The 56907-nt window shown below is 36.2% G+C and carries 60 protein-coding genes and 2 pseudogenes; 15 read left to right on the plus strand and 47 right to left on the minus strand.

The genetic code is table 11. From position 1 onward, the window contains the following. Window positions 1–968: MSCRAMM family protein (locus RV15_RS15410; protein ID WP_281246847.1), on the minus strand; the 968-nt coding region annotated here is incomplete at its 3' end. 256 nt (window positions 969–1224) lie between these two features. Between RV15_RS15410 and RV15_RS15415 the strand changes: the two genes are divergently transcribed. Continuing rightward, window positions 1225–2100 carry a helix-turn-helix domain-containing protein gene (locus tag RV15_RS15415; RefSeq protein ID WP_071878901.1) on the plus strand — a complete coding sequence of 292 codons (876 nt, stop codon included), beginning with the start codon at window positions 1225–1227 and terminating at the stop codon, window positions 2098–2100. A 28-nt stretch (window positions 2101–2128) separates the two neighbouring features. Here the strand turns inward: RV15_RS15415 and RV15_RS15420 are convergent, their stop codons facing one another. The 7 genes from RV15_RS15420 to RV15_RS15450 form a co-directional block, all read right to left on the minus strand. Further along, the gene (locus RV15_RS15420) at window positions 2129–4360 is read right to left on the minus strand and encodes a vWA domain-containing protein (RefSeq protein ID WP_071878902.1); all 2232 of its coding nucleotides are present in this window, start codon (window positions 4358–4360) and stop codon (window positions 2129–2131) included. 32 nt (window positions 4361–4392) lie between these two features. Further along, window positions 4393–5052: a hypothetical protein gene (locus RV15_RS15425; RefSeq protein ID WP_071878903.1), complete on the minus strand. Its 660-nt coding sequence runs from the start codon at window positions 5050–5052 to the stop codon at window positions 4393–4395. 71 nt (window positions 5053–5123) lie between these two features. Continuing rightward, window positions 5124–5789, minus strand: coding sequence for a winged helix-turn-helix domain-containing protein (locus RV15_RS15430; RefSeq protein WP_071878904.1), 666 nt, complete (start codon window positions 5787–5789; stop codon window positions 5124–5126). Between the two features lie 72 nt (window positions 5790–5861). Next, window positions 5862–6734, minus strand: a complete 873-nt coding sequence (locus RV15_RS15435) for a BsaA family SipW-dependent biofilm matrix protein (protein WP_071878905.1) — start codon at window positions 6732–6734, stop codon at window positions 5862–5864. Between the two features lie 57 nt (window positions 6735–6791). Next, the gene (locus RV15_RS15440) at window positions 6792–7553 is read right to left on the minus strand and encodes a hypothetical protein (protein ID WP_083429217.1); all 762 of its coding nucleotides are present in this window, start codon (window positions 7551–7553) and stop codon (window positions 6792–6794) included. A 34-nt stretch (window positions 7554–7587) separates the two neighbouring features. Further along, complete coding sequence (locus RV15_RS15445) at window positions 7588–8628, minus strand: BsaA family SipW-dependent biofilm matrix protein (protein ID WP_071878906.1); 1041 nt, start codon at window positions 8626–8628, stop codon at window positions 7588–7590. Window positions 8629–8719: 91 nt separating this feature from the next. After that, complete coding sequence (locus RV15_RS15450; RefSeq protein WP_071878907.1) at window positions 8720–9469, minus strand: signal peptidase I; 750 nt, start codon at window positions 9467–9469, stop codon at window positions 8720–8722. A gap of 491 nt (window positions 9470–9960) precedes the next feature. Between RV15_RS15450 and RV15_RS15455 the strand changes: the two genes are divergently transcribed. Continuing rightward, window positions 9961–10530 (plus strand): recombinase family protein, encoded by a 570-nt coding sequence (locus tag RV15_RS15455; RefSeq protein ID WP_071878908.1) that lies wholly within the window; start codon window positions 9961–9963, stop codon window positions 10528–10530. A 196-nt stretch (window positions 10531–10726) separates the two neighbouring features. On the opposite strand, the gene RV15_RS15460 is transcribed toward RV15_RS15455, so the two are convergent. From RV15_RS15460 to RV15_RS15470, 3 genes are all read right to left on the minus strand, one after another. Further along, window positions 10727–11041: a DMT family transporter gene (locus tag RV15_RS15460; protein WP_071878909.1), complete on the minus strand. Its 315-nt coding sequence runs from the start codon at window positions 11039–11041 to the stop codon at window positions 10727–10729. Next, a complete protein-coding gene (locus RV15_RS15465) occupies window positions 11038–11373 on the minus strand; it encodes a DMT family transporter (RefSeq protein WP_071878910.1) in 336 nt (111 codons plus the stop codon). Before RV15_RS15465 ends, RV15_RS15460 begins: the two co-directional genes overlap by 4 nt. 823 nt (window positions 11374–12196) lie before the next feature. Beyond that, window positions 12197–13525: a C1 family peptidase gene (locus RV15_RS15470; protein WP_071878911.1), complete on the minus strand. Its 1329-nt coding sequence runs from the start codon at window positions 13523–13525 to the stop codon at window positions 12197–12199. A gap of 145 nt (window positions 13526–13670) precedes the next feature. On the opposite strand from RV15_RS15470, the gene RV15_RS15475 reads away from it, so the two are divergent. The 3 genes from RV15_RS15475 to RV15_RS15485 all read left to right on the plus strand — a co-directional run bounded on the left by RV15_RS15475 (window position 13671) and on the right by RV15_RS15485 (window position 16064). Further along, window positions 13671–14045, plus strand: coding sequence for a GntR family transcriptional regulator (locus RV15_RS15475; protein ID WP_071878912.1), 375 nt, complete (start codon window positions 13671–13673; stop codon window positions 14043–14045). Between the two features lie 14 nt (window positions 14046–14059). After that, window positions 14060–15448 (plus strand): DUF5808 domain-containing protein, encoded by a 1389-nt coding sequence (locus RV15_RS15480; RefSeq protein ID WP_071878913.1) that lies wholly within the window; start codon window positions 14060–14062, stop codon window positions 15446–15448. Window positions 15449–15584: 136 nt separating this feature from the next. Beyond that, window positions 15585–16064, plus strand: coding sequence for a GNAT family N-acetyltransferase (locus tag RV15_RS15485; RefSeq protein ID WP_071878914.1), 480 nt, complete (start codon window positions 15585–15587; stop codon window positions 16062–16064). A 231-nt stretch (window positions 16065–16295) separates the two neighbouring features. Here the strand turns inward: RV15_RS15485 and RV15_RS15490 are convergent, their stop codons facing one another. The 11 genes from RV15_RS15490 to RV15_RS15540 all read right to left on the minus strand — a co-directional run bounded on the left by RV15_RS15490 (window position 16296) and on the right by RV15_RS15540 (window position 24969). Further along, entirely contained in the window at window positions 16296–16919 is a 624-nt protein-coding gene (locus RV15_RS15490) for an AAA family ATPase (RefSeq protein WP_071878915.1), read from the minus strand. A 4-nt stretch (window positions 16920–16923) separates the two neighbouring features. After that, window positions 16924–17787, minus strand: a complete 864-nt coding sequence (locus tag RV15_RS15495; RefSeq protein WP_071878916.1) for a class II fructose-bisphosphate aldolase — start codon at window positions 17785–17787, stop codon at window positions 16924–16926. A 24-nt stretch (window positions 17788–17811) separates the two neighbouring features. Further along, a complete protein-coding gene (locus tag RV15_RS15500; protein WP_071878917.1) occupies window positions 17812–18213 on the minus strand; it encodes a hypothetical protein in 402 nt (133 codons plus the stop codon). 13 nt (window positions 18214–18226) lie between these two features. After that, window positions 18227–19516, minus strand: coding sequence for a PTS sugar transporter subunit IIC (locus RV15_RS15505; RefSeq protein ID WP_071878918.1), 1290 nt, complete (start codon window positions 19514–19516; stop codon window positions 18227–18229). 30 nt (window positions 19517–19546) lie between these two features. Further along, window positions 19547–19852 carry a PTS sugar transporter subunit IIB gene (locus RV15_RS15510; RefSeq protein WP_071878919.1) on the minus strand — a complete coding sequence of 102 codons (306 nt, stop codon included), beginning with the start codon at window positions 19850–19852 and terminating at the stop codon, window positions 19547–19549. Window positions 19853–19873: 21 nt separating this feature from the next. Continuing rightward, on the minus strand, window positions 19874–21976 hold the full coding sequence (locus RV15_RS15515) for a BglG family transcription antiterminator (RefSeq protein WP_071878920.1): 2103 nt from the start codon (window positions 21974–21976) through the stop codon (window positions 19874–19876). A 351-nt stretch (window positions 21977–22327) separates the two neighbouring features. Then, window positions 22328–22528: a heavy-metal-associated domain-containing protein gene (locus RV15_RS15520; protein ID WP_071878921.1), complete on the minus strand. Its 201-nt coding sequence runs from the start codon at window positions 22526–22528 to the stop codon at window positions 22328–22330. A gap of 42 nt (window positions 22529–22570) precedes the next feature. Beyond that, the gene (locus RV15_RS15525; protein ID WP_071878922.1) at window positions 22571–23014 is read right to left on the minus strand and encodes a CopY/TcrY family copper transport repressor; all 444 of its coding nucleotides are present in this window, start codon (window positions 23012–23014) and stop codon (window positions 22571–22573) included. 263 nt (window positions 23015–23277) lie between these two features. Next, complete coding sequence (locus RV15_RS15530) at window positions 23278–23820, minus strand: dihydrofolate reductase family protein (protein WP_071878923.1); 543 nt, start codon at window positions 23818–23820, stop codon at window positions 23278–23280. A 154-nt stretch (window positions 23821–23974) separates the two neighbouring features. Beyond that, window positions 23975–24532, minus strand: coding sequence for an NAD(P)H-dependent oxidoreductase (locus RV15_RS15535; protein ID WP_071878924.1), 558 nt, complete (start codon window positions 24530–24532; stop codon window positions 23975–23977). Continuing rightward, window positions 24529–24969, minus strand: coding sequence for a MerR family transcriptional regulator (locus RV15_RS15540; protein ID WP_071878925.1), 441 nt, complete (start codon window positions 24967–24969; stop codon window positions 24529–24531). The genes RV15_RS15535 and RV15_RS15540 overlap by 4 nt, the downstream gene beginning before the upstream one ends. 234 nt (window positions 24970–25203) lie before the next feature. Between RV15_RS15540 and RV15_RS15545 the strand changes: the two genes are divergently transcribed. The 4 genes from RV15_RS15545 to RV15_RS15560 all read left to right on the plus strand — a co-directional run bounded on the left by RV15_RS15545 (window position 25204) and on the right by RV15_RS15560 (window position 29646). Beyond that, complete coding sequence (locus tag RV15_RS15545) at window positions 25204–25977, plus strand: MurR/RpiR family transcriptional regulator (RefSeq protein ID WP_071878926.1); 774 nt, start codon at window positions 25204–25206, stop codon at window positions 25975–25977. A gap of 124 nt (window positions 25978–26101) precedes the next feature. Continuing rightward, window positions 26102–26521: an effector binding domain-containing protein gene (locus RV15_RS15550; protein WP_071878927.1), complete on the plus strand. Its 420-nt coding sequence runs from the start codon at window positions 26102–26104 to the stop codon at window positions 26519–26521. A gap of 236 nt (window positions 26522–26757) precedes the next feature. Beyond that, window positions 26758–28089, plus strand: a complete 1332-nt coding sequence (locus tag RV15_RS15555; RefSeq protein WP_071878928.1) for a PTS sugar transporter subunit IIC — start codon at window positions 26758–26760, stop codon at window positions 28087–28089. A gap of 126 nt (window positions 28090–28215) precedes the next feature. Then, window positions 28216–29646 carry a 6-phospho-beta-glucosidase gene (locus RV15_RS15560; protein WP_071878929.1) on the plus strand — a complete coding sequence of 477 codons (1431 nt, stop codon included), beginning with the start codon at window positions 28216–28218 and terminating at the stop codon, window positions 29644–29646. Between the two features lie 117 nt (window positions 29647–29763). Here the strand turns inward: RV15_RS15560 and RV15_RS15565 are convergent, their stop codons facing one another. The 3 genes from RV15_RS15565 to RV15_RS15575 are packed head-to-tail and all read right to left on the minus strand — an operon-like array spanning window position 29764 to window position 32119. Then, entirely contained in the window at window positions 29764–30267 is a 504-nt protein-coding gene (locus RV15_RS15565) for a hypothetical protein (protein ID WP_071878930.1), read from the minus strand. Then, window positions 30245–31246 carry a hypothetical protein gene (locus tag RV15_RS15570; protein WP_071878931.1) on the minus strand — a complete coding sequence of 334 codons (1002 nt, stop codon included), beginning with the start codon at window positions 31244–31246 and terminating at the stop codon, window positions 30245–30247. Before RV15_RS15570 ends, RV15_RS15565 begins: the two co-directional genes overlap by 23 nt. An 18-nt stretch (window positions 31247–31264) precedes the next feature. After that, complete coding sequence (locus tag RV15_RS15575; RefSeq protein WP_083429218.1) at window positions 31265–32119, minus strand: S8 family peptidase; 855 nt, start codon at window positions 32117–32119, stop codon at window positions 31265–31267. Window positions 32120–33295: 1176 nt separating this feature from the next. Between RV15_RS15575 and RV15_RS15580 the strand changes: the two genes are divergently transcribed. Beyond that, the gene (locus tag RV15_RS15580; protein ID WP_071878932.1) at window positions 33296–33544 is read left to right on the plus strand and encodes a hypothetical protein; all 249 of its coding nucleotides are present in this window, start codon (window positions 33296–33298) and stop codon (window positions 33542–33544) included. A 98-nt stretch (window positions 33545–33642) separates the two neighbouring features. Here the strand turns inward: RV15_RS15580 and RV15_RS15585 are convergent, their stop codons facing one another. Beyond that, window positions 33643–34032 carry an ATP-binding cassette domain-containing protein gene (locus RV15_RS15585; RefSeq protein WP_245791397.1) on the minus strand — a complete coding sequence of 130 codons (390 nt, stop codon included), beginning with the start codon at window positions 34030–34032 and terminating at the stop codon, window positions 33643–33645. A gap of 46 nt (window positions 34033–34078) precedes the next feature. On the opposite strand from RV15_RS15585, the gene RV15_RS15590 reads away from it, so the two are divergent. After that, window positions 34079–34342 carry a MerR family transcriptional regulator gene (locus RV15_RS15590; RefSeq protein ID WP_245791398.1) on the plus strand — a complete coding sequence of 88 codons (264 nt, stop codon included), beginning with the start codon at window positions 34079–34081 and terminating at the stop codon, window positions 34340–34342. A gap of 398 nt (window positions 34343–34740) precedes the next feature. Here the strand turns inward: RV15_RS15590 and RV15_RS15595 are convergent, their stop codons facing one another. The 21 genes and pseudogenes from RV15_RS15595 to RV15_RS15695 all read right to left on the minus strand — a co-directional run bounded on the left by RV15_RS15595 (window position 34741) and on the right by RV15_RS15695 (window position 52824). After that, on the minus strand, window positions 34741–35058 hold the full coding sequence (locus RV15_RS15595) for a hypothetical protein (RefSeq protein ID WP_071878935.1): 318 nt from the start codon (window positions 35056–35058) through the stop codon (window positions 34741–34743). Beyond that, entirely contained in the window at window positions 35051–35320 is a 270-nt protein-coding gene (locus RV15_RS15600) for a hypothetical protein (RefSeq protein ID WP_071878936.1), read from the minus strand. The genes RV15_RS15595 and RV15_RS15600 overlap by 8 nt, the downstream gene beginning before the upstream one ends. Window positions 35321–35550: 230 nt before the next feature. Next, entirely contained in the window at window positions 35551–35835 is a 285-nt protein-coding gene (locus RV15_RS15605) for a hypothetical protein (protein ID WP_071878937.1), read from the minus strand. A gap of 19 nt (window positions 35836–35854) precedes the next feature. Beyond that, on the minus strand, window positions 35855–36163 hold the full coding sequence (locus tag RV15_RS15610; protein ID WP_071878938.1) for a hypothetical protein: 309 nt from the start codon (window positions 36161–36163) through the stop codon (window positions 35855–35857). A 21-nt stretch (window positions 36164–36184) separates the two neighbouring features. Beyond that, entirely contained in the window at window positions 36185–37441 is a 1257-nt protein-coding gene (locus RV15_RS15615; protein WP_071878939.1) for a hypothetical protein, read from the minus strand. A gap of 1 nt (window position 37442) precedes the next feature. Then, on the minus strand, window positions 37443–37844 hold the full coding sequence (locus tag RV15_RS15620; RefSeq protein WP_071878940.1) for a hypothetical protein: 402 nt from the start codon (window positions 37842–37844) through the stop codon (window positions 37443–37445). 137 nt (window positions 37845–37981) lie between these two features. Continuing rightward, complete coding sequence (locus tag RV15_RS15625; protein ID WP_071878941.1) at window positions 37982–38155, minus strand: WXG100 family type VII secretion target; 174 nt, start codon at window positions 38153–38155, stop codon at window positions 37982–37984. A gap of 184 nt (window positions 38156–38339) precedes the next feature. Further along, a complete protein-coding gene (locus tag RV15_RS15630; RefSeq protein ID WP_071878942.1) occupies window positions 38340–38606 on the minus strand; it encodes an alpha/beta hydrolase family protein in 267 nt (88 codons plus the stop codon). A 119-nt stretch (window positions 38607–38725) separates the two neighbouring features. Continuing rightward, window positions 38726–39256 carry a DNA-3-methyladenine glycosylase I gene (locus RV15_RS15635; protein ID WP_071878943.1) on the minus strand — a complete coding sequence of 177 codons (531 nt, stop codon included), beginning with the start codon at window positions 39254–39256 and terminating at the stop codon, window positions 38726–38728. A gap of 104 nt (window positions 39257–39360) precedes the next feature. Continuing rightward, a complete protein-coding gene (locus RV15_RS15640; RefSeq protein WP_071878944.1) occupies window positions 39361–40284 on the minus strand; it encodes a transketolase family protein in 924 nt (307 codons plus the stop codon). Continuing rightward, window positions 40284–41114, minus strand: coding sequence for a transketolase (locus RV15_RS15645; RefSeq protein ID WP_071878945.1), 831 nt, complete (start codon window positions 41112–41114; stop codon window positions 40284–40286). The genes RV15_RS15640 and RV15_RS15645 overlap by 1 nt, the downstream gene beginning before the upstream one ends. After that, window positions 41114–42481, minus strand: coding sequence for a PTS ascorbate transporter subunit IIC (locus RV15_RS15650; RefSeq protein WP_071878946.1), 1368 nt, complete (start codon window positions 42479–42481; stop codon window positions 41114–41116). The genes RV15_RS15645 and RV15_RS15650 overlap by 1 nt, the downstream gene beginning before the upstream one ends. Before the next feature lie 25 nt (window positions 42482–42506). Beyond that, window positions 42507–42788, minus strand: coding sequence for a PTS sugar transporter subunit IIB (locus tag RV15_RS15655; RefSeq protein ID WP_071878947.1), 282 nt, complete (start codon window positions 42786–42788; stop codon window positions 42507–42509). Continuing rightward, on the minus strand, window positions 42785–44836 hold the full coding sequence (locus RV15_RS15660; RefSeq protein WP_071878948.1) for a BglG family transcription antiterminator: 2052 nt from the start codon (window positions 44834–44836) through the stop codon (window positions 42785–42787). Before RV15_RS15660 ends, RV15_RS15655 begins: the two co-directional genes overlap by 4 nt. Before the next feature lie 157 nt (window positions 44837–44993). Beyond that, window positions 44994–47198: a glycoside hydrolase family 65 protein gene (locus RV15_RS15665; RefSeq protein ID WP_071878949.1), complete on the minus strand. Its 2205-nt coding sequence runs from the start codon at window positions 47196–47198 to the stop codon at window positions 44994–44996. 26 nt (window positions 47199–47224) lie between these two features. Continuing rightward, window positions 47225–48646, minus strand: coding sequence for a PTS transporter subunit EIIC (locus RV15_RS15670; RefSeq protein WP_071878950.1), 1422 nt, complete (start codon window positions 48644–48646; stop codon window positions 47225–47227). Window positions 48647–48696: 50 nt separating this feature from the next. Then, window positions 48697–50136: a glycoside hydrolase family 1 protein gene (locus tag RV15_RS15675; protein ID WP_071878951.1), complete on the minus strand. Its 1440-nt coding sequence runs from the start codon at window positions 50134–50136 to the stop codon at window positions 48697–48699. Window positions 50137–50346: 210 nt separating this feature from the next. After that, a pseudogene (locus RV15_RS19125) lies at window positions 50347–50469 on the minus strand (DUF3788 family protein); the annotation flags it as partial. Between the two features lie 7 nt (window positions 50470–50476). After that, a complete protein-coding gene (locus RV15_RS15685) occupies window positions 50477–51334 on the minus strand; it encodes an AraC family transcriptional regulator (RefSeq protein WP_071878952.1) in 858 nt (285 codons plus the stop codon). A gap of 135 nt (window positions 51335–51469) precedes the next feature. Next, window positions 51470–51905 (minus strand): annotated as a pseudogene (locus RV15_RS15690) (DUF2188 domain-containing protein). 31 nt (window positions 51906–51936) lie between these two features. Continuing rightward, complete coding sequence (locus RV15_RS15695; protein ID WP_071878953.1) at window positions 51937–52824, minus strand: SDR family oxidoreductase; 888 nt, start codon at window positions 52822–52824, stop codon at window positions 51937–51939. 415 nt (window positions 52825–53239) lie between these two features. Here RV15_RS15695 and RV15_RS15700 point away from each other — a divergent pair, with 415 nt between their 5' ends. The 4 genes from RV15_RS15700 (at window position 53240) to RV15_RS15715 (ending at window position 56878) form a co-directional block, all read left to right on the plus strand. Continuing rightward, a complete protein-coding gene (locus RV15_RS15700) occupies window positions 53240–53839 on the plus strand; it encodes a LemA family protein (protein ID WP_071878954.1) in 600 nt (199 codons plus the stop codon). Between the two features lie 6 nt (window positions 53840–53845). Further along, window positions 53846–54658: a TPM domain-containing protein gene (locus RV15_RS15705; protein ID WP_071878955.1), complete on the plus strand. Its 813-nt coding sequence runs from the start codon at window positions 53846–53848 to the stop codon at window positions 54656–54658. 182 nt (window positions 54659–54840) lie between these two features. Then, window positions 54841–56109, plus strand: a complete 1269-nt coding sequence (gene celB, locus RV15_RS15710; RefSeq protein WP_071878956.1) for a PTS cellobiose transporter subunit IIC — start codon at window positions 54841–54843, stop codon at window positions 56107–56109. A 73-nt stretch (window positions 56110–56182) separates the two neighbouring features. Beyond that, entirely contained in the window at window positions 56183–56878 is a 696-nt protein-coding gene (locus RV15_RS15715) for a GntR family transcriptional regulator (RefSeq protein WP_071878957.1), read from the plus strand. The last annotated feature ends 29 nt before the right edge of the window (window positions 56879–56907 follow it).

The following is a 56907-nucleotide window of genomic DNA, read 5'->3' on the forward strand; positions in this document are numbered from 1 at the left end:
GTTTCGATTAGTTGATAGGTTCCAAATGGTAAATTGCTAACTACAGCTATACCATTGGCATTTGTCGTAACGTGCCCAACGATACTATTATTGCTGTTTAAAATGATAAATTCTGCTCCAGCTAAATTTTTACCTGTTTCATCTTTTTTGATGATTTCCAATGCGCCTGTCGCAATAATTTTTTTATTCACTATACTGATACTAGCTATTCCATTTGGTGATGCAGAAGAAATAGTCACATATCTTGGAGTTGAATCTAATTGATGACCAATAGGTGCTTGGACTTCAATCAACATGTATGTTCCATAAGGAAGACCTGACAGAAAAGCTGTACCTGTAGCATCTGTTGTAATTCTTCCCACAAACTGATTACTCGAATTATAAACGTCGAAAACTGCTCCAGCTAACGCTTGATTATTTTCATTCGTTTTAATGACCTTCAAGGTACCTTTAGACACAGTTGGCGGTAATTGTGTATTGCATTTAGTCAGACAAACAAATTGTCCAGAAAATGAAATACTAAAGTACATTGCGCTAGTTTCTAGCTGATAACCGTTAGGAGCTCTTGTTTCACGTATTGAATAACGACCGATTGGCAATGATCGTGTTTCAGCAATACCATTGTAATTTGTCTGAATTACTTGAACAGCACGATTGTAGCCATCGTAAATTGTAAATTGAGCGCCAGATAATCTAGCATTTGTTCGCTCGTCATATTTAATCACTTGAATGCCACCACATGACACAGGAGCGAAAAATCTAGGCGCAACACCTGTATTGGTCGCTAGTTTATCTTGAATACCTGACAGATAATCGTTTGTGAATAGGTTTTCTGTCTGACCATTTCCTGATGATGTCGTTGCCCATGATGTGTTTTGAGCTGCTTCAGCTTGTTTTGTACCTACAGTACTGATTGCTAGCAGAATCAAAACAATTGAAAAAAATAAATAACTAATTTTTTGTTTCATAACAATAAAACTCCCTCAATAATTTTTGATTTTTAACTTCCAATGATCATTTTTAGTACGTAATAAACCAAATAAATAATTCAATCACCTTGCTCACTCCTCTCCATTCCAAAAAGAAATTCTAATAAATATAAATAAATTTAAAAATCGTTTGATTTATCACTAGTTATTTAATGTTTTTGCTATAATAACATATGTATTATAAATTTTTTCACAAGGTAAAGTATTTTATACCGTTAGAAAGGAGACCTATAATTTGAAAGATTATGGAACGTTAATAAAAAAAATACGCCTAGAAAAAGGACTTAGTCAAAAAAATATCTATGAGGGGATTATGACCCGTCAAACATATTACTTAATCGAGACAAATGTCAGTATGCCATCTTTCGACAAGTTTTTGATGATACTGGAAAAGCTGTTTATTTCTGTTGATGAATTTCTTTACTTGGTTGATCCAGAAATGTGCCCAACAGAGATGCAGTTGTACCATCAACTAAGCGAAGCTGTCTTTAAGAAGGATCAAAAAATGCTTGATTTCCTTACTGAAAAATCACAACAACTTTATTCCTTGAGCAATAAGCAGCACTATTTCCATCTAAATTTAATCACCCAAGCAATGTCTTATTTAAACAAAGTCCCAGTAGAACCTGAGTCCATTAATTTTTTAAACGAATTGATGCAACCAATTAAGCAATACCTGATCGGCATCGATAAATGGTATCTTTATGAATTAAAACTGTTAAACAATTCCTTATACTGTTTTGAGTTATCTGAGGCAATTGCTCTAGGAACGTTGGTCGGCAAAAAAATCGATGTCCTCAGTGATTTGGAACAATATCAAGATATTAAGCTTAGAATTTACTTAAATCTTTCTAGCTTATGCCTTAATTGCCAAGATTATGAGAACACCTTATTTTTTTCGACTTTGGCTAAAGAAAATGCTCAAAATAATTATCGGCTATTTGAAACGATCATCGCAAAACTAAACTATGAAATTGCTCAAACCGCTAGCCTAAAACAGTCAGAAAACCGTCAAATTACTCATTATCTGACTATTTTAGAAGATTTAGATTACAAAGAAACTGTACTTGAGTACCAAAAAATCTTAAAATCAAACGCTATTTATTACTAATTTATTTGTTTTTTTAGTATTAAAACGACTATCCGAACTTATTTGTTCTGTAATCCCAGCTGTAAGGCCTCGGTGAATCACCAGTACTAGCTTCCCCAAAATTAGGTATAATAAACATCGTTACCCAATATTCATGATTCGTTTGATAATCTAATACCGCTGGATTATTTTTTATCAATGCCAATGTGTTACTGGACAGATGGATCGTATTTAAATTCTCATTTGTTTTCGTTGCAATATATCCGAAAAATGTATAGTATTCAGGAACTAAATCAGTTATCTTTAATTGTTTTTGCTCTTTTTCCAAGGTTATTTCATATTTAGCAAAAAGCATTTCTGACACTTCCGGTGCTGTATCCTTTGTCGTACTTTCAGAAATCAAGTTGATTGATCGTTGTGTCTCATCGATCGTCGATCGGTAAAAGCCTTTAGATGGAACAACTAGTTCAGAGTTTGGTTTGAGCACACTTTGTCGGATATTTAACAGAATAGTTTTTGTTTTTGGATTTTGCTTATTCGTCACAATAATCTGCTGATGCGCATGATCTTTAGAATCAAGTGCAAATTTGAATGCAGCTTTCGAGTCTTTTGTTTCCAAACCGTTGATATCGATCGTTGTTTCATAATCTTGATCAGCTTTTAAGACTTCTTCGACAACATAGTCCTGGTCAGCTTTCCACGGGTGAACGATTTTCTTAACGTCGTTTGAATAAAGTGAAAACTGGTCATTTATAGTGTATTGGTCTTTTCCATAGGTAAAATCAAACAATTCTGTTCGATCACTTATTTCTTCACCTTTTTCATTCAATAGCTTTTTTTGCAGACTAACAATGATTGGTTTGACCATGGGTACGACAAAGTACTTTGTTTGCACAATATCACTATAATCTTTATACTCGATCGTTGTCTTTCCATTAGTCAGTGCTAAGCCGTCTTTGTCAATAATACCTGGCTGTAAGACCTCATTTCCAGCGTTCACCCGATATTTTATCTCAGCAAACATGACATCTTCATCAGGATCACTAGAAACTGGTGTTTTGAGTGTGCCAATTTCCCAATTGATTGTTGGATGCCCTTTTTCCTCTTTAATCTCAAGTGTTCCCTGAGTAGCAGTAACTCCTCCAGCCATTTCAAAACCAGTCCCCATTGGATCAACAACAAATGCCGTTTTTAAGGCCCCAACGATTTCTCCAGCAATCCCACTTAGAATATCTTCTAAATTATCGGCTGTTGCTGCAAAACTTTTATCCTCCGAAGAAGCAATTTCTTTCATCGTCTGATTCCCTGTAACAACTTCATCGTCTTGTGATGTTGAGTCCATATCTACACCAATCGTATAGAAATCTGTCACAACCAGCTCACCGTCTGTTCTCTTTTCATTTTTTGAAATCGTTGCTTCCGCTATTGCACTGTGTGCATGGTTGGCCATCAAGCGATTTTTTGAATCTTGCGGCATTTGTTCGTACTCAGGGGCGAATGCGCCAATCCGATATTTCACACCATTACCATATCTTTTGCTGTAGTCAAAGTTTTCTTTTGGGATTGTTTTAACATTTTCATAATAATCATAGCCATTTTGCAGATAGTCAAATTTGACCATACCAGCTAGTTGATTATAAGGGGCTGTCGGTGGATAACTATAGGTCGGCACACCATCCGATATCAAAACAATATTTCTTTTTTCCCCTGTTGCTTGTGCCATCACTTCAGTTGCTGATTTGATTCCAGCTTGTGTAAAGGTCCCACCATTTACTACTGGTTCGAGCTCTTTGATTTTATCGATCAATAGTCCTTTATGAGCTGGATCGACAAATTGGCTACTCCAACCACCTTCATTAAAGGTATAATTCGTTACCTCACTGCTGTATGTCACAAGTGCGATTCTGTTTACGTAATCTTTTCTTAAGACCATATTTACAAATTTTTCAGCAGCCGTTTTGGCTTTGATCATTCGATCATTATCTTTCATACTTCCTGACGTATCGATAATCAACACAATATCTGTTGCTGGTGGTGGAAATTGATTGCGTCCTTCAACGCGCAACGTGATATCCCATTGATTGACCATTCCCGCTACAGGTTCTGCTTTTTTACTTATACCAACTTGACCTGGTAACAATTCAGTTTTTTTGGCCGCCTTAACTGGAGCATTTGTATCGACCAAGAAGGATTGAGCAGCATAAACGAAACCAATCAAACAAAAAATAGCTATAAACCCTTTAAACCATTTCAATTGCCTTTTTTTCTTTCTCTTAAACACAGTATCTACCTTCTTTGCTTTTAGAATTTCAGCTACTCAGCCACTGTTTGATTTTTTAATGCATTGTCCACTTCCAGTTGAGGATTCTCTGTCGGTATTTTTCCGCTCCACCAAGCATCTCTATACGCAAATTTAGTTGTGCTGATGCCCTCTGCTTTCACTTCAAAGGATAAGGTAGCCCCTTGGTATTCTTCTGTGATATTCGCTTGGTTCATTTTTACGTTAGTAAATAAGTTTGTCGTACTTGCTCCTTTAGTCAGTTTATACCTGTAATAAAAATAGCCATCCTCGCCGTTGATCCAATCTTTTAGATTATAATCAACACTTAAGACTGGTACTGGACCATTGACCGTTGCTGGTAGTAGCGTGATCGATCCATTCGGCTGTTTTTTGCTAAGAATAGGTAAGGCTAACACTCGAATAAAACTTTCTTGTTCTCCAGTATTTTTAATCGCTACTTTTTTTAAATAATCTTTCTCAGGCTCAAGGACTGCTGGTGGATCAAATTCCTCTTCTATAGTGTTTTGAAGGTTACCAACTCTGAATTCGTTCTGCTTTTGATCAGAATCGGTCAAAGCAGCATAGGTTTGAAACAAACCAAATGAAAGACTGAATAGCATTACCAAAAAGCCCGTAAATAAGCAACACTGTTTTATACTTAAATACTTCTTTACATTCTGCTTTTTTTTCACGATCCATCCACTCCCTCTAGTGACGTAATGTGCTAGGTGCACAACGGCCAAAGCCCTTATACTTCTACTTCTTACTTAATCAGTTCTTCTGGTAGGTTCAACTTGTAGCCTTTTGAACGAATAGTTTTGATAACATCCGCATAATTGTCATCAATCATCTGGATTTTTTTACGTATGTGGAAAACTAAATTGGCTACACGATATTTTGGCGCTAATTCTTCTTTATCCCATAAATATTCAGCAATTTCCTCGTAGGTGCGGACTTTATTTTCAGATGTATACAAACAATCTAACAATGAAAATTCCAATTTAGTCAGAATGATCTTTTTACTTCCAAATCGCACGGTGAGACTTGACGGATCTAAACAAAAACCGTCTTCTTTTTCTGTGGTCATACAACGTAGCCCATTTTTTATAGTCAAAGCAATTTCATCAAAAGAATCTGATTCTAATAAAAATCCATTGACCCCTAATTTCAGATAGACAATTTTTTCTTCACCTAATGGTTCATCCGTCAAAATCCAAATTGGTTTCGACGAAATTTCTCGAAGTTTGATCAACCATTGGAATAATTTTTCTATTTGGACATGTTCATTTTTTTGAAGAAGAATTCCTTGCAGGGAAGCTAAATCCGCATTTTCTAACTCGTAGATCTTAATATCAAAATCAGTAAAAAGCCGCTCTTGTTCATTTTCTTGTATTCTTTGTTTGTCCGAAAGTATCCCTAGGGCGTACATATCTTTTCACATCCTTTTGATTTTGCTATCTACTATCACGCGTAATTTAAATTGTATTTTCAAACGACTTTTTCAATCATTTAAACGATCCTGATACATTTCATATATCACTCCAGAATGACCAATATTCCATGAACTTAATAGCTCTTTTGTTCCATCATGAGCATCCATTATAGGATTTAATTGATACAATGAACCTTTAAACTTATTCGGTGCACTGGAGCTTAACCGCACACTTTTCAAAACCATTGCACTTACTTCACTGGGCTGAATCAACTCAGAATAATAAAAGTAACCGTCTTTATATAACCAGTAATTTTTTGTTCCTTTTGCTGGCGGCACATTATAAACATTGTCTGGAAAGTTCAGCTGAAACCAGCGTAGGTCAGTCTTTTCTCGGCCACTTTCTTTAAATTTGTACATTTCAGTTCCAGTCAGAACGTTAGGAACAATTGCTTTTTCTGCAATAAAATTGTGCCCTTCGCGTAAATAAGTCCCTCCGACTTTAGCTGCTGGCTGCCAGGTTTCTGTGTTTTTTTGATTAACAGTTGGCAATACTGCTTTGAAAGAAGTTGCTAAGTTACCATTACCCGTTTGATCGGTCGTATCTATTTTGAATGTTAGTAGGTACTCATACAGACTGATACGCACAAATGCGGGAAGACTGCCCGTATTTTTGACTTGAATCTTTTTTTTAGTGTCCACTCCTGGCTGCCACTCAAAATCTGGCTCAAATTCTTCTACGATTTCAGCCGCTAGCCTTGAACCTACAAAATGATTGACTTCACTGTCTTCAGAAACAAACCATGCGTATGTACTTCCTAGAACCATCAAACCAGAAAAGAGAAGTGTGCAGACAGCGACAATCAATTTAGTGTTTACTTTTACATGTTTCTTTGTTCTGTGTTGTCGTTTTTTTCTTTGATGCTGCTTTTTTTTCTTCATTCTGTGCTGCCTCCTGTCATTTGATCGTTCTAAAAAATCCAATTGACGTTTTCATCGTTATTTGTGCGTTTTCTTTGGTCTATGTTGTTTTTCCTGCTTTTTATATTTAAGTATTAATAAAGAAACTAAAACCAAGAACAAACCGATACATGAAAACAGCAAGGCATTGCGCCATTCTTCACCTGTTTTTGGAAATTTTAATTTATCTGTTATGTTTTCTAAAAAAGGTTTTTTAGGTTGATCTGGATCGCTTGTATCAGGAAGTGTTGTTTTGACTGCTTTGAAATACCAAATATTCTCCACAACATTCTTTTCAAAAAAATCTCTGTTGGTATATTTTTTCCCATCTAATTCAAAATCAGCTTCTAACATTTTCGTATCACCACTTTTAAATGTCCCTAAATCTAACGGTGTTGCTTTGTCTTGTAAATTTAATGTTTTATTGACACCCGATAAGGGACCTTTATAGATTTCTTTGCCGTCATACTTCAATGTCATTTCAATTGCTTTGGATAAGTCCAATGATCCTTCTATAAGTGTGGGCTTACTGATAGACATTGTTAAATGATAGGGGGTATTTTTTTCGAGATTGATGATCGTGATTTTAGTGGACCATTTTTCCCCTGGTGCCACATCACGAATATCCACCAAGTATTGACCGTCATTTTGTATTTTAATGCCTTGATCATCACCAGCTACTATTCCAGGAGGAAGATTTGTTTCAGAATTTACTTCAACAGGGTTAATTACAAGTGATAAACTGACCAATAAAACTAGTCCTATCAGAAACCACTCTGTCATCCTGTGTTTTCTTTTCATTTTTCTTCCTCCTCAAATAGTTAACTATGCTTACTTATTTAGCAGGTACTAAATCTTTCAAAGCATCTGATAAAGTACTACCTGTTGGCAACCAGTCATCAACAGCATCTTTATATGCTGCAATTCCTTGCCCTTTTACGGTTAAATCATAAATCAATTTACTATATTCATTACCTGCTGTACCTAGTAATTTAACTGCATCCATCAATTGTGCTGTATTAACACCAGGATCTACTACGCTTGTATAGTAGAAATAACCATCATCAGCGTTAAAATACCATTTATCAGCAACTGTTGGATCTGTTGTGATATTGTTGAATGAAATTTGAATATTGCCTGTTCCTGTTGCTGCTGGCGCATTCCAAATCAACGTTCCATCTTGTGTAAAGGTTGGCGCATAAACTGGTGTTGCAGTCCATTCTTTTTCTTCAGCTGGGTTATATGCTAGTGATACATAGCTAAGTGCTGGTGTACCTGATTTTAAGCTGATTTTATTTGCTGCATCACGGGTAAAGCCGTCAATACCGCTTGCGTGGTATAATACGCCAGCTTTTTCAAATGCGTAGCGATACGTATAAGTTGTTTTTGTGCCTACTGTTTCAGATTTTTCTTTCACTTTCAATGTATAAGTGCCTTTAAAGTCACCTGCTGCTACAGTGATTGTCGGTGCTGCACCATCAAATACAGAGTCAGTGAAACCGGCTGGAGCATCTGTTCCTGGTAATACATAAATGTCTTTTTCTGTTTTGCCTTCAAGTTCAGCACCAGTTGTTGGTTTTGCTTGATGATCTTGTAAAAGTTGCAATGATTCTTTTAAAGAAACACGAATCAATGTTTTGTATTTCCCGATATTGGCGATTGCAACATCTTTATTTACTTCTGATCCTGGATCCCATTCGGTCGGCGGTTCAAATGTTTCCACTACTTCAATATCTTTCCCTGTTGCGATTTGTCCTTCAAAGTGGTTATTTTTTTGGTCTTCACTAGTAAACCAAGCAAATGTTGCTGCTAATACGGCAACAAGTGCAAATCCACTTGCTAAAGCAAGGACTTTTTTCTTTCTGTTTTTATTCATTTCTCAATTTCCTCCCAAAATATTTTTTATTATTAACTTTTTAATAATGGAAAAATGGTCGTTTTCTTCCCCTATCAAAAAGTGAATACCCTTATTTATTTAAAATGTAGTACCTTATAATCGTGATAAATCCAAATACTGAAATCAAAAAGATAATTGATACTACTGGATTCTCACGGATAAAACTTAGAAAAGCACCCACTTTGGGAATGACAGTGACTTTCTTACCAATTACTTGTTTTTCGTTGATTGGAACATCTTCTGCTAAATTGGCATCACCTTGTGTGATGTAGTAAGTCCCTTTGGTATCGCCTAAATGATCTAACTTTTCCTTTACTCTATGCGTTAAAAAGGCCTGACTTTTAATACTTGGTCGAAATGTGATGATGTCTCCAACCTTAGCCTGATCACCTGCGATATTTTTAACGATGATAATGTCTCCAGAATGAAAACCGCCTTTTTGTTTTTCAGGATCTCTTGGCACCATTGAATCTGTCAATACGCCAAAAAAACGGTAACCTAAGACACTTTTATCTGTATTGCCCGTCGTTGCAAAAGCAATAGAGCCCAAAATCATGATTAAAATAAATCCATAAAAAACCACATTAAACAATACGGTATACACAGGATTTTTAGATTGATGAGCAACAACAGGTCGTTTTTTTTGTGAAACAGCTGATTGTTTTCTTTTTTTCTTTTTGGGCTGCGACTTTTTATTTACCGTCTTGGCTGTTGCTTTTGGCCGCTTTGCTGCTGGTTTTTCATCTGTTGATTGCCTTGGTGGTGATTTTGTTCGTCTTTTTTTAGCAGGCTGTTGCTTCTTGCTCCGCTCTTCTGCCATTTTTCTAAACCCTCACTTTGCCTTGTACTTACCCAAAACAATGACTCCTCACTTGATGACTCAAAAAAACACAAATTTCCAACTCTGCTAACTTGATTCTTCCTCATTCAAAATCAACTAGAACAGACATTTCAGCTTAGAATCTCGGTCATTTTAAGTGTCCAAAAAACTAATGATATTGAGAAAATCAACTAAAACGCAAAAAAGAAATACGCATGAATGGATAAATCCCTTCACAACGTATTTCTAAACTGTTTCTCCTAAAAAAAAGTACAGGCGTTTCAGCTCTATAAAAATCATTAGTTTATTATAGAGAAAACCGAAAGTCAATAGTATTTGAATAATATTTTTTACTCCTTGTATCATTAATCTATAAAGGCGGTGATTGAGACAGTTTTATCCTTTTTATTTAGCTATATAAGTGGCTAAACAACGTTTAATTTTTTCCGTAACATGACAATTATCAATTATTTAGAGGCAGGTGTTCATTAATGGCTGTTATAGGCTATATGCGTGTCAGTACGCATCAACAAAAATTTGATTCTCAACAAAAAGCGCTTGAACAATATGGCGTGGACCAAATTTATAAGGAACGAGAAAGTGGTAGAAAAACTTCTAGAAGTGAGCTGAATAAAGTATTATCCTGTTTAAAAGCAGGTGATACGCTGGTGATCTTCAAGCTTGATCGTTTATCTCGTGGAACAAAGCAACTGCTGAATTTATTAGAAGAATTTGATCAGAGAAATATTCATTTTGTCAGTATTCAAAATAATATCGATACAACAACTGCAATGGGCCGCTTTTTTTTCACTGTTATGGGGGCATTCGCTGAAATGGAAGCAGAATTGATTCGTGAAAGAGTGATGGCAGGTCTTGAAGCCGCCAAAGAAAACGGTAAGCAACTAGGACGCCCACCGCGAACTAAAGAGGTAAACGAAGCGTTGAAGCTTTATGTTAATTCAGATTTGTCGGTTCCTGAAATTGCAAAAAAATGTAATATTTCTGTACCAACAGTGTATAACCATATCCGTAAGCAAAACTTACTAAGAAAAGTCAACTAACAATCACACACAGTATTTACACATAAAAACACGATGAATGAACTAAGGACAATTTATTTTTATTACACACTTAATATAGTACATATCTAAAAAAATAAAGTGGTAGCTGAAAAGAATAAGAGCTGAAGCAGCACCTTCAAAGCTCACTCTTTTCAACCACCACAAAATACAGTGATTCGTTCTATACAAGGTCTATTTACCCAATCAGTTTTAAACCAATAACAGAAGCTAAAATAACACCAATAAAAATGATTCTACGCCAATCTTTTGATTCCCCATAAAAAAGCATGCCTAAAATAGCTCCTCCAGCAGCTCCAATGCCTGTCCAAATAGCATACGAAATCCCCATCGGCAAATTCTTCATTGCTAAATAAAGAAAGATAAAGCTACTGCCAAATGTTAAAAACAACATTAATAAGGACTTTTTATCTTTATTAAGATTAAAACGACTGATCGATCCGACGCCTAACATTTCAAAAATTCCCGCGGCAATCAAAAATAACCAACTCATTTTTGTTCAGCTCCTTTCTCTCCGGTTACGAATTTCAATCCCATTACACCGATCAATAATAATACGATCAACAGAATCTTAGATATTTTGAATTCCTCTCCAAAAAACAGGATTCCTGTAATCACTGTACCAGCAGTCCCTAAGCCGACAAATACTGCATAAGCTGTTCCAACAGGTAATGTTTCACCTGCACGAATCAGTGCATAGAAGCTGATGAAAATAGCTAGGACTGTTAACAAAATTTCCCACCACATATTACTATGCTTCATCCCAATCACCCATAACACCTCAAAAAATGCTCCGATCATTAATTTTATCCAATCTTTATTCATATAAAATACCTCCTAAAATTTAAAAATACAGCTAGATCATTCAACTGTAACAACGCTTCTCCTTGTACCAACTACTGGTGTGTTTAACATCCTCTCATTTCTTCATTATGTCTTTAGCCTGTTTCAAAACGACACAATTAACAAATAAAAAAAGCGTCAATCAACAATTCTATCTAAGGCCTACGAATTGTGAATCCACACTTTTGCTAATAAGTAGCCGGCGCTACCTATTAAAAGTTATTTGATTTAATTTTAATGTTTCAATTGGCTAAAACTGATTCTCATTCTACCTCACTATAAGCGATTTGGCAATAGCGCGCCTCTCTCTTATTTTATTAAATAAAACTTAATAAATCGCTCATGACTCTGTCTAATTGCTTGAAATCAACTTTTTGGGTTCTATTTTCCTCACATATACAGAAAAATCCATGTATTTGACCGTTATTTCTTCCAATTGTTTTTTTAGAAAAATAACTTTTCACACAGAAAATTTTTATTTGATCAGATAATTCCGAAAATTAAGCATCATGATTTTGTAAATCTAATCAACATATGATACACTTATCTTATCAAAAAAAGATTCCTAGTGAATCAGTTAACGTTGATATTACTTACTTTAGGCGGTAGTAATGTCAGCGTCTTTCTTTTGTCTATACAAATTATAACACACTAAAATCTTTTTGAAAATATACATATACTTGGCGTAATAAAAAGATCCTGTCTCTTTGAGGCGGGATCTTTTTATTCAGTTCACTATTTGCTATAGTTAAATACTTAGTTTCGCAGTAATACTATTTGCCGCCAATTTAATATAAAGTATTTTTTAAGCTAGTGCGCCCATTGGATCCCATGGCGCTAAAACAGTGGGTGCTTGCGCCCACACTTTTTGTAATTCTTGTGATAGAAGCTCTTTACGTACAACGATTTGGTAGGTGTATTCATCCATCCAAGCATCACTCATCACAAAGAACCCTTTGTCGCCGACTTTTTCACCCCAGCTATTTTCGACTTTCCATTTAGTTGAAGCACCATCGATCAGATCCACTCCAGTTAATACCATCGCATGAGTCATTAAACTTTCACCGAAATCTAAGCGTTGTGCTTTTGTCATCGTGAAATCGATATCGAATAAATCATTCATATCATACGCATCTAAAGACATAATTCCACTATCTCTCGTAGATGATTGACCTACATCACAGCCAAACCAAACCGATTCGCCTTGTTCTAATTGAGCGACTGCTAAATTTTTGAATGTTGTCATATCCACATTGATATATTTGACTTCTTTACCGCCTACAACATTCCCTAGCATTTCTACAGTGTATGTTTGATTGTAAGGTTTATCTGCTGTTGGTGCATTGATCACACTTACATAGTCATCAAGATCCACACCAACATATTTATCATAGAACGATTGCGGTGTTAACTGTTGATCCAAGTGATAATTTTTCTCTTCGTCACGGTATTCAAAATCGAAGGTTTCTGGTGGTGTACCTAGTGAAATTGCTAAAAAGTTATAGACTTCACCAAGCATCGCTTCTTTAGCTGTTTGAACTTCTGCCGCTGTTTTTCCGCTAGCGATCAACTCACGCAAAGTCGTTGCATCTTTTCTTAGCTTTTTATTTAAATAGTTGTTTAGGTCGCGAGAATTAGAACTATTACTGCTTTCAGGCATCGCTGTTTTTGGCACAACCCCGTATTTTTGGAAAAGTGATACGATCATATCCCATTGTCCACCATCTTGTTGTGGTGTCGCTAATAGAAAAGCAACTTTACGGCTGTCTAACTCTTGATCTGCTGTTGCGATAATATTTTCATAGAAGTAATTCGATTTTTCGTATTTGTCCCAGAAAAAGGTATAGTTTTGCGAAAGTTCGAAATCTTTTAAATTAAAGCTATTGATCATTTTGTGTCTAAAGGTATTCAATGCTGCAAACATCCAGCAACGGCCGCTTTGTTTTTGGTTTGCTACTTTTCCAGTTGTAAGGTCTACTGAAAATACCGGTACATTATTTACCTCAGCACTCTGATTTTGAGCAGAAGCCGTAATTCCATTTTTGACAACTCCGCGTTGCAAAGCATTTTGTTTATTGTTTTCCACAAATGACTTGTGAAACTTTTGTGTTACTGCAGGTTCGATTATTGACATCTTGATTCATCCTTTCACTCATAGTATTCCTTCCTCATTATATGCCTGAATTTTCGATCCCTCAAGTTTTTAATAAAATAAAATTGCTTTTTTGCATCACCTGTATTAGTATATATAATACAAAGAGATAAAAAGAGGTGAAACCATGTTATTAGAAATAGATGCTCAAAGTCAAACGCCAATTTATCAACAAATTTGTAATCAGCTCATCCTCGGAATTGCAACAAAGAAACTGAAGCCCGGTGAAGTGCTTCCTTCTGTGCGACAAATGGCGGACGAAATTGGCGTAAATATGATGACCGTTTCAAAAGCCTACACTTTATTGAAAAATGACGGCTATATTTTAACAGATCGCAGAAATGGTACTAAAGTTGCTGAAAAACAATCATTGTATCCTCCATTTCAAGAACGATTTTTAAAAGAATTGGAACTATTATTAGCAGAAGCTTCTATTCATCGACTTTCAGAAAATACGGTACAAGAAAAAGTTAAACAGATTTATCAAAAATTTGAACAGTAAAAGGTGTGTTGAAAATGAACTTCTTTCTCTATTTATTACTTGTTGGGGTCAATTTTTTAATGGCAATTTCGGGAAGAATCCCTGCAAATCCCCACAAAAATGTTATTTTGGAAACAACTTTACCTAAAGATAAACTTAAAGATGAACAAGTTCTTGCGATATGTAAAAGCTATAAAAAAAACTTGTTGCAATGGGCAGTTATTTTCTCTGTTATCGCTTTGCCAATTATTATTATTCCTTATGATTCTTTAACTTTGATCTATTTTATAATCCAACTATTTGGATTTATTGGGACTTCTTTTTACTTACAGGTTATTTATATTCGTAAAATGACAACTTTAAAAGTTCAAAATAATTGGACATTACCGACCAGCCCAATTCTAGTCGATACAAAATTAGTGGCAAACAAAAATCGAAAATTAATTTCTATTTGGTGGTTTTTACCAAGTATTTTCATTACTCTTTCAGGATGTATTTATTCTATTAAAACACTTGGTTTATCTAATGGTACTTGGATCATTAGCCTGATCTCAATACTTATGACAGGAATGTTTTTGCTGTTCTACTATTTTATTGCTCGTTTTCCCGTTAAACCAGTAACAAGTGATGAAACGATCAATCAAAATGTCAATGATCAAATGCGTCATCACTGGTCTGTTTTAATGGCTGTCTCGTCAATAGTTTTGAGCCCTTTGGCTTTTATGCCAATCAGTTCGGTTATGGTTCCTTATGAACGAATGATGCTATTTTCAATTGGTTATGCTGTGCTGATACTCGCATTTGTCATTTTCACTTTTTATTATTTATTCTCATCTAGAAAAAAACAAGATCAACTGATTGTACAAGCTAAGGAATACCGCTACAGCGATGAGGATCAATATTGGAAGTATGGGGTCTATATGAATCCAAATGATAAAAGAATCATGGTACCAGATCGCATTGGAATGAATATCTCTGTCAATTTAGGTAGACCTGTTGGAAAGCTTACTTTAGGAGTGACTGGTGTTTTGGTTTTGATTGCTTTAATTGCAGCAAGTATTCCAATGTTGATCAGTGATTTTTCAACTAATCCGTTTGAATTGGCTACAACTAATGATGGAATCTCTCTATCAGCACCATTAAGTCAACGTAAACAGATCGATTGGAACGATATTGAATCGGTAGAACTAGTCGACAGCCTGCCTAAAGATAAACTCCGGATTTACGGAACAGCAACGGAAAATTATTTAACTGGCGAATTTCAAGTTCATTCCGAACCTGCTTATTTGCTTGTTTTAACTGATAAAAAACCGATTTTAAAAATCACGACTAAAGATAAATTGTACTATTATACAAATAAAGATAGTGAGCTGACTAAACAAGACTATCGCACTATTCAAAAGCATCAAGGAAAACAAAGGTAACATTGTGACTAAACACTTCCTTCTTTTACTAAGAGAGAGAATTATTTAGGTAAAAATTCTATATAATGTGAATTATGCTTTGACATATCTCTTTGATGTGATTAAACTAAGTTTAATGAATAGGAGTGAAGGAATAATGACTGTATTCAGTTTAAGAAAATATGAAAAATCTGATTTAGAAAATATACTTGCTATATTTAACGGAACGGTTCAAGCAATCAATAAAAAAGACTATACACAACAACAAATCGAACAATGGGTTCAGTTAAACCCTGATTATGAAAAATGGCACGCTAGACTTTCGTCGACCTATAGCATTGTTGCTCTGAATCGAATGGAAGTTATTGGATTTGGCAATATCACTGATACTGGTGAACTCGATTTATTGTATGTTGATAAAAAATGGATTGGTTATGGTATCGGAAAAATGCTAGCTACAGATTTAATGGATCATGCATTGAAAACTGGGGCAAAAGAACTTACTGTCTATTCATCTATCACAGCTAAACCGTTTTTTGAATCCCTTGGATTTGAATTAGTGGAACAAAAGGTACAATATCGCAACGGTGTCATGCTAATGAATTATTTGATGGTGTATCGCAAAGAAGCAAAATAAACCTATAACTGCATTCTTATCTTTTGTTCATACAAAATAGAGGAGCCTGGGACATAACTTTTCAAGTTATGCCTCAGGCTCTTTTTATCCGAATAAACGGTGGAAGCAGAAGCAATCCCTTCGGAAATAAGCTGAAATTCACAAAAATTTGAAGAGCAATTTTCGTGAATTCCTTCTTATTTCTCGGGATTAGACGCTTCTGTCCCAACCTCCTCTATTTTCGTGAATACATTACTTTTCAGTTGCATTCTCAATTTTATTTTTCAAGTATTCAATTAGAGCGCTATAATCAACTTTCTGATAATCTGTAACATCAAATTCATGTAATTCACCTAGCTGAAACTGATTGTATTCTCTTGCTTCAATTATTTGTTTGAATTTTTCCTTTGTAATATGGTTATCTGCCATTACGCGATTTTCTAAGTTGTCTCCAAAATGATAATGTGTCATTAAATGACTAAGGTGCCGATCAGGCTCTAGGTCACGCTTGTGTCTTCGTTCCCATAATACTTCAAAATCGGCCACTAAACGAACAGTAATCACTTCATATTCGTAGATTTCGGCTAACCGTGCTAGTTTCTCTTTTTGCTTGTCACTAAATGGGTATTCTGACACAATCACTTGTTTCCCAACATCCATATATAACGCTAGAACACCATAATAAAAGTGCCAAACCTTCTTTTCTAACAGAGCCTTTTCAGCAAGCGTGTCAAAACCAACTGAATCTGCAAGTAATTCCTTGCCTTCATCTGGCGTAATCAGGAGGATATCTGGAATTTGTTCACTGATTCTTTGGATCAGATAAGTCTTCCCCGTTGCAGGACTGCCAGCCAATAAAATCAAAAATTTCTTCATTTGCCTACCCTATATGGAGTGGATTTTCTACATTCATAAACAATCCTATTTTATGTTTGACGATATCACGGCATGCTTCATTAGCTGGAATGATATTGTAGCGTAATGATTTATTGACGGTAGTTTCTTCAAATGATTCTTTCGCTGTTTTCGTCCAATTCACTAAGAGTTCCGTCCCTACATTGAATTTACGGATACCATTGTTAATTAGTTCGGGATAGTCTTCTTCTTTTACGCCTGTTCCACCATGAATGACTAGTGGAATATCAACCACTGCGTTAATTTCTTTTAATAAAGGTATGTTGACTTCTGTTTTGGATTTAAATTGACCGTGATTCGTTCCGATCGCAATGGCCAAAGCATCGATTCCTGTAGCCTGTACAAAAGTACGAGCATCTTCTGGTTTTGTGTAGACTTTGTCGTTCTCCTCTACATGAATCCCTTCTTCAGTTCCCCCAATTGTACCCAGCTCGCCTTCAACAGAAACACCCTTTTTATGGGCATATTCCACCACAGCTTTGGTTTTTAAAATATTTTCTTTAAATGGCAAATGAGAACCATCATACATGACAGATGTGTAGCCAAGATCAATAGCTTCTTTGATATCGTCAAAATTTCTTGCATGATCCAAATGAAGAACTGCATCAACCATTTCTTTTTCAGCCATTGTTTTGACTACCGAAACTAACACATCATACCCAATGTATTTAGCTGTATCCACACTGGTTTGGATAATAATTGGTGCACCCATTTCTTTGGCTGCTCGAATCATTTCAGGTAGCATTTCTAAATTGTGGGCGTTAAAAGCACCTACTGTAAAATTCAATTCTTCCGCAGTTTTTGTGACTTCTTTCAATGTTGTATACATTTATTTCTCCCCTATCTTTCAATTTTACTGGCCGCTGATCGTCACTTTTTTGGCGATTTGCCGCATATCATCCATTTTATTCATCCACTGCTCAATTCCAGCATCATCGCCATTTCTTGCCGCTTCCGCTCGTTTTTGATTGTATAAACTCATTAATTTTTTGTAGCCTTGTCCAATACTATTCTGATAGGACTGACTTTTTTCTAGCGATGTGATGGCTGAATCAATTTCATTTAGTTGTGCTAATAGTAATCCTGCTTCTTCACATTTTCCAGCTAGTACTGTCTCTGTCAGCTGTGACCTATTTATTTCTAACGTAATTTCAGCAATTTTTTTACGCATTTCAGTTTTCTCTTCCTCTGTCAACACCTCTTCAACTTCTACTTTCATAACGTTCTTTTTTTTCTTTTTCAGGAAATCAAACATATTTTCACCCCTTTTAAAAAGCTTTCATGATTGGGCTAATGATCCAGGCGTATAAGAGCGCCGCAGTAACAGTATCCACGTCAGTAGCCGTAGCATTGATAAATCCCATACTGTTGAAGATCGTCACCAATAAAGCTGGTAATAAAGTAATAAAGAAGCCATGCGCGATTCCGCCAATAATCGCTCCCCGTCTACCGCCAACTGCATTTCCGAAAATCCCCGCGGTACCGCCTGCAAAAAAGTTAGTCAACATTCCTGGCAAAATCATGGCCAAGCCAAATGTTGGCAAAATGAACATCGCTAAAACCGCCCCGATTGTTGTTGTGATAAAGCCGAGAATCACTGCATTTGGGCTATATGGGAAAAATACCGGACAATCTAGTGCTGGAATTGCATTTGGGACGAGTTTCATTGCGATTCCTCTAAATGCTGGTACGATTTCTCCAAGTAACAACCGAACCCCTGCCAACAATACATAAACACCAACTACAAATTGAATCGCTTGTAAAAAGGCAAACATAATATAGTTTTGATTGCCTGATAAGGTTGAAGCGAATGTTTCTCCTGCAAACAACACGGTGACAATATATAAGGGAACCATCACGACCATCACAGACAAATACGTATCTTGCAGAAACTCAAATGATTTTGGCAGTTTAAGGTCTTCCACTGACTTTTTGTTTTCACTGCGTTCGCCAAAAATCCAAGCAACACCTGCTTCAAATAAATAACCAATCGTACAAAAATGTCCGAGGGCAATATCATCTGATCCTGTTATTTTTCGAATGAAAGGTTGAGCGATCGCCGGCATTGCGACAGCAAAAACACCCCCGATAAAGCCTCCGACAATGATCAATACGAGCCCACGAAGTCCTGCAAAATATCCAAACACCGTCGTCATCGTCGCCATCCATAAAATCGCTTGACCTGTTAAGAAAATATATTTCCACTTTGTAAAACGAGCAATCAAAATATTAAATACAAAAATAGCCAAAAATGTTAACGCAATATCCCGTCCTAATCCAAGCTCATTCATTGCCTGTCCGTTGATCGCTTCGATAGAAGGAATGATTCCTTGCATATGAAATCCTTCTGTAAAAATCTCGCCAAAATAGGTCAGACTCCCAACAATAATGCTAGAACCAGCACTTAACACTTGAAACCCTAACAACGTTTTTAATGATCCCGATAACACTTGACCAATCGATTTTTTTTGTAGAATCAATCCCAACATCGCAATCATGCTGATCGTGATCGATGCTTGTGTTAAAATATTTTCGATAATAAAATTAACTACCCCCATGATAAAACCCCTCCATTATAATTTTTGTGGTTAAATAACACCTTTTGCTTGTAAAACTGGTGTTATTTTTTCATCTATTTCAGCTTTGGAAACAATATTTTTCAGATAAATGATCGCTGTTTTTTCTTCATCGATACTAAATTTTTCAAATTGCGTTTTAAAATTTTGTGCTGTAATAATAATATCTGGATTCATAGAAACCGCTGATGAGATGTCTGTATGCTCAAGTTTCGCTTCGACTCCTTTCTGATTTAATACATCCTCTGCTGCCATTTGTGCAGCAAAACTACTGCCTAAGCCTGCTCCGCAAACAAATAAAATCGTTAGTTTTTTCATGATGATTCGCTCCTGTCATTTTTATTTTTTTGTTTCTTTTAACGCTTCTTCATATAAAATTGTTTCAAAATCAGCTACATTGGTACAGCGCGCTAAATGATCGATTTTTGTTTCGTCATTGATCAATTCAATCAAGCTTTTCATAATATTCAAGTGGGAAAAAGAATCCACTGCTGCTAGACAAAAAATAATTTTCACAGGATCATTTTCTTCATTACCAAAGACAACAGGTTCTGCTAAGGTTGCAACGCTTATCCCAAGCTTATTTACGCCATCTTCTGGCCTTGCATGAGCTAAAGCCAAGTGTTTTCCCATCACGATGTATGGACCAAATTCATTAACAGAAGCAATCATGGCATTGACATAAGATTCTTTAATACAGTTTTCTTTTAATAGTGGAAGTGCCACTCGTCGAATCGTACTCTCCCAATCTGAACATTTCTCTAATAACAAGATATCGCTTTTCTTTAAGACATCTTTTAGCATCGGCTGCAACTCCCTTTTATTTATCTTTAGATGATTCTGATCAAAAGTGGTTTCTAATTGTTGATAGATATCGCTAGAAATCGTACCACCGCTTTCTTTAATCAAATCAAGCACGTTATAAAATAACTCAGTAGAATCATTGTTATTATTTACCAAACGTTTAAATTGTCTATTTCGTTCTAAAAACTCTTGAACCTTTTTCCGACTTTCTACTCTGATGATCGGATCTACTACTAAAATCGGCTTTTCAGAATACGTTAAACTAAGTGTTGAAAAAATCAAATCAACATCTAGTTTTTTGATCAGTTCTATCTCACCTGTACTTAGGACAGCTACTACCTCAATACTAAACAGTTCTTTTAAATGCTCTGCCAATAATCGACCAGTAGCTGTTCCATGATTACAAACCACAACTGCTTTATAGGTATATTTCAGCTCTTGATTGATCGCACTGACGGACGTGGAAAAATGAATAGTCAAAAAGGCAATTTCATCATCGCTAAGTTGATTTTTAGTCATTGCTTCAATCGTTGGTGCAAATTTCTCAATCGCAAAATAAATATTTCCATAATAGCGTTTGACTGTTTCTTTTAATGGATTTAAAATTTGTATTTCACTTTTTACCCGGCTAATCAAGCCAGCCATATGACGATATAAGCCTTCATGTAGCGATTCCTCTTTTTTGGAAAAGGGAATTTGGGTAGTTTGTTCGACAAATTGAATCAGCTGGATCGACAGTAATTGGGCTTGGACCCATTCAACAGAATTGCTGATACTCCCGGTATTGAAGGTTTCCAACATAAAAAGGATATAATTTAATTCAGATGTTGGCGGTCTAACTGCTAAAGTTTTACACAGTTGATCAACAAAGGAGCTCCTAAGCTTATTTTGATCTGTGGTCCAAACTTCCCAGTCAGAGCTTGGGATCAATTCCTGTCTTAAATAACGACTTAACCAGACAGCTGTAAACATGACCAGCTGATTTCGATAAATATCTTCTCTTGAAGAAATCGTTTGATGATACACGCGATCGATTTTTTTTAATACATTTTTAGGAATATAACGAAATAAGTGTTTTTCTGAAACGCTCAAACCAGCTTCTTTTTCATCAAGAAACAACAAGCTATCAATTGATTGGTTGATCACATCATAAATCATCGTGCGAATCGTTCGCTCTGATCCTTTTAAAACGATCCCTTGTTTAGGAATACTCAACACTTCAATACCATACTCTAGAAGAATAGTTCTGACCCTACGCATATCTTCGTCCATTGTGCTTTTTGATATTTGATACTCTGATTCTTTTTGATATAAAAAAATAGGATCCTCCGATAAAGAAAAAGCCATGATCAAGTCAAAGATCCGTTCCTCTCGATTCAAATATTCGAATTCATTTTTTTCATCAATCAACGTATCTAGTTGTTTTCTTTCCCTTTGCTCTAGTGTTAAAAACATGCCTCTGTTTCGAATTGTTTTAATCTCTGGTAATTTATGACTGATGAGAAACTCATTGATTGCTTTAAGCTCATTTCTGATTGTCCTGTTGCTAACTTTAAAATCCTCGCTTAATTCATCTAGAGTCAAAGAATATTCTGAACAAATAAATCGTTTAAATATTTGTATCGTTCGATCTTTCATGTGCTTCTCTCCTTGTCTGATTTCATTATATAGTTGGACGGGTCGCTTGATTAGTAGACATTGTTGCAATCTTTATTTGCAACAATGTAAGCGCAGACATTCATTGGAATAACAAATAGTCGCAGCATTAGTATACAAAAAAAGAGCCTGGGACATAACTTTTCAAGTTATACCTCAGGCTCTTTTTATCCGAATAAACGGTGGGAGCAGAAGCAATCCCTTCGGAAATAAGCTGAAATTCACAAAAATTTGAAGAGCAATTTTCGTAAATTCCTTCTTATTTCTCGGGATTAGACGCTTCTGTACCAACCTCTTCTATTTGAATAAACAGGCGTTTATTTCAGCTTATTTTTATGCTACAGTGAATTTTGTTTCTGATAATGAATTTTGCAACTCAGTATTTGAAATCTCTCTATCACTTGTTACAGATGCTGATTTGTTCTCTAAATCAACACTTGCAGATTGAACCCCTGCAATTTTTTCAAAATTTTCTTTGACAATGTTTACGCAACCGTCGCATTTCATTCCGTTGATCGTTACTGTTTTTTCCATTGATAAACACTCCTTATAATTATTTTAGTGAATTTGCTTTAATTAAACTAAATGACACTGACATTGTCCTGGCGTACAGTTACAAGCTACTTCTTTTACAGCTGACTTTCTTTTTTCTTTCAGCAGCGCTTCTAATTCATCAATATCGTCAAAGCTTAACAAGCTTTCATTGATAATGGATTCAAGAACCTTGCCGACTTTTTTACTGCAGACTTTGGCCAGCATTTCTTCTGAAAGTGCCTCGATGCTTTTACGCTCTTCAACTAAAGGAAAGTAGATAAATTTATTGCCATTACGTGTTGTTCCCAACATTCCTTTATCAACTAGGCGACTCAATAAGGTCTTCACTGTAGTACTTTTCCACTCAGTCTTTGCATTTAGGATTTCTGTTACTTCCTTACTTGTCGTCTCTTTGGTCGTCCAAGCAACTCGCATGATTTCCCATTCTGCATCAGTGATGTTTAATGATTTTTTCTTTTCTGACATAAAAAGTCTCCTTTTTACTAGTTTGTTAAAAAGCCTTGAAATAAAAAACTACAACCGTAGTCAAATCATGTATTAATGATAGCTCTATTTTTATGATTTGTCAAAGAGAAGTTTTTATTCATAGACAAACAAAAAAACTTCTGTTAGAAATTCCAGAAGTTTTTGGCTATATAAACGTTGTAAAAATAGTTTTTTTTACTATTTCAATGACGTTTTAGCATTTTCTCTACACCGATTTTGAACACTATTTGCGTAACTTTACTTTATGAAAATGCTCTTCTTGTATACGTTGTATACACCATATCATTTTTCACATAAACTTGCTCTACTTTCAAATTTACTGGTCCATTGAATTCGTTAAATAAACGAATTCCTTTCCCTAAAATCGTAGGAATTGTCGTAAGAATATAGGTATCGATCAAATTTGCTTCAACTAATGGTGCGATAATACTTGCCCCTCCAACGATCCAAATCGCTTTACCTTCTTGTTCTTTTAATTCTTGGATCAATTCTACAGGATTTTGACTAGTAAAAATTAATTTTTCAGCGTTTTCGTCTGGACGACTCGTGATAATATAAGATGCTTGCTCTTCATATGGATATTGTTCTGGAGATAATTCATTAACCACTTGATCATACGTCGTTCGGCCCATTACTACCGTATCGATTTTTTCCATCAGATCTTGATAACTGGTATCCTCTTCCACTAATTCGATCCCGCCACCTAAAAAATCAATACTGCCGTCTGGTTCTGCGATATAGCCATCAACACTTGCTGCGATGTATAAAATAACTTCTCTACTCATAAAAAGACCTCCTTAAGCTCTAGAAATATAGATACTCTGAACTATTCATTGTACTTGTTTTATTATTTTCGTCAACTACTTTATTCAATGCAACAGGCAAATAAAAAATAGCTACCCCAATTGTGTGAGTTGTATTTATTTTTACACGATTATTTTAAACCCGCTCTAAAAATTGCGTTCTTTTATCTTCAGAAGCTCTATTTATATCAATATACTTCCACTTCACGTTTTTAATCCCAATATCTTTAAGCGTCCCCTTGATAAAAACAGTTTTGACATAATTCCCTTTAACATACTTTAAATACCACTTAGGAGCTGTGCCTGTATTGATGATCGTTGTCGTTTTTATATTCGTAAATAATCCTTTCAGACTTATACCTGAATCATCATAAGCAATATTTTTAAGCATCACTTTATCAAAGAAACCTTTGACAATTGCTGGAAACTCATACCACCATGTCGGGGCAATAATAAATAATTCATTGGTTTCTCCCAAGATTTTTTGATAGCGATGAACGAGCGGATCTGTTGTTTCTCCTTTAGAAAATAAAGCTAGATCTTTTTCAGAAAAAACTGGATCAAATTGATCTTTATTCAAATCAATCAATTGATATGCTGCTCCTTCCTTCTCTAGGCGTTGCAGCAATTTATTCAAGATTGCGTGATTGTAACTACCTTTCCATGGATGAGCATAAATAATCGTTGTTTTCATTTTTTCTCTCCTAACTTAGATTGTTGAATTTCCTGGTAAATACTGCTGATTTTCTTATTGATTTCTTCTTCATACTGCGCGTATTCTTTTGCGACGATTTTTGGTTTTAATTCTTGAATTAACGTTAAAACCATTTGCTCATGTCTGATTTTTTGTTTGATTTCAAATTCCTTTTTAGACAATAACTGATTAGATCGCTCGCTACATGCATCACTTTCTGGAAATTCTAAAAAATTCAATAGTTCTTTAATTTCTTCTATAGAGAAACCTACATGTTTCATAACAATTAGATATTCTAATAGAATTTTATCTGCTTCATCAAAAATGCGATAACCATTATCTTGTCGCTTTCCGATAGTGATTCCTTGGCGTTCATAGTATCTAATCGTCGAAAGTGGAATGTCCATTTCCTTTGATACATCCTTCATTTTATACATTGTTGCAACTCCTTTTTAATTTATCTAGCTGTATCTTAACATTGAACTAAAGAGCAATGTCAACCAAAAGAAGTAATGGAAATTTCAATTGTCCAACTATTTGTATTTATGTTACTAGTAGGGAGTAATAACAAGCGAAATACCGCCCTTTCCTGTACAATATAAAGGAAGCAATATTCTGTTTCTTTTCTAAAAAAAAGATGAAACAGTTATCTTTTGTACAGGAGGGATTTTTTGTTCGATTTAGAAAAAGTTCACTCATTGAATGAACTGGAAATGCTAGTTTATCAATATATCTTAGAGCATATGAGTAGAATTCCTAAACTAACGATTCGTCAACTTTCTGCTGAATGTCACGTGTCCACATCAACGATTTTGCGTTTTTGTTCTAAAATGGGGTTTGACGGTTTTTCAGAATTAAAATATGTCTTAAAAAAGGAAGAAAAACTGCAAGAACAATCGTTTGAACAATATTCTGATGCTACGATTCACGTAGATTCTTTTTTAAAGCGGATCAACCAGCAAACTTATTATGAAACTCTGAAACCTGCAATTACGATGATTGCCTTGGCCCGTCACATTGTTTTTTCGGGTATCGGTACGAGTGGCATTTTAGGTACTTATGGTAGCCGCTATTTTGCAAATATGGGCATCAATGCTTACAGTATTGGTGATCCATTCACACCGATCCCCCAAAGAGGCTTTGAAAATACCTTAGCGATTATTCTTTCTGTTTCAGGAGAAACGACTGAAGTAATCAAGCAAGTTACTGATTTTAAAAGATCTAGTGCTAAGATTTTGAGTATTACCAATGATGAACATTCCACTATTTCCCGTTTAGCGGACTACAATATTTCATATTATATGCCGGATGAACGCTCTGTTTACGCTGATCCTTCTATCAATATCACCACACAAATTCCCGTAATTGCATTGATCGAGTTACTTGCTCATCAAGCAAGTAACGAGTTTGCAGAAAAGAATCCACTAAAAGATGATGCTCAATAAACACAATCAATAAACTATTTCTTATGCTGAAACTTTGACAAAATATGTGGGCGTTGCTATTGTTTGTATAAAGGTCTGTCGTATTTTCTAGACAAAAGACCTCGACGAAAGGCTGTGACTGTTAATGCCATTTACCATCGAACATTTGGACAACGAAGTAATCACTGGAAAACAGTACAAATTTGCTATTCCTAAAACACCAGAAGATTTTACTGAGGTGAATAATCAAAAGCTAGAAATATTACCTACCGAATTAAACAGTGTACGGGTAATCATTATCAATAACCCTGACGAAAGTAATGGAACTTATAAATATCTGATCGAAAATAGCGAAGGTAATCGGACCTTTGAAATATCGGCTGGTGATTATGCCGTTTTCACGGGTCCTTGGGAAACGTTAGCTGATATCGATCACTTTATCGGTGCCTGTTATGGTGAGCTTTATCAATCTGATGAATACGGAATCGGCGGAACAAATAACATTCAACTAATCGATTTTGAACATGGTAAAATCACAATCAAACTACCAGCAGTTAGTAAATAAAACGGCAATTTAGAAGGAAATCGTGTAGCGATTTTCTTCTATTTTTTTATCTGATTTGTTTTTTTACTTGGTACATGTTTCTCAACAAGCTCAAGCTCTAGGAATTGGTCTAAAATTCTTTTATAGTAAATATGTAAACGCATTCAAAGTTTTCGAATCAGAGCGGCCGCTCTATTGAAATACTACTACATGCACTTATTTTCCGTTACTTTAGTTAGCCAAAGGAGAGGTTTAGAATGAATGAATGGATCAATGAAAAAGTTCTACCACCCGTGTTAAAATTCGTTAATACTAAAGCGATTACAGCGTTGAGAAATGGTATGTTGTATACGATGCCATTTACGATCGTCGGTTCTATTTTCTTATTACTAGCTAATTTTCCACTTAAATCTTTTGCAAACTGGGTTACTGATAGTGGCCTTGCAGTTTACTTCAATCAAGCATACGGTGCCTCTTTTGCCATCATGTCTATTTTTGCCGTAATCGGAATCGCCTATTCTTATGTAAAAACAGAAGGCTTTGAAGGTCTACCTGCTGGAATGATCTCCCTTGTTGTCTTTATCTTATTTATGTCTTCTGAAATCACCGATGTAGACAGCGGTGTAACAATTGGCAACATCATCAACAAAGACTGGACTGCTGGTAAAGGAATGATCACAGCGATCATCGTTGGTCTGATTGTTGGTTGGGTGTACAGTTGGTTCTTACGTCATGATATTCGGATTAAATTACCTGAAGCAGTTCCTGAAAATGTCGCAAACTCATTTACTGCATTAATTCCGGCTGCGGCTTTGATCACTGGTGCAATGTTTGTTTATATTTTCTTTGACAAAGTCTTTAAAACAACTTTTTTTGATTTTATTTACGAAGTGTTGCAATCTCCACTTCAAGGGGTTACTGATTCACTAGGTGGTGCATTAGTTCTTGGATTCTTAGTTCCATTATTTTGGTTCTTCGGCGTGCACGGTTCAACGATTGTCGGCGGAATTATGGGTCCGATTTTACAAGCGAACTCTTTGGAAAACACCGATATTTTAAAATCTGGTAAAGAATTAACCGTTGCAAACGGTGGTCATATCGTGACACAACAATTTTTAGATCAATTTTTAACTGTAACTGGTGCTGGTATGACACTTGGATTAGTGGTTTATATGGTATTCTTTGCAAAATCAGCCCAATTCAAACAACTAGGGCGTTTGTCAATTGGACCTGCCGTGTTCAATATCAATGAACCAATCACATTTGCTACACCGATCGTAATGAATCCGATCATGGCAATTCCGTTCATTTTAACGCCTGTCGTGTCATCTGTTATTACTTACTTTGCTCTATATACAGGTTTAGTCCCATTATTTACAGCGGTTCAAGTGCCTTGGACAACGCCTCCGATCATTTCTGGATTATTAGTTGGTGGCTGGCAAGCGGCCTTACTACAAGTGTTTGTCTTAACGTTAGGATTCTTTATTTACTTACCATTTGCTAGAAAAATGGATGCAATCAACTATGCGCAAGAAACAAATCAACCTATTACAGAAGAAGTATTAGAAGAAATTGAAGCAGAAGCTTAAAAACCATTTCTAAACTGACTTAAACATCTCTGCACAGCTGATCCGTTCAAATGCTTCCTCCCATCTGTGTAGCGATTTTATTATTCAAAAGTACAGTAAATGAACAAAATTAAAGGAGAAGATTACATGTCAATTTTAAGAGAAAATTTCCTTTGGGGCGGCGCAGTTGCCGCTCATCAATTAGAAGGTGGTTGGAATCAAGGTGGTAAAGGTATTAGCGTTGCTGATGTTATGACCGTTGGCGCTCATGGTGTGGCTAGACGAATTACAGACGGCGTGTTAAAAGGCGAAAACTACCCCAATCATGATGCCATCGATTTTTATCATCATTATAAAGAAGATGTAAAATTATTCGCAGACCTTGGGCTAAATTGTTTCCGGACATCGATTGCTTGGACGCGGATTTTCCCCAATGGAGACGAAGCAGAACCAAATGAAGCAGGCTTGCAGTTCTATGATGATTTGTTCGACGAATGTTTAAAATATGGAATTGAACCTGTGATTACTTTGTCTCATTTTGAAATGCCGTATCATTTAGTCACTGAATATGGTGGCTGGCGTAATCGTAAAATGATCGATTTCTTTGCGAAGTTTGCTCGTGTTTGTTTTGAACGTTATAAAGATAAAGTGACTTATTGGATGACCTTCAATGAAATCAATAATCAAGCGAATTACGCTGAAGACTTTGCCCCTTTTACCAACTCTGGTATTAAGTACCAAGAAGGTGAAGATCGCGAAAAAATTATGTATCAAGCGGCTCACTATGAGTTAGTAGCCAGTGCGCAAGCTGTTAAAATTGGTCACGCAATCAATCCTGATTTCCAAATTGGTTGTATGATCGCGATGTGTCCAATTTATCCCTATTCCTGTGATCCGAAAGATATGATGATGTCAGTCAGTGCGATGCAAAAACGGTACTGGTTTACCGATGTTCATGTTCGCGGTCATTATCCTAGCTTTATGGAAAACTATTTGGCTCGTAAAGGCTTTGATTTAGATATTACGGAACAAGATTTGACTGATTTAACGCATGGCTGCGTGGATTATATTGGCTTTAGCTACTATATGTCGTTTGCGATTAAAGATCATGAAAAAGGCCCTGCTTTTGATTATGATGAGTCGCAAGATTTAGTTAAGAATCCTTATGTAGAAGCTTCTGATTGGGGTTGGCAAATCGATCCGTTAGGCTTGCGTTATGCCATGAACTGGTTTAATGAGCGCTATGAATTGCCGTTGTTTATTGTGGAAAATGGCTTTGGTGCGATCGATGAAATCGAACCAGATGGCACGATTAATGACCAATATCGCATCGATTATTTGAAAGCTCATATTGAGATGATGAAAGAAGCAGTTGAGTTTGATGGCATTCCATTGATTGGGTATACGCCTTGGGGCTTTATTGACTTGGTTTCTGCGGGAACTGGTGAGATGAAGAAACGGTATGGTTTTATCTTTGTGGATAAGGATAATGAAGGGCAAGGGACGTTGAAGCGTTCTAAGAAGAAGTCGTTTGATTGGTATCAGCAAGTGATTAAGAGTAATGGTGAAGAGTTGTAAGAGGTTTAGATATAAAAGTAAGGGAAACTAAATTGCATAAACACAATTTAATTTCCCCTTACTTTTTTTACTATACAAGCAAATTATTGAGTATCAGAAAAAATAGTCAAAAGTTTCCTATGCTCCTCCGAATAAATCAATCCCCATATTTCTAACTTCTTGACATTCTTCGTCTGTCAAAAACCACCATGACATTTTTTCATGTCCAACTGTACCTAACCACATTTTATGATCCTGGAAAAATGTAATATCTTCTGGCAAATTCGGACCTTGCCAATCTCCAATTGATTTTGAATAGTTTAAAAGAATGGATAGTGAATCTGAATTGAATACAAAGCGATATACTTCCACTACTTTTTCACGATCAATTACCATTGAAGTTGCCCAACTATTTGTTTCAATTTTAGTAACTAAAAATGAATCTAAATCACTAATTAATTCATATGCTTTTTTATCATATGAATAGGTGTTATCTCCTTTAAAATCAATATCATGACGAATACAAAATTCAAAAAATGTACACCCTTGTTTTAAAGCTAAGTTAGCAATATCTTGATATTGCTGACTGTGTATATCCTCTGAATAATAATATTTGTTCCTATTTGTTTGAAGCCACACCATAAAATGAATGCCCTCCAGACCTATTCCAAGTATGATAATGTGCGAAATTACCGGCTCCATGCGCCCTATCTGCTATTGGCGGTTGGAACTTGCCACCTCTTAGCCCACCAGCTAAACGAGCTACATTGTAGGCTCCTGTAGAGGTTGTTGACCATAAATCTCCACGTAGCTTCATGTAATTTACAGCTGTATTTAAGTTCATACCAGAATAAACTACGATTCCTACTCGCCCAGTTCTCACTGCTCTATAATGATCATAAAACTGTCTGTAATTTGCATTTCGAGAAAAAATAGTTAATGCAATTCCTAGTAATCCTCCTACAACTGCTGCAAAAAATAGTCTGATTAATTCTCGTGCAACTGGTATCGCAATCCTAATTCCTGGCCCTAGTGCAAAACCCGAGGCTACACCATCTTCTGGTAATATTTCCCTTTGTTCGAGTGTATTTTCATCAGTAACAACTATGGCAGTATCCGCAAATTGTTCTTCTGTTGTAATATGTGTACTTTCATCTTCCATTATGTTTTTAGTAGGCAATTCAATTTTTTGAAGTTCTTCTTCTGAGTACTTTCCTTGTTCGATTTCTTCCAATAATTTTTTTTCTTCTTCAATTGCTTTTTCTAGCCTTTCTTTCTGTTCCAATGTACCAAAATAGAGACTATAATTATTTGTTTCCTCTTCATTTTTCTCAGATACTTTCATACCATTAGAGTTTATAGAGTCTTCTTGAAATTCTTGTACAATCTCAATTTCTCTTGTTTCGTCGTCAATCTGCGTTTTCGCTTTAATAATTAACTCGCTTTCTTCTAAATCAATCTCAACATTTTCAAATGTTGTGGCCTCATTACTTGATTTTTCTAGTTCTGTCAAAATCTTTTTCTCTGTTGTACTAATGGGATCATTTGTAATCGCATATGCTGTATTACTTATACATCCACAGCTTAAAATCATTAACAAACTTACGACAATTTTCTTCATTCTCCATCTCCTTAATGCTTATTTATTAATAACTTCAATAGATTTCAGGTATTCTTTTAAATCATTGAAGGTTATCTCAAACTTCAAATCTTTTTGTAGTTTAGTAGCTAGTAGACCTGTAGCAATAGCAGCTGAGTAAGTAGTCCCTTCTACCTCTGAATATTCATTTTTCCCATAGCTTGGCGCTACTATTTTAGTTCCTGGAAAATAATAATTTGCTTTGTTTGAAGAATTCATAGAAGATTTTTTAAAATTACTGTCTAGAGCTCCTACAAAAATGACGTTTTCTATATTTGGTATATCTCGTTTGGTAGTATCGAAATTCCCATTTGAAATAACAAACAAAATATTTTTTTTCTGTCCTTCTTTAATTACTTCCAAAAGTTCTTCAGAAAATTTGTTGAATGCGATACTGATATTTATAATTTCTACTTGATTTTCGAGACACCACTCAATTGCTTTCAGTAAATCATTAGGTTTTGCAATACCAGCAGATAGAATACCAGCATTATATACATCTAAATATTTAGGATCTGCAAGCCCATATTTAAAACCATTATAACTACTTTGACTGATAACACCTAGAACAGATGTTGCGTGTATGGTGTCTTCTTTTTTATTCATAGGAACTATAGTCTTTTTAATAATGGAATTCATCTTAGAAAACGCTATATGATTGTCAGCTAATTCTCCATCAATAATTCCTATCTTAACCATTCTATTTTTCAATTGCTCTGAGTTTGAATGCTTTTTTGAGAATATTTGATAGTCAAACTTAGTCAATGATGATTCTTCACTTTTCCTACTATACTGATAAAGAAAACCAATGATAAAAATACTTACAAGAACATAGAACACATTTTTTAACTTCATTTCCAGATAATTCACCACCTATCTAATCTTTTTTAAGATATGTTTCTTTACAAATTGAGTCACAAAACAGTCTAAATTGTCAGAATTTTCTTATTCATTAAAATTCATCATATAATATACTTTATAATATGTAAAGATTAATTTCATTTAGTATAGCTTCATACTTTTTTGTTTCAAAAATAATTGTGGCACAGACAAATAGGCGACATCTACCTATTTCAACGAAATTTGTCTTCGTATTCAACTCATTTCTTTCTAACTTTATCTGCTTTCACGCAATCCACTCCTTAATTTAAAAATTAAAAGATCGAGTTTAGCCTATTTTCCCCGAGAGGACCGCTCTTAAAGCTAGCTTTTTCATCAAACCAGCAAATGGCCTTTCAAATAACTTTTTCGTCTGAGAATCAGCTCGTTCAAACGCAACAACAGCACTATGAATATTCGCTACATCACGATTTAATGTATGTATAAAAAATCAATTAGTTTTCTCCTTTGTTCGTATTGATTATTCATGTTAAGTTCTTTATACTTATTGGTATAGGATAGAAACGAAAAAAGCTTTACGATCTAAGAAAAGTTCATAAAGCTACACATCACATATAAATAACCATTGGCACCTCAAGTATCTGGCGGGAACCTTATACTTGAAGTCCTTGTAAAGTCAGCATCCACTGCCCAAACAAGTCGCCAATAGTCGCTAGCATTACAACTAGCTTCTTTCATTGTACAAAAATCAAGTGTCATTGACCGCTTCTTTTTTGTCGTGTTTTATTTGATAAGAAGTTAAACTGTAAAGTTAGTTCATACTATTGATGAACAGGTATTGGGAAATTCTTCCGATATCTTTTTTTGTTTCTATCCTATTATGTAACAACGACCTGATAGAAAATAAAAAACGGCACCTCACGTTTTGGCGGGAACCAAAATCATGAGGCCCTGTAAAGACAGCATCCACTGCCAATACAAGTTGCCGATAGCCGATACCAAAGTACCAGCATATTTTATTGTACCCAATTTCAGTGCAGATTTCTACCTTATGTGAGAAATTTTTTTGGATTGTGTCGACAAATTTGCTGTGGTTGTGTCTATTGAAAACGATGAGGCGTGGGTCTGATCGTTTTTTATTTGCCTATCTAGTTGGACTTTCAATCAAATTTAGACTAGGAGAATGTAGACATGGGAAAATCACAGGAATCAAAAACAATCGCTTATCAGGATATTTTGGAGATAAAAGCTTATTTACGTGAACTGGAAATGTGGCACAAAGTACTACATTTTATGCCTCACTTTCTTGATGCTAAAATAAGGAGAACTCCGCAAGAGGTGAAAGCTTGTGCTGAAATGTTTGAAGTGGTTTATCAAAATTTTGATACATTAATAACCGAAGCAGATAAATATTTGAATAAATTTGCAAGCGGAAAATAACGAATGATTTATAGAAATAGAAAAAGTCGAAGAAACATTTCTCTCCGACTTTTTTAACTATCACTAAATAAACATCCCCGTAATCGAGTGACTATGTTTTATGCCTTCCAGTTTCCCTTCAAAAACAATTTTCCCACCTTGATTCCCGCCATTACGATCCAATCTCCTTGCTTGATCAAATCAACATGATGCTCGATCACAATAACTGTATTCCTTTGATCTACCAAGTGATTCATGATTTCCGTCAAGTGCTCGATATCAGATAAATGCAGCCCCGTTGATGGTTCATCTAACACATAAATACTGCCTTTTTTATAAAACTCACTGGCTAATTTCATTCGTTGACATTCCCCACCAGATAAGGTGTTCATCGGTTGCCCTAAGGTTAAATAGCTTAATCCGACTTGTTCCATCGCTTGGATTTTTTTCAAAACTGCTGGCTCTTTGAAGAATTCCAATGCACCCAACGCTAATACTTTTTGGACCAAAGAACAACTTCTTGAAGTTCCTCGAGACCCCAAGAGCAACTATCGAATGTTTGATGAATATGCCTTACAGCAATTATTATTTATCCGTTTGATTCGAGCCTCTACTTGGTCATTAAATGAAGTCCGGGAAATATTGAGTCAATTTCAAGCAGACTCGCCTAAGCGAATGATTGAATTAGCTGAGCAATCATTACGTATTTTGAATGAACTTCTTAAACGTCAAATGATTGCCAACAAGTATATTTATGCGCTGATTCAATTTTTACAGCCAGATTTTTTTGAAGATTTTCCTAGCACTGATTTTTATTGAAATACAACAAAGAGCTAGGAACAATCACCCTCACCAAACAGAATGAAAATAAAGCGATCGACCTACATGCTATTTCCTGTCATATAAGAGATGACAGAAGTAGCTTGTAGATCGATCACTTATTGAGACTCTTCTCCCAGTAACCTTGAGGTGCAAACTAGATTATTTTACTTATTTGCTCATGCAATTACTCGTCGTACGAAAAGAACTACACTACCCATTCGGTCATAGAACCTGCTTATAAAAATAAATCGTTTCTATAAGTAGAATAGTCTCTTCTGTACTTTTCTCCAAGGCTATCCAAGATTCTGAGTAAAAAAGTGTTAGAACTTCAGTTATAACACTCGAAAAAAACAAGCTAAGGAAGAGAATATAGTCTTCACTTTCTAATTGGCTGTTTATCTATTTTTATGTTTCCACTGTTCATAGAAAGTAGCTAAACGCTTGATATGAAGAGGAATACGCTCAGGCGAAGCTTCTAAAAAAGTCAATGCATTATTTTCTGCAGCAATCATTCGTTGGTCAACAGAAATCATAATTTTTTCCATTTCTTGTTCTAGTGTGTGAAGATTATCTGCAAACCCTAAATGTTCTGCAACGGCTTCTGGATTATTAGGAAACTGTCCTTCTAGCTCTTTTTTTAATTCTTCACGAACATGAGGATAGTATTGTGCGGGAATCATTTCTATGTTTATTTTAGGTCGTTTTTCAGTCATGAGGTACCTCTTTTGATGTTTCTGAGGAGAGGGGTGGTACTAGGTGAAGGTCAGGTTTCTTTGCAGGTTGTTCAAGACCCGACCACTTCTCCACTAATTTCTGTGTGTCTTGAATGGTTTCAAGCATACGAGCCATTATTTCACTGGTATTTTTTTCAACAGTCTCATGGATTTGTTGCTGCTTAGCTACAGCTTCCTCGCCTATTTTTCGGATAAGCTCTTTTTGTCGTTCCTTTTCATGTTCAAGTTCTTTTTCGTCCATAAAAACACCTCTTTTTTTAATTGTTTAGTCAACATGATAAAAAATTATACCAAGTTCCAAAAGCCCAGAAGCTTTCAGCAGTCGAAAAAAAATTCAATTGCTCTACCTCTATATTGAAGCAGAAACCTTGATTTAATAAGATTTCTATTTTTGTCGAATGCTTTCTTTGGCTTGATTTGCCCCATGTGCCTTTCAATTAGCTGGATAGCTCACTGGAAAGCCCTCTTCATCTATATTGATTGAATTTTTGAGGCCTGCTGTTTTATTGCTTCTTTTACTTTTTTTCCAGCTTGTCCTTTTAGAGAGCTGCCTAAATTACTTGATAAACTCTCTAAAGAACTTTTCAATTCATTTATGTACGTGTCAGTAATTGATTTTACTTCTTTTTCTCTTGATGTGTGTTCCATGAGCGCGGCAGTCCCTACGAAAGAACGAATATTATTTTTTTGTCTCGCTTTTCTAAGCTCCTTTAGTCCAGCTTCATCAAGAATTTCATCTGTGAATAGCTCTGCCATATCTTCTAAAATCCTCCTTTTAATTTTCTAAATTACGTAATTCTTTTCTATAGTTCTCTTCTAACTCTTCCATCTCGTTCATTATTTTTTTTCTTTCTTGATGGAATCGATCCTCTAACTCCAATGATTCATTTTGGAAATGATGATACGCTTCAGATATGGCTTCACGACCATAAGGGAGTTTTCCTGCCCAATACTCAGTTTCTTTGACATAGTCATCTATTTCTTGAAATATTTTTCTTTTGTTCCAAGCTAACTGATTTTCTTTTTCCTCACATATACGCACTTCTTTCATATACTCTAGCTTTAGTTCTTCTTCTTTATCCATTCTTAACGCATTCCTTTACAGTTATTCTGGTTGAAATTGTTTCGCTAATTGTTGATCAACAGACAACAGTTTTTCAATACTTCCATGAATTTCTGTTTTGAGCGTATCACAACTGCTTGCAATCTCTTTGTATTCAGCAATTTTCGATTCATTTCTCTCTTTAGGTTGATCGGAAATGATCGATTTACTGACACCTATAGATTCGAGTGCGTCTAGTACTTCTGGTTCGCTTAAATCATGACCTAATGTTCTTCCTGCTTCTAATGATTTTTGCCAAGATTGTTCTGCTTTTTCTGTTTGCCGACGAAGGAAACTTTCTGCCTCCAAAAACGTCGCATTGACCGTACTCATTTGCGCATTTAACACAAGAAGTGCTTCAACGCTGTCTAAGAAAATAGCTTCATTAGCTGATAAACCGCCACCACTTTTCTTTAACTTATTTCGCAAGAACTTCATCCACGCTTGTGTGCTACTAAGAACACCTAGTAACTGCTGTTTATCATTCTCAGCTCTTTTTTTAATCGCTTTTACATTGAACTCATTGTCAGGAATTAACAATCGCCCCGTTTTTTTATCAAATTCCCACATAGCAAGACTATGGTAAGCACCACCAAATCGATCCGCCATTTTTTTGTCTTTTTCCATATCAATAATAATTGCAAACTCTCGACCGGTCACTCGAAGTCCTCCGATAGCATCGTTCCTATTTCGATAGTTATAAAACATGCCTGGATTGTCTTTTGCCCATTTTTTTCCATCTTTTGACATCATACTTCCTGCATAAGGACCATTGAATCCTACATTCATCCACTTATTTTCTGCGGCAATGTAAAAAGCTAAACTTTCTCCTAAAGAATGCCCTGTCGTTGTGATTGTCGCAAAAGGATACCGATTTCTAATAGAGTCTGCGAATTGCTGGGCTGTGACAGATTGGGCGTCCACCATTTCGGGTGCTCCAAACCAATCAAACGATTTCAGTTTCTCACTTCCTGCACCAACTGTTTGTATATCTGTCGCTATATCTAAATCATCCGCTTGATTTGTTCCTGCATAGGCAATCACTACTTTTGAGGTGTCTGCTTTTCCGTTAACTATTGGGGCAACGGCCATTGCTTGCATTCCGTTTTTTGTGTTATCTTCTACTCTTAATACTTCATAATCGGCTGACAATTTTGGGTTACTTAAAGTATCTCCTTTTGCCCATGGATGATCATTTTTTTTGTTATCAACATCATAAACTTCATCTGCCAATATCTTATAATCTTGATCACTAATCATATTAATTCTCCTTTAAGATATCAATATCATTTAATGTTTTATTTCTATTCTCTAATTTTTCTAACTTAAAAGTAGCAGGATTTATTCTTGTACCTATAGAATCAACATTTACTTTATCTATTCTTTCTAAAGAAAATGTTATTAAATTATCCTGATTGACTTTAGCAGAAACATGCCAAGATCCAGTTTCTGTATTGTACTTAAATTCAGAAAATTTTATTGACTTTACATCTGAATAATTCTGCACAACAAATAATGCTATATTTTTTTTCGCTTGTAATATCTGTTCTTCTTTGACTTTTTCTTCTGCTTTTTTTTCCATATACAATTTCCCTCCAAATCCTATTCCTAATACAATTAAAATGACAAAAATAAATACTACTACTTTGTTTTTTTTAATCATTTATTTTTCTCCAATCTACAGCAGCAACCCTATCTGGTAAAAGCCACTTCATCTCTCTAAATTTCTTATAGACCGCGACCAATCACAGAAAAACTATTTTGATTTGCTTCTTCCACATTGTTTGCAACTTCGTTCAATCATTTGTTGATCTGTTCTAATAATTCAGAAAACTCGCTTACTTTTGGTTTAAAAGTAGTGAATTGATCGTTAAAGCTGTTAAACTCACTAGCTTTCCAGTTGCCTTGAATCGTATCTTTTTCAGATTGTATTTTTTGTAGAATATCCCGAACTTCTTGTGAATCATCTTTCATTTTATCACAATAAGCTGTTTATTTTTATCAAAATATTAAAAAAAGACCTATATTTCTGATAGAAAACAAGACTTTTGACGGATTCATTTGTCATTCATAACCAGACTATGGTAAGCACCATCAATTCGATCAGCCATCTTTCCATCTTTTTCCATCTCAATAATAATGGCAAACTCTCGACCGGTCACTCGAAGTCCTCCGACAGCATCGTTCCTATTGCGATAATTATAAAACATACCTGGGTTGTCTTTTGCCCATTTTTTCCATCCTTTGACATCATGCTTCCAGCATAAGGACCATTGAACCCTACATTCATCCACTTATTTTCTGCGGCAATGTAAAAAGCTAAACTTTCCCCTAAAGAATGTCCTGTCGTTGTAATTGTCGCAAAAGGATACTGATTTCTAATAGAGTCTGCGAATTGCTGGGCTGTGACAGATTGGGCGTCCACCGTTTCGGGTACCTCAAATCAATCAAATGATTTAAGTTTATCGCATCCTGCACCAACTGTCTGTATATCTGTTGCTATATCTAAATCATCCTATTTAGAGTTATATTTCTAAGGAGTTATCATAACTCTTGATTCAACACTTCATCTTGAATCATTCCACTAGCTTTCATAAACATATATGTCACAACTGGACCGACAAAGGTAAAACCCTGTTTTTTCATATCTTTCGCGACATTTTTAGATAACGGGGTAACATTTGGAACCTCATACGCTTCTTCATACACATTCAAACACGGAACACCACCAACAAAATCCCACATATACTCAGCAAAACTGCCGTATTCTTGTTGCACTGCTAAAATCGCTTGGGCATTTTGGATCGTGGCGTTGATTTTTCTTTGGTTGCGAATCATTTCAGGATCTTGCATGATTTTTTCCACATCGTCTGGCATCATCCCTGCAACTTTTTGAATCTCCATATTATGGAAGTTTCTCAAAAAAACCTCTAATTTACCAGCGGCCGCTTTCCAACTTAATCCAGCCTGAAAAGTTCCTACAGTCAGTAAAATAAAAAGTAAACGATCATCATGTGTGGGTTTGCCCCATTGGTTGTGGTACCAGTCGAATTTTGACTGTTGCTTTTTTTTCATCTTTTTCTCCTATGAATCTCTATTTCTTTTATAATAGCATAACGAGTTCGTTATATCTCAACTAAAAAGAGTCTGGAGTATATCCAGACTCTAAACCTGTTTATCTATTTTAATAAGTCTAACATCGCTTTTGAAATATCAACAGCTTTCAATCCATAAACTTCTTTTAAATACGCCATTTTACCCACTTGACCGAATTGCTCTTTTACACCGACCCGCTTCATTTTTACTGGATGATTTTCAGCAACGATTTCGGCTACAGCACTTCCTAATCCACCGATCACATTGTGATTCTCCGCTGTTACGATCGGCCCTAGTTTAGCTGCTTTAATCACGATGTCTTCATTCATTGGTTTGATTCTAAACAAATCGATCACTTGAACTGAAATTCCTTTTTTCTCTAAATCATCCGCTGCCTGAAGGGCTTCTTCTACCATAATTCCACTAGAAAAAATCGTCCCTTGTGTTCCCTCTTTTAGCTTACAATAACCTTTAGAAAAATCTTCTTTTCCATTATAAAGTGACTTTGCTTGTTTACGGATCGTCCGAATATAGAATAACCCTTGGGCTGTGTGAGCATATTCCAAAATGGCTTTAAATTGATAAGGATCTGATACTTCATAGATCTGATTTCTCGGAATCACGCGCATCAAGGCAATATCTTCAAACGGCATATGCGTTCCGCCATTCATTTCAGCAGTTACTCCTGGATCAGTTCCCACGATGACTGCATGATTTTGAGCATAACCAAGTGAAAGAAAGACTTGATCAAAAGAGCGTCTCGTAGCAAAAGGAGCAAAGGTATGGATAAATGGAATAAATCCCGTTACAGCCAAACCAGCGGCTGCTCCCATTTCTTCTGCTTCCATAATGCCCACATTAATATAACGCTTGCCTAGTTGTTCCTTTAATTTACTCGTCCCCATCGAACTTGCTAGATCCGCTTCTAAGGCGACGATTTTCTGATCTTTTTGGGCTAATTCTAGAATTGTTTTTGTATACACTTGCCGCATCTCTAAGTCTTTCATTACTGATTCACCTCGATCTTTTCAGCTAATGTTGCGATTGCTTCTTTTATTGCTATTTTTCCTGCCTCATCTGGACGAACATGATGATTATCCACTAACTCTTCAAAGTAAAGAACCCCTTGTCCTTTTATTGTATCTAAAACAATTGCTGTCGGTTTACCATTTACTTGTTTCCCCTGAATAACCGCTTCTTCAATCGCCATTACATCGCCACCGTCAACACGCCAACTATTAAACCCAAACGCCTGCATTTTTTCGACAAAATCAAACGGATCGCAAATATCTGTTGTATAACCATCCAATTGCTTCTTGTTATCATCGATCAACACGATCAAATGATCCAGCTTGTGATGCGCCGCAAACTGAAAGGCTTCCCAACATTGACCTTCATTTAATTCCCCATCACCAACGATTGCATAGGTATAATTACTTTTACCTAACAATTGATTGCCTTTCGCAATTCCTGTCGCAGCTGAGATCCCTTGTCCAAGCGATCCTGTGGTCATATCTACACCTGGTGTTTTGATTCGATCTGGATGTGACGGTAATTTAGTGCCATTTTGATTTAAGCTATAAAGAAATTCTTCATCAAAATAGCCTTTTAAAAACAACGTAGCATAAAGAGCAGGTCCTGCATGCCCTTTCGATAAAACAAAATAATCACGATCTGGATCATCTTTTCTTTCTGGCGACACATTCAAGACTTTCCCATACAGAACTGCCAACGTTTCAACAATAGACAAGCTACCGCCAAAATGCCCAAATCCTAAATTATCTAGCTCTCTCATCGTATAATACCGAATCTGATCCGCAAATTTTGTCGTTTCCATTAAGCTGCCTCCTTCGTTTCAGTCGTTTTTTTCTTGCCGAAAACCGTTAATCCAATCAATAACGCCAACACTGCTAAAACGCCAGCAACAACAGCAATTTGACCACCCATATCGGCTAATTTACCAAGGAAAATCCCCGTCACACCATAATCTGTATCAGAGAAAGTCGATCCTTGGAAACCTAAATCCCCCATAACGGGCATCAATAAAATCGGCATAAAGCTGATAATCACCCCATGAATAAATGACCCTACAACCGCTCCTCGAACACCACCAGTAGCATTGCCAAAAACACCGGCTGTCGCACCACAGAAGAAATGCGGCACCACACCAGGAATAATCACTGTCGTACCTGTTGCAATCATAATAAATAAACTAACAATTCCACCAACAAAGCTAGTTAAAAAGCCAATCAAAACTGCATTTGGTGCATAAGGAAAAACGATTGGACAATCCAACGCTGGTATCGAATTCGGCACTAATTTTTCAGAAATCCCTTTAAATGCGGGCACAATTTCAGCTAAAATCAAACGACCCCCCGCTAAAATCACAAACACACCTGCCGCAAACATCCCTGCTTGTTGTAGTGCATAAATAATATAATTGGTTCCATTACTAAGATTTTCAGCAATAAACTCATTTCCTGCAAACAAGGCCACAATTGTATACACAATCCCCATCGTCAACGTAATACTAACTGTTGAATCACGTAAAAATGACAAGCCTTTTGGAAAATTGATATCCTCGGTTGATTTCTCTTTATTTCCCACATATTTACCGATAAACCCACTAAGAGCATAGCCAAAATTCCCTGTATGACCTAAAGCCACTGAATCATTTTTGGTAATTTGTTTGGTAAACGGCTGAGCGATCGCAGGGAAAATCGTATTCGCTAATCCTAACGCCAAGCCACCAACTAACACTAACGGTACGGCACTCATTTTTGTGACACTCATGATCACAGCAATCATACACGCCATATAAAGCGTGGCATGACCTGTTAAATAGATATATTTAAATTTCGTAATACGGGCGATCAAAATATTAAACGCCATTCCCGCTAACATAATAAGTGCTGTATATGTCCCATATTTTGTCAAAGCCAAGGCAACGATTGCTTCATTATTCGGCACCACACCTTGCATATTAAACGCATGCTGGAACATTTCTCCAAATGGCGCCAGTGAGCCTTCGATCACGCCAGCACCTGCTGTTACCACTAAAAACCCAACAAAGGTTTTGATACCACCACGGACAACATCTGAAATTGGCTTTTTCTGTAACCCTAGGCCCAGAACTGCGATCAAGGCTACCAGAATTGCTGGGGTGCTTGCAATGTCGATCAATATATTTAAGATACTATTCATATTTTTCTCCTACCTTCTTTAGACTTTAGAGTAACCCTTCATCCACACAAACTGCTCTGACCTTTTCTCTTAACTCATCCATATCGATAATACTATCTAGAACAACCACATTCCCTAAATGCTGCGCACTATCCGCTAAATCCCCACCCACAAAAAAGACATCTGCCAAATCCGGTGTTGCACTTCCCATATCATAATGCGCCACCTCAACTCCTGTTACCCCTAATTCGTTCAAGACACTATTGATATTCATTTCCACCATAAAACTAGATCCTAATCCAGATCCACAAACTGCTGCCATTTTCATAATGATTCTCCTTCCTTTAATAACTGAATAATTGTTGCTTGGTCTTTTGCTGCTAATAGCTTCTCTAAATTCTCCTTGTTCGATAAAATTTTCGTTAAACTCGCCAACGCTTTTAAATGCATTTCACTATCAACCGCTGCCAAACAGATAAAAATCGTAATCTCATGCTTAGGATCATCTAAAAGTAAAACAGGTTCTTTCACCTTTAAAAGCGACATGCCTAATTGCTTGACCCCATCTTCAGGCCTGGCATGAGGCAATGCGATTCCTTTACCAATATGAATAAAGGCGCCGTAATCTTTGACCTTTTGGATCATGGCTTCAATATAGTTCTCTGTAATCTTCCCTTGAGCTTTCAAGGGTTGGGCCGCATAAGCAATCGCTTCTTCCCACGTTAATTTTTTATCCGTCAACTGGATCATCTCTGTCGTTAGCAACTCCGATAGCATTGGCTTCTCATCTTCTTTCACTTTTAATTTCTTGATCATTTTTCGATTTAAGATCCGGTACATTTTTTCTTTAGTAACGCCTTTTTTTAATTCGATATACGGTAATAAGGTCTCAATAATTTCGTCGATAGAAGGGACAATAATTCCTGGGATCAATAAATCTTCCTGCACACAGCGCATTAATTTGTTTTTTTCTAATTGGGACATGATCGGATTGACTAGATACGTTTTCTTTGGGGCATTCAACAGAACACTGGAAAAAATCACATCATATTCAGCTTCAGCAATACTTTCAAGCTGATCGACTGTTGTCGTTAAACTAAAATCGATCGTTGGAAAAAGTTCCTTCAACTCTGATTGCATAATCAAAGACGAACTGATGCCACTTGGACACAAAACCAATGCTTTATAACGGATCACCCGATTTAACTCCCGTTGATTGCCAATTTCACCACCGAATAAAATCGTAAAATAACCAACTTCTTCCTCTGGAATTGACTGGCCTACCAACATTTCTAAAGGGTGTAGCGCGTTTTTTGTTAAAGTAAATATTTCACCATATTGTTCTTTGATTTCTTCTGTCAGCACATTGGTTAGCGAAAAATGATACTTGATTCTAAAAAATGCTGGCACTAAATGATAAAAAAGATCGAGTAGTAATTTTCGGTAAGCTTTAAACTCGATTGCCGCTAAACGCTCCATCTCATGAATGACCTGACTCGCACATTCTAGTAAAAATTCTAATGCTGTATCACGGACTTCTCCTTGCGTGATTGTCATAAAAATTAAAGTGAAATAGAATTGCTCATTTTCTAGGTCTACTATTTCAGGAAATTTTGCTAAAAACAACTGACTTCCATAAAAAGCATTCAACTCTTTTAGCGTCTCTCTTGCTTGTCTATCCAACCTACAAGAATGTGTTTTTGCCCGTTTTAAAACATACGCCATAAAATAAATTGTCTCTTCGATTCGACTTGGCACTATCACTAACTCACTTGCTTTAATCGTTTCAAAAAGATAAGAACGAACACCTGCTTCAAACGTTTTTGAATACTTCATCAACCCTTTTTTCAATCCCCATTTCCCTGAAACTTGCGTCATGACTTTCGCGATCATCTGATGGGCTTGAATCCGAAGCTGCTCTTCACAACCAGATAAATAGAAACCATTTCTTCGTGAATAATCCAAACTGATTTGCTGCTTAGCTAAATGCTTACGCAACTTTTTGATGTCCGCTAAAATCGTATTCTTACTCACTTGAAAAAATTCTTGATAATGGTAAACAGATAAATCCTCTTCTGCAATAAACGTCAGCAGATAAAGTAACGCCTGTCTTTCATACTCTAAATAGAAAATCTCTGTTTCCAGCTTACCAAAATGAAGTTCTAACCATTTATCGACGACTTGCTTTGAAAAATAGATCTTTCCTTCTTCACAATAGATTGGTTCGTAAGAAAATTGCTGCAGTTGCTCATCAATTTTTCCTAGCTGATCAATCACTGTTTCGGTAGGTAATCCTGTAATCTCATTGATCTCTTGAATAGTGTAACCCACTCCATGCGGCCTATCGATAAGATAACTCATTCGATAATCAATCATTTTGTTCCTCCTGTATTCACTATATAATGTAAACGCTACAAAACAAAGAAACGTTGGGTCTAATCTGTTTTTGATTTTTCAAAATGATTGGACTCAATTAAAAAAATAACAAAAAAGCCATGGAAGTCAATTGATTACTGACCCCATAGCTATTTTGTTAGTGGATTACAATGATTACCTTATTTTTAGTTACTTGTTTTATAGATAGTTCGTTTGATTCTAAAAGTGTTACGTTTAATTCTTGTTGATCCATTTGAACCTTGACTGGTGTACCATGAATCGTTAGCTTAAATGCCAATGCCTCAATTTCTTTTGGCAAATGATTCTCAATTTGGATTGTCTGACCTGCACTTGTGAGGCCAGCAAAGCCATAAATAATACTTAGCCAGCTACCGCCCATGTTCGCTGCATGAATTCCATCTTTCGCATTTCCTTGTAAATCCGTTAGATCCATCAGCGCGGTATCCATAAAATAACTATATGCTTTATCTAGTTGCTTCGTACGACTAGCTAAAATACTAAATATCGAGCGTGACAACGAAGAATCATGCGTCGTAACATCCTCATAAAATTGATAATCTCTTTGAATTTGCTCCATTGAGTAATCTTGTGGAAACAGCATTTCAGCTAGTAAGGCATCCGCCTGTTTACATACTTGATGTTTATAAATGATCATCGGGTGATAATGTAGTAACAACGGATAATTCTCTTTTGGCGTTTCTGCAAATGGCCATTTAGCTTTTTCAAAGAAGGTGTCATCTTGTTTGATCAGTTGTTGTTCATGATCGTATGGCAATTTCATCCCTTCGGCCGCTTCTTGCCAAGCAGACCATTCTTCTTCTTTAACTGAATTCAAACGTTGCGCTAAAGTAACGGCATAGCTCAAATTATTTTGTGCCATCTTATTTGTGTAGTAATTATTATTGACCAAGGCTGTATACTCATCGGGCCCCGTCACACCATTAATACAGAATTCAGCACCGATCCAACTACCATAGTTCAGCCAAAAACGTGCGGTTTCAAAAATCACCTCAGCACCAGATTCTGCGATAAATTGGTGATCTCCTGTTACTCGTTCATATAATTGAAAGGCGTAGGCAATATCGGCGTTGATATGGACTTGAGCTGTTCCAGCAGGATAATACGCACTAGCCTCTTCGCCATTGATCGTCCGCCAAGCAAATAACGCCCCGCTCTCTTGCGCCAATTCCTTTGCTCGTTCTTGCGCTTTTGGTAAAATCGATACCCGATACGTTAGTAATTGTTTGGCAATTTTCGGTTGTGTATAGATGAAGAACGGCAAGATATACATTTCTGTATCCCAAAAATAATGTCCTTCGTACCCTTCACCAGTCAATCCTTTCGCAGCAAAATTTGTTAGACCATCTCGACCTGCATTTTGATATAAATGAAATACATTAAAACGAATGCCCTTTTGAAGAATCGGATCACCAGTGATTTCAATATCACTTGCTTGCCAGAATTCAGAAAAATGCTGTACCTGTTCTTCGACTAACTGATCAAACTTCAAGCTATTCCTGACTTCGGTTAATTTGTTTTTTTCTGTCTCGATGACATGACAATTATCCGTTGTGAGAGGTTTTGACAGCACAACATAGTTTGTCAAAATAACTGCTTGATTTTCTCGAACAAAAACTCGTTTTGAAACAGATTGACAACCAATTTCGTTCGCCCCATCAGTTGTCTCCATCAGTTGAGAAATCAAAATAGCTTGTCCACTGAATTCTGTTCTCACTTCGAGCCACTCATTGTTTAGTTGCTTGATACCAAGTTTACTTTTAGACGAAGCAACTCGCGGATCGATCGTGCCCTCATCATTGGCTTTGCTTTCCTGAAACGCTATATTCTTAGTGATCATCATCTCACCAGAAAAATTCAGCGCTTCGATCGTATACTGAAAAATGCTAATCTCAGAGTGTGAATAAGAAAGAAATGAACAAAGAGATAGCGTAAATTTCTTTCCTTGCAATGTCTCGATTTCATAACGTTCTTCCAGCATGCCTGTTTTCATATTTAATTGAAAATCGGTTTGTTCCACAAGCCAATCTGTTTCATTTGACTTTTCTCCATCAATTTCGATAATGAGGCTTCTTATATCAGGCAGTTTTACGATCGTTTGATGATTTTTCGCATAACCATAGGCCCATTCTCCATAAACAATAGGATGCGTATCATAAAATCCATTGATAAATGTTCCAGGATTACCGTGTGTTGTTTTACCTTTTACAACGCTGGATGTACGTATTCCTAAATGACCATTGCTCAATGCAAACAAGGTTTCAATATATTCAGGACTTTGATTATTAAGATCGTTTAAAGTCAGCAAATACTCAGAATTCATCTATTTTCTCCTTTGTTTCGCTTTTTTTAAATAGCAGAAGCAGTTGTTTTTGTTTCTATTTTTTTGCTAGAAACATTTGGCTTTGACTCTTTTTGTAAAAACAATGTCAAAATAAATGGAATGATTAATGACATGATCATCATCAATACTCCTGCAATCACATTCGTTACGCCTTTATCCCCAGAAAATCCAAGAATTGCCATCACACTATTTTGTGGTACATAAAGAGTAACATGCATGATCCCTGCAAAACAACCGGAAATCCCCGCACCGATCACCGCTGCGATCAATGGCTTTTTATACTTCATTGTCACCCCATATAAAGCCGGTTCTGTAATCCCCATGATTGCTGAAATACCCGCAGCAGTTGCAATTGATTTAACACTTTTATCTTTTGATTTCAACGCTACCGCTAATGAGGCCCCACCTTGAGCTAAATTAGCACAAACTTGAGCAACTAAAATCAATGATTCTGTTCCTGTTGCAGCAAATGACGCAACAAAAATCGGCGTCAACGCGTGATGCATACCGGTCATTACGATAAATGGCATACCTGCCGCAAGTAGCGCTACCATAATAAAACCTAATTTTCCTTCTAATAAATTGATCATCCAAGCAAGTCCCATACCCGCATAATTTCCTAAAGGACCAATTACAATCAATGCTAAAGGCGCTGTGATAAGTAATACTAACGTTGGATTTAAAATGATTTTCAGAGAACTAGGCGTAATTTTATCTACACCACGTTCAATGTAAGACATGATCCAAATTGTTAATAAGGCCGGAATGACAGAAGCCGCATAGCCTACCCCTTGAATCGGCATACCTAAAAATGACATCGGATCGCCACTTGCAACCCAAGTAGTAAAATTAGGATGCAGTAAAATTCCGACAACAATTACCGCAAGTGACGTATTCACCTTAAACTTACGTGAAGCAAATACCGCTAACAAGATCGGCATAAAGTAAAACGCACTATCTCCAATAAAGTCTAATACACGATACGTGCTTGATTCATTGGATAACCAATGGAACGTCGTACTTAATGATAAAATAACCTTGATCATCCCAGCAGCAGTCAGTGCAGGGATCATTGGCGTCATACAAGCCGTGATCGTATCAACAATTTTGTTGAAAATCCCTGTCTCTTGTTTTTCACTTGGTGTGTCATTATTTTCAGCATCCCCATTAACGATTCCTTGAGCAATGACCTCTTTAAACACTTTGGCCACATGACTGCCTATGATCACTTGAAATTGGGTTGGTGTTGGATTGATGTCCACAACACCATTTAATTCTTTTAATGCTTGTTCATTTACTTTAGTGTCATCCTTCAAATGAAAACGTAGTCGCGTTGCACAATGAACTGCTGAAACTACATTTTCTTTTCCACCAATGTTTTCGATGATTTGTTGCGCTAATTCGTTATAATTGTCTTTTGATGTCATGTTTCTTTCCCCTCTCAGTTTAAACATGTAGCTGATCTTTTCAACAAACTTTAATAATCATTAAATGCCGCAGCACCATTGGTTTTCACAACTTCTTGATACCAAACGTAACTAGCCTTTTTCAATCGATTCCCGGTTCCGTTGCCTTCATCATCTAAATCAACATAGATTACACCATAGCGTTTACTGATTCGCCCTTCACTTACGCTTGTTAAATCAATAATTCCCCACATCATATAACCAATTAAATCCACGCCGTCTTCATTCAATGCCAGCAATAAATTTTGAATATGCCCTTTTAGATAATCGATTCGATACTCATCATCAATTTTTTGACCCTTTAATACATCCTGTGTTCCTAACCCATTTTCGACAATGAAGAGTGGTTTCCGATAACGATCATATAATTGATTCAACGTAATTCTAAGACCAACCGGATCATTTTGCCAGACACTATTACTTTCTGGTAAATAAGGATTCTTCACTGTCATAAACCCATTCGTTGCGACTTGTTCCAATCCCTCTTTATTCGCTGAAGTACAGGCGCTTGAGTAATAACTGAATGAAACAAAATCAACCGTATTATCTTTTAAGATCTGTCTATCTTGCTCTGTAATCGTCAAGTCAATCTTATTTTGTTTGAAAAAGCTCGTAGTAAATTTAGGGTATTCTCCAAAAACTTGAACATCTGAAAACAATAGATTTTCCCGATCACTTTTGAGTGCAGCAAATACATCTTCTGGATCACATGTATACGCATAGGTTTTACCAGCCGCTAACATTGCCCCAAATTGAGCATCTGGATCGATTTCTTTTCCAGCTTTGATCGTCAGGGCATTCGCCAATAATTGATGGTGCCCCGCTTGATATTGAATTTGTAATGGATTTTCTTTTGAATTAAACGTGATGCCGCCTCCAATAAAGGGAATATGCAATACCATGTTCATCTCGTTAAATGGAATCCAATACCTGATTCGCCCTTTAAAATAAGTCATCATCGTTTTTGCATATTTGACATATAAATCAACGACCTCACGACTTTGCCAACCATTGAATTTTTCCACCAAATGAAACGGTAAATCAAAATGACTGATCGTCACGATCGGTTCAATTTGATATTTTTCAAGTTCGCTAAGAATTTGGTCATAAAAGTCTAAACCTTTTTGATTCGGCTCACCTTCTTCTCCTGTCGGAAAAATCCGTGACCACGAAATCGAAAAACGGAAACTATTGATGCCAAGCTCACTTAATAATTTGATATCCTCTATAAATGTGTGATAAAAATCAATCGCGGTGCGACTTGGATAAATTTCTTCTTTTACTGGATTCAAAATCGTCGGTTCTTGATCCAAATACACCGGCTTTAACCGTTGATCGTTTAACGGAAGATAATCAAAATTCGACATCTTTCTGCCATCAGCCAAATAATTTCCTTCTGTTTGTGCCGCCGAAATTGCTCCGCCCCATAAAAATCCTCTTTGTGCCTGCATCTTCATTCCTCTATTCTCAAAAATAGTACTATAGTTATTATTTACTTATGCTTATAAGCGCTTATTTATAAACATGTTTTAAACACACTTTGATTATAAAAGATTTACAAGCGGTTTCAATCCCACAAATTTGCCTTATCATTCTCATATATTGTCGTGCAAAAAAAGTGATTGGGCCATAACTCTGTGAGTTACAACCCAATCACTTAGCAACCGAATAAACGGTGGAAGCAGAAGCAACCCCTTCAGAAATAAGCTGAAATTCACAAAAATTTGAAGAACAATTTTCGTGAATTCCCTCTTATTTCTCGGGGTTAAGCACTTCTGTCCCATCCTCTCATTAGATTTCTATACTCATCTTTTCTCGATATTTCAATGGTGCCATCCCCATCGAATGCTTGAACAAACGATAAAAGGTTTTATCACTTTCAATTCCGATTTGACTGATGATTTGAGAAACAGTATCGTCCGAATTGATTAGTAGCCACTTCGCTTTATCGATACGATAATCATTTAAAAACGTAATAAATGTCTTTCCCGTATTCCGTTTGAAAAACTTAGTAAAATAAAATTGACTGTAGCCGATAGACGCCGCGACTTCTTCCAGTGTAATCTTTTTTGTATAGTTTTTTTCAACATAACGGAAAACCTGATCTAACTTTTCAAGAATATCTTTGCTCTGAACTTTTTCATGTGTTTGATACTTGTCTTTCTTTTTAGGAATATGTCTAAAAAGGTAAACCAAAAGCTTTAATAAATCTGCTTTGAGCTGAAATTGAAACCCTAACGCTTGCTTTCGTTCTTCCGCATACATTTCTAGCAGAATTTCCCTTACAACCGCTTCATTTTCTCTCCCCCATTTAGGACTCAAAGGTTCAATAGCTTCAAAAAACTGATTCAAATTGATTTCATCTGTATTTAAACGAGCAAAAAAAGTGAGATCAAATTGAAAGACAACTCGCTCACTGCCAGGCGAAGCCAACACATAATGGATATCACCACCGTTGATCAATACCAACTCTCCCGCTGATAAAGTATATGGTTGATCATTGATACCTAAGTTGATACTGCCTTTTGTCACACAAATCAGCTCAATTTCTCTATGCCAATGAGGTGTAGTCAAAATATCCCCATCATTTAAAATAATTCGAAAAGGAAATTCCGGATCAAGTATGGGCATTTCTAAAAAAATAGCCATTAATTTCCCTCCGTTTCTTTCTCCTGTTTTGCAAATTATTCTATCATAGTTTATCTTTTTAACGAAATAGAAAACAAACCCCTAAATAAACAGCGCACATGACTCTGCTTTTTTAGAGGTTCGGATTTAAGAAAATTAGTTATCTGGATTTTCAGCTTTTTTATAAGTAATAACCTTTGAGTCTTTATTTTCAGCGATTTCTTTTGCTCTTTCTATCGCTTGTTCTTTAGTATCAAATGAATCGACCGCTTTTTCAGCATTCTTCGTCTGAAACATACCACCGATTTTCTTTATAATAAACCAACACATCATTATCTAGCAAATCTGTATTGATTTTTTTATCGCTGTGTTTATCTGTCTTCTTAGGGTCAGCCTCTTTCTTAAAAACAGCTTTTTCAGTATCCGTCGCTTCACTCAACCACTTTTTCGATTGTGAAATCGCAATTGGGATCGCTCTATCATCTGGATACCCTTCACTGACTAATGCATTCGCAATCTCAATGGCTTTCTTTTTTAATAAAGGGTCAAAATTTTTAAACGAACTTGGATAATCCTCTAAATCCCAAGGCATTATCATTCATCTCCTTACATCATAAAATCAGTTAAGCAAAGAAACTACCACCTGTGATCGAATAAACTTGTCCAGTAACGTAACTGGCCTCATTTGAAGCTAAGAATACATAAACAGCAGCTAATTCAGCAGGTTGTCCCGCTCGACCAATTGCTTCTTGTTGTCCAAATTCAGGAATTTTTTCTGGTGGTTGTCCACCGCAAATTTGCAAAGCTGTCCAAATCGGTCCTGGAGCAACTGTGTTTACCCGAATTCCTGAAGAAGCTAATTGTGCTGATAAGCCTTTACTAAATGAAGTGATCGCCCCTTTTGTTGCTGCATAATCTAATAAATTTGCACTTGGCTCAGCACTTTGAATTGAAGTCGTTGTAATAATACTACCGCCTTTTGGCAAGTAATCTAGCGCTTCTTGCACTGCCCAATACATTGATATGATGTTAGTTGTATAGGTATCCATGATTTGTTGCGTTGATAAGTCTTTGATGTTGTCAACTGCTTGCTGCATCCCCGCGTTCAAGACTAAAATATCCAAACCATCTAGCTCTTTAGCAGCATCATGAACAAGTTTTCGCGTAAATGTTTCATCTTTTAAATCTCCTGGCAATAATACTGCTTTACGTCCTTCCGCCTCGATTAATGTTTTAACTTCTTTAGCATCTGCTTCTTCAAAAGGTAAATAATTGATTGCTACATCAGCGCCTTCTCTTGCGTACGCAATAGCTGCAGCACGTCCGATTCCAGAATCTCCACCGGTGATCAACGCTTTACGCCCTGCCAATTTGCCAGAGCCTTTGTAAGTTGTTTCTCCACAATCAGGCACAGGTGTCATTTTTTGTTGTAACGCAGGTGCTTCTTGTGATTGTTTTTCAAATTTTCCATCGTAGAATCTTGTTAACGGATTTTCGATTTTTTCTGTCATCTTGATTCCTCCTATGAATTTGTTGGCAATAAAAAAGAACTACCAGCTTACTCTTTTACCCTAATACAAAATATGACCCCTGACAAATTATACGTTTTTACACCAAATACTTTTTCATAAAAGTCGGTTTCTTTGGCTTATCACTTAAAAATCCTTATAATTAACTATATAAATCCATTTATTTATAAAAAATAGGTCTTAAGATGGATGTCAAAACATTGCAAAAATATTACAATATCATTACATCAAGTTTAAAAAGCCCGTTACACTTTTATTGGTATCTAGCTTCACGAGCTAGTCTTTCGGAAAAAAGATAAAATCTGCCTGTGACATAAACCGTCACAAACATATTTTCCTATTTTTCTGTCAAGACTGGACGAGCTCGTTCAGCTTTTAAATTTAGGAGGAGATATTTATGAAAAACAACAAAACAAGATTTGGCTTGATTGCTGTAATCGTCATTGTTTTAATCGGCGTATTCGGAATTAGTCAATACAACGGATTAGCAAAGAAAGAACAATCAGTTGAGTCCCAATGGAGTCAAGTCGAAAACGTAATGCAACGTAGAGCAGATCTCGTTCCAAACTTAGTTAATAGCGTAAAAGGTAGCATGCAACAAGAGCAAAAGGTCTTTGGAGATATTGCTAAGGCCCGTGAAGCTTATGGTTCTGCTAACAATGATTCGGATAAAATCAAAGCCAGCCAAGAATTGGATCAATCTGTAGGTACCTTGATCAATGTTATCAATGAAAATTATCCAGAACTAAAATCAAATGATAACGTGCAAACATTAATGACTCAATTAGAAGGAACAGAAAACCGCATTTCAGTTGAACGTAAACGTTACAATGATGTTGTAAAAGAATACAACGAACAAGTCGTTTCTTTCCCTAAAAATATCTTTGCAAATATGATGGGTCTAGGTAAGAAGGATTACTTTAAAGCTGATCCAACAGCCAGCACTGTGCCTTCTGTGAATTTTGATAATTCTACTAGCACATCTAGTGGGAAGTGATGATCGATGAAACTTTTTAGACGAGGTTTATTGCCCAGCGTATTATTTTTCCTTGTCACCTTTTTCGTCAGCTTTCAAACACCAGCATTTGCTGAAATCTTGCCAGGATCGCCTGATCAATTTTACCTGGATCAACCAGGAATTCTTGATGAAACAACTAAAAATTTAGTTGAAAGAAAAGGCGAGCTTTATAAACAAAAATCAGAAGCGCCTCAAGTTGTTTTGGCTGTGATCGATTCGACTGACGGTGATAGTATTGATAGTTATGCGCCCGATCTTTTTCAAAAATGGAAAATCGGCAATCAAAAAGAAGATAATGGCGTTTTGATTCTTTATGCAGTCAATGGTGGCGATCGGAATGTCCGAATTGAAGTCGGTTATGGTTTAGAAGATGTGATCACCGATAGTATTTCCGGAAACATTCTACAGCATGCCAAGGAGGATTTGAAATCAAGTGATGATGCTTCGATTAACAAAGGACTGCAGTATACATTTAATGCCGTCACTACTTTGATTGATAAACACTACGATTATCCTGCTGATAAAAATGCGTTATCAGATGATGAGATAGAGCAAGTCTCCTCAGATGACAGTTCTGATGGAGAAGGCATTTTCAGTATTTTCTTTGTTCTTCTCATTGTCCTTCCTTTAATGCTATTTGGAGGTCGTGGTGGTCGCGGCGGACGCGGAAGTGGTCCATGGTATTGGGGCGGTGGCGGTTTTGGCGGCGGCTCTTCAAGTGGAGGCGGAGGCTTCGGCGGTGGAGGTGGCTTCTCTGGAGGAGGCGGTTCTTCCGGCGGTGGCGGCGCTAGTATTTAGAAACTGAAACGTTCCTTTATTTTATCTAAATAAATCAAGAAAAGAGCAAACCTTAGTTGGTTTGCTCTTTTTCACACTAAAAATATACAATCATTATAAAACAAAAGTATAGACATTTAATAAATAAAGTGGTATATTATTTTTGTAATCGATTACAAATAGACTATAAAGGACTGATTAGTATGAATAGTTTTATGGATTCTCTTGGAGAAAAGATCATGCCGCTTGCCAATAAACTTGGACAAAACCGTTATCTCTCTGTTTTGAGAGATGCTTTTATGTTATCTTTCCCATTAACAATGTTCGGATCGATCATCGTTGTTATCAATAACTTACCTTTTTTCAGTGATGCTACAAAAGGAACCTTATCCTCTTTATTTGGTAACGGTCAAAATGCGACAATGAGTATTATGGCCGTCTTCGTTACATTTGGTATTGGCTATTATTTGTCTAAATCATATGATGTTGAAGGAATTTTTGGTGGAGCCGTCTCATTCGCTAGTTTTCTGCTTTTAACGCCTTTCATGATGACGCTTGAAGATGGTACTGAAGTTTCTGGTGTCTTATCTTTAGACCGTTTAGGTGCTAAAGGGATGTTTATCGGTATGATTGCAGCTTTTCTTGCTGGTGAAATTTATTGTAGAGTAACCAAAAAAGGCTGGCAAATCAAGATGCCTGATGGTGTGCCACCTGCTGTGGCTAAATCATTTGCTGCCTTGATTCCTGCTATTTTAACGCTATCTGTTTTTCTATTTATCAACGCAATCGTGACCGGTTTATTTAACACCAACCTTCATGATGTTATTTATGAAATAATTCAAAAACCTTTAGTCGGCTTAGGTAGTAGTTTACCGGCGACTTTGATTGCTTTATTTTTTGTACAATTCTTATGGTTCTTTGGTTTACACGGTCAAATCATCGTCAATTCTGTGATGGACCCGATTTGGAACACCTTGATGTTAGAAAATTTAGATGCCTACAAAGCAGGTGAAAAATTACCGCACATCATAACAAAACCTTTTATGGAAACATTCACTGTTGGACTTGGTGGCTCTGGCATGACCTTAGCGGTTATTTTGATCATGGCTTTTGTCATGAAGAAAAAACAGTACCGAGATATCGGACGTTTAAGTTTAGCACCTGGAATTTTCAATGTAAATGAACCCGTTATTTTTGGGTTACCGATCGTTTTAAATGCGACTATTCTAATTCCTTGGGTATTAGCTCCACTGGTTGTTACAGTGCTTAATTATCTTGTAATGGCAGCCGGCATTGTTCCACCTCCAACTGGTGTATCCGTTCCGTGGACTGTTCCGATTTTCTTTAGCGGCATGTTAGCTACAAACTCAATCTTAGGTGGTCTCTTGCAGCTTGTTGATTTACTGATTGTCGGTCTACTTTGGTTTCCGTTCCTACGTTTATTAGATAAAGAAAAAGAAAGTGCGATTTAATCGTGCTTTCTTTTTCTTTAATTGTCTATACATTCATAATCAGTTACAATACAGAAGAGGAGGTTGTAACGATATGAAGCCAAAATATGAAGAAATCGCAGATACCTTGCGTGATCGAATAAAAAATAATATTTACAAAACAGATACTCTGATCCCTAATCAAACAGACTTAGTAAAAGAATTCAACGTAAGTCGAATGACAGTCAAAAAAGCAATCGGTATTTTAGTTATGGAAGGTCTTTTATATTCTCAACGAGGTTCTGGCACCAAAGTATTGAACCGCTCTTTTTGGGATAAAGATACTTCACCAGCCAATGAATATGATGGTTTGAGCAAACAAATGCATGACCGCCATAAAAAGTTGAAAAGCCAAGTTATTTTATTCGAAGTTGAATTTCCTTCAACAGAGGTCCAAGAACGTTTAGCCATTTCTAAAGAACAGCCCGTCTATAAGATCATTCGTCTTAGAATTCTTGAAGATGAGCCGTTTATTTTGGAACATACGTATATGCCTTGTGATTTAGTTCCTGGCCTTACAACAGATATCTTGAAAAATTCTATTTATACGTATATTAAAGAACAGTTATCGCTCGATTTTGCAGGTGCTTATCGAAATATTCAAGCTGATAAATCTGATGAATACGATCAACAATATCTCAAGTGTAAAAAAGATGATCCCGTTCTTGAAGTGCAGCAAGTAGTCTACTCAAAAAATGGACGTCCTATTGAGTTTTCATGTAGTCAAAATCGTTATGATCAAAGAAGTTAGGTTCTACGTCAAATTGTGTTGGTAAGCCA

The sequence above is a fragment of the Enterococcus silesiacus genome (assembly GCF_001886225.1).
In the GTDB taxonomy this organism is placed as follows: Bacteria; Bacillota; Bacilli; order Lactobacillales; family Enterococcaceae; genus Enterococcus_L; species Enterococcus_L silesiacus.

Coding starts and splice junctions, on each gene's coding strand:
- RV15_RS15430 (WP_071878904.1), bottom strand. CDS start 5,789: ATGTACGCCCTAGGGATACTTTCGGACAAACAAAGAATACAAGAAAAT.
- RV15_RS15435 (WP_071878905.1), bottom strand. CDS start 6,734: ATGAAGAAAAAAAAGCAGCATCAAAGAAAAAAACGACAACACAGAACA.
- RV15_RS15440 (WP_083429217.1), bottom strand. CDS start 7,553: ATGAAAAGAAAACACAGGATGACAGAGTGGTTTCTGATAGGACTAGTT.
- RV15_RS15445 (WP_071878906.1), bottom strand. CDS start 8,628: ATGAATAAAAACAGAAAGAAAAAAGTCCTTGCTTTAGCAAGTGGATTT.
- RV15_RS15450 (WP_071878907.1), bottom strand. CDS start 9,469: ATGGCAGAAGAGCGGAGCAAGAAGCAACAGCCTGCTAAAAAAAGACGA.
- RV15_RS15455 (WP_071878908.1), top strand. CDS start 9,961: ATGGCTGTTATAGGCTATATGCGTGTCAGTACGCATCAACAAAAATTT.
- RV15_RS15460 (WP_071878909.1), bottom strand. CDS start 11,041: ATGAGTTGGTTATTTTTGATTGCCGCGGGAATTTTTGAAATGTTAGGC.
- RV15_RS15465 (WP_071878910.1), bottom strand. CDS start 11,373: ATGAATAAAGATTGGATAAAATTAATGATCGGAGCATTTTTTGAGGTG.
- RV15_RS15470 (WP_071878911.1), bottom strand. CDS start 13,525: ATGTCAATAATCGAACCTGCAGTAACACAAAAGTTTCACAAGTCATTT.
- RV15_RS15475 (WP_071878912.1), top strand. CDS start 13,671: ATGTTATTAGAAATAGATGCTCAAAGTCAAACGCCAATTTATCAACAA.
- RV15_RS15480 (WP_071878913.1), top strand. CDS start 14,060: ATGAACTTCTTTCTCTATTTATTACTTGTTGGGGTCAATTTTTTAATG.
- RV15_RS15485 (WP_071878914.1), top strand. CDS start 15,585: ATGACTGTATTCAGTTTAAGAAAATATGAAAAATCTGATTTAGAAAAT.
- RV15_RS15490 (WP_071878915.1), bottom strand. CDS start 16,919: ATGAAGAAATTTTTGATTTTATTGGCTGGCAGTCCTGCAACGGGGAAG.
- RV15_RS15495 (WP_071878916.1), bottom strand. CDS start 17,787: ATGTATACAACATTGAAAGAAGTCACAAAAACTGCGGAAGAATTGAAT.
- RV15_RS15500 (WP_071878917.1), bottom strand. CDS start 18,213: ATGTTTGATTTCCTGAAAAAGAAAAAAAAGAACGTTATGAAAGTAGAA.
- RV15_RS15505 (WP_071878918.1), bottom strand. CDS start 19,516: ATGGGGGTAGTTAATTTTATTATCGAAAATATTTTAACACAAGCATCG.
- RV15_RS15510 (WP_071878919.1), bottom strand. CDS start 19,852: ATGAAAAAACTAACGATTTTATTTGTTTGCGGAGCAGGCTTAGGCAGT.
- RV15_RS15515 (WP_071878920.1), bottom strand. CDS start 21,976: ATGAAAGATCGAACGATACAAATATTTAAACGATTTATTTGTTCAGAA.
- RV15_RS15520 (WP_071878921.1), bottom strand. CDS start 22,528: ATGGAAAAAACAGTAACGATCAACGGAATGAAATGCGACGGTTGCGTA.
- RV15_RS15525 (WP_071878922.1), bottom strand. CDS start 23,014: ATGTCAGAAAAGAAAAAATCATTAAACATCACTGATGCAGAATGGGAA.
- RV15_RS15530 (WP_071878923.1), bottom strand. CDS start 23,820: ATGAGTAGAGAAGTTATTTTATACATCGCAGCAAGTGTTGATGGCTAT.
- RV15_RS15535 (WP_071878924.1), bottom strand. CDS start 24,532: ATGAAAACAACGATTATTTATGCTCATCCATGGAAAGGTAGTTACAAT.
- RV15_RS15540 (WP_071878925.1), bottom strand. CDS start 24,969: ATGTATAAAATGAAGGATGTATCAAAGGAAATGGACATTCCACTTTCG.
- RV15_RS15550 (WP_071878927.1), top strand. CDS start 26,102: ATGCCATTTACCATCGAACATTTGGACAACGAAGTAATCACTGGAAAA.
- RV15_RS15555 (WP_071878928.1), top strand. CDS start 26,758: ATGAATGAATGGATCAATGAAAAAGTTCTACCACCCGTGTTAAAATTC.
- RV15_RS15560 (WP_071878929.1), top strand. CDS start 28,216: ATGTCAATTTTAAGAGAAAATTTCCTTTGGGGCGGCGCAGTTGCCGCT.
- RV15_RS15565 (WP_071878930.1), bottom strand. CDS start 30,267: ATGGTGTGGCTTCAAACAAATAGGAACAAATATTATTATTCAGAGGAT.
- RV15_RS15570 (WP_071878931.1), bottom strand. CDS start 31,246: ATGAAGAAAATTGTCGTAAGTTTGTTAATGATTTTAAGCTGTGGATGT.
- RV15_RS15575 (WP_083429218.1), bottom strand. CDS start 32,119: ATGAAGTTAAAAAATGTGTTCTATGTTCTTGTAAGTATTTTTATCATT.
- RV15_RS15580 (WP_071878932.1), top strand. CDS start 33,296: ATGGGAAAATCACAGGAATCAAAAACAATCGCTTATCAGGATATTTTG.
- RV15_RS15590 (WP_245791398.1), top strand. CDS start 34,079: ATGTTTGATGAATATGCCTTACAGCAATTATTATTTATCCGTTTGATT.
- RV15_RS15595 (WP_071878935.1), bottom strand. CDS start 35,058: ATGACTGAAAAACGACCTAAAATAAACATAGAAATGATTCCCGCACAA.
- RV15_RS15600 (WP_071878936.1), bottom strand. CDS start 35,320: ATGGACGAAAAAGAACTTGAACATGAAAAGGAACGACAAAAAGAGCTT.
- RV15_RS15605 (WP_071878937.1), bottom strand. CDS start 35,835: ATGGCAGAGCTATTCACAGATGAAATTCTTGATGAAGCTGGACTAAAG.
- RV15_RS15610 (WP_071878938.1), bottom strand. CDS start 36,163: ATGGATAAAGAAGAAGAACTAAAGCTAGAGTATATGAAAGAAGTGCGT.
- RV15_RS15615 (WP_071878939.1), bottom strand. CDS start 37,441: ATGATTAGTGATCAAGATTATAAGATATTGGCAGATGAAGTTTATGAT.
- RV15_RS15620 (WP_071878940.1), bottom strand. CDS start 37,844: ATGATTAAAAAAAACAAAGTAGTAGTATTTATTTTTGTCATTTTAATT.
- RV15_RS15625 (WP_071878941.1), bottom strand. CDS start 38,155: ATGAAAGATGATTCACAAGAAGTTCGGGATATTCTACAAAAAATACAA.
- RV15_RS15635 (WP_071878943.1), bottom strand. CDS start 39,256: ATGAAAAAAAAGCAACAGTCAAAATTCGACTGGTACCACAACCAATGG.
- RV15_RS15640 (WP_071878944.1), bottom strand. CDS start 40,284: ATGAAAGACTTAGAGATGCGGCAAGTGTATACAAAAACAATTCTAGAA.
- RV15_RS15645 (WP_071878945.1), bottom strand. CDS start 41,114: ATGGAAACGACAAAATTTGCGGATCAGATTCGGTATTATACGATGAGA.
- RV15_RS15650 (WP_071878946.1), bottom strand. CDS start 42,481: ATGAATAGTATCTTAAATATATTGATCGACATTGCAAGCACCCCAGCA.
- RV15_RS15655 (WP_071878947.1), bottom strand. CDS start 42,788: ATGAAAATGGCAGCAGTTTGTGGATCTGGATTAGGATCTAGTTTTATG.
- RV15_RS15660 (WP_071878948.1), bottom strand. CDS start 44,836: ATGATTGATTATCGAATGAGTTATCTTATCGATAGGCCGCATGGAGTG.
- RV15_RS15665 (WP_071878949.1), bottom strand. CDS start 47,198: ATGAATTCTGAGTATTTGCTGACTTTAAACGATCTTAATAATCAAAGT.
- RV15_RS15670 (WP_071878950.1), bottom strand. CDS start 48,646: ATGACATCAAAAGACAATTATAACGAATTAGCGCAACAAATCATCGAA.
- RV15_RS15675 (WP_071878951.1), bottom strand. CDS start 50,136: ATGCAGGCACAAAGAGGATTTTTATGGGGCGGAGCAATTTCGGCGGCA.
- RV15_RS15685 (WP_071878952.1), bottom strand. CDS start 51,334: ATGGCTATTTTTTTAGAAATGCCCATACTTGATCCGGAATTTCCTTTT.
- RV15_RS15695 (WP_071878953.1), bottom strand. CDS start 52,824: ATGACAGAAAAAATCGAAAATCCGTTAACAAGATTCTACGATGGAAAA.
- RV15_RS15700 (WP_071878954.1), top strand. CDS start 53,240: ATGAAAAACAACAAAACAAGATTTGGCTTGATTGCTGTAATCGTCATT.
- RV15_RS15705 (WP_071878955.1), top strand. CDS start 53,846: ATGAAACTTTTTAGACGAGGTTTATTGCCCAGCGTATTATTTTTCCTT.
- celB (WP_071878956.1), top strand. CDS start 54,841: ATGAATAGTTTTATGGATTCTCTTGGAGAAAAGATCATGCCGCTTGCC.
- RV15_RS15715 (WP_071878957.1), top strand. CDS start 56,183: ATGAAGCCAAAATATGAAGAAATCGCAGATACCTTGCGTGATCGAATA.